Raw genomic sequence first — 57,671 nt, forward strand, 5'->3', positions numbered from 1 at the left:
CCCAGCCGACCCGGACGGCGCCGCGCCGGATGCGGCGCCGACGATGGTGCAGCCGGCCGGATCGCCGATGCCCGCGGACGGGCGGGCGGGCGGGCAGCCTCCCGCGGAAAGATCATCGATTGCGGATCATGTGGCGCGACTGCTGGCGCGTGCGCCGCGTCTGACGGATCAACAGAAGATGGATCTTCGTCGGATGCTGGGTCCTCCACCACGCTGGGGAACATGATCGAATGGTGGTGCCTCAACCGAAGTGTGAGGCGGCTGCTGCTGATCTGCTCGGCCCATCATCGGGCCGTCCACGACGACGACATCCGCCTCGACCGTGCCGCCGACGGCACCGTCACCGCCCGCACTCCCGACGGCCGGGTCCTCACCGCCGCCCCACCGATCCTGCCCGGCCCCGAACCCGCCAGCAAACTCGCCCACGCCACCCGCCACATCACCCCCACCGCCATCCACACCCCCGACGGCGGCCGACTCGGCCTCATCGACTCGATCCACGCCCTCCTCAACCCCTGAGTCGGGACAGAACCCGACGCAGCCGGTTGCGCGGAACCGGGCCAGGGTTAGCATGGACGCATCATGGAGCTCTGACACCACCCGCGCCCGCGGCCGAGGCAGCGTCCCGGCGGGCGAGAGATGCGATCCTCTCGGTGGTGTTCGCGTGGCTCAGCCCGCACTTTCCGCATCCGACCTCGTCCGCTCGCTGGGTGGGCGCCGTGTTCTCGACGGGGTGTCGCTCACGGCGGCGCCGGGGCATCGCGTCGGGCTGATCGGTGAGAACGGGGTCGGCAAGAGCACCCTGCTGCGGCTGCTCGCCGGCGTCGACGAACCCGACGGCGGCGCCGTCACGCGGCCGGCGGACGTCGGCTTCCTCCATCAGGAGATGCCGTTCGATCCGGCCGCGACGATCGCCGACGTGCTCGACGAGGCGCTGCGCGAGGCCCGCGAGGACCTCGCCGAGCTTGACCGGCTCACGACCGCGCTCGCCGCGACCCCGCCGGAGGGCCCCGACCATCCGGCGCTGCTCGCCGCGTACGGACTGCGGCTCGACCGGGCGCAGGACCATGCGGCCTGGGACGCCGACCGGCGCGCCGAGATCACCCTGGCCGGTCTCGGGCTTGGCGGGATCGATCAGAGTCGGGCGCTGGCGACGCTGTCCGGCGGACAGCGGGCCCGCCTCGCTCTCGCCGCGCTGCTGGTGCGCCGGCCCGCCGCACTGCTGCTCGACGAGCCGACGAACCATCTCGACGACGACGCCGCGGCCTTCCTGGAGGACCAGGTACGCGCCCTGCCCGGCGTCGTCGTCGCGGCCAGCCACGACCGGGCGTTCCTCGACGCCGTCTGCACCGACCTGATCGACCTCGACCCGGCCGTCGACGGCCCGACCCGCTACGGCGGCGGCTACACCGCCTACCAGGCGGCGAAGCAGGCCGAGCGGGACCGCTGGGAGCGGCGCTTCGCCGACGAGCAGTCCGAACTCGCCGCGCTGCGCCACGCGGTCGCGACCACCTCGCGCACCATCGCGGCGAACCGCGGGCCACGCGACAACAACAAGATGAGCTTCGGCCTGCTGACGAACCGGGTGGAGCAGCAGATCTCCCGGCGGGTACGCAACGCCGCGCGCCGCCTCGACGAGCTCGAACGCGCCCAGGTCCGCCGGCCCCCGCCGCCGCTGCGCTTCGCCGCGCCGACGTTGGCGAGCGCCTCGCCGGACGGGACGCTGCTGGCGCTGCGCGACGTCCGCGTGCCCGGCCGCCTCGCGCTGGACCGGCTCGACCTGACCGCGGCCGACCGGCTGCTCGTCACCGGTCCGAACGGTGCGGGCAAGTCGACGCTGCTCGCCGTGCTGGCCGGGCACCTCGCGGCCGGCGGTGAGGTGCGCCGCCGCGGCAACCTGCGGGTCGGCCTGCTGGCCCAGGACAGCGTGTTCGACCGACCGGAGCGCACCGCTGCCGACACCTACGCGCGCGTGGTGGGGCAGCGCCGGGCCGAGACCGTGCCGCTGGCCGAGCTCGGCCTGCTCGCCCCGCGGGAACTGGGCCGGCCGGTGGGGGAGCTGTCCGTCGGCCAGCGCCGCCGCCTCGCCCTGGCGCTGCTCGTCGCGGACCCGCCCGACCTGCTGCTGCTCGACGAGCCCACCAACCACCTCTCGCCGCGCCTCGCCGACGAGCTGCAGGACGCCCTGGGCCTTGGCCCCGGCGCGATCGTCGTCGCCTCCCACGACCGCTGGCTGCGCTCCCGCTGGCCCGGCCGCGAACTGCGCCTGCCCGCGCCGGCCTGACCGGTCAGCGGCGGGTGGCCGGCTTCGGTGGCGCCGGCCGCAGGCGCAGCATCGCGAGGTACATGGCGGTGCGGCTCGGCGGTGAGGGCAGTGCGGGGAGGCTGTGGCCATGGGAGGCGACGGCGAAGGAGCGCAGCAGGTGGCCGACCAGGCGTCGGGAGGCGGCCTCGGCGGCGGGGCCGCTGGCGGCGACGACGCCGGCGTTGGCCATGAGGATCACGACGAGGTCCTGGTGGGCGAAGTCGGGTCGCAGCCGGCCGGCGGACTGGGCCCTGGCGATGAGCCGGCCGAAGTCGGCGGCGACCTCGTCGCGCTGCGACTCCAGCGCCCGCGCGGTGGGGAAGGTCCGGATCAGGACCTCGGTGAAGCCGAGGTCGGCGACCTGCATGCCGCAGACGGTCTCGAGGAACTGGCTGAACCCGTGCCAGGGGTCGGGCTCGGCCAGGGCGGCGGACATGGCGTGGCGGTAGCCGGCCATCTTGGGCAGGAACACGGCGCCGACGAGGTCGTCGCGGGTGGGGAAGCGGCGCAGCACGGTGGCGATGCCGACGCCGGCGTGCCGGGCGACCTCGTTGGTCGACACCGACAGCCCGTGGCGGGTGAACAACTCCCGAGCGGCCTCGACGATCCGGTCGCGGTTGCGCCGCGCATCGATGCGGATCCGCTGGCCGTCATCCGTCACGGCTCCGACCGTACCGCACCATCTGGAGCGCCTTATCCGGTTATCCCGTAGGCTGCGCACATGCTCGAACTCGGGGTGCTTTCGCTCAGTGACACGCAGATCCGGCTCGGTACCGGGCAGCGGGTCGGTCACGGCGAGCGGCTGGACGAGATCGTGGGTCACGCGACGCTCGCCGAGCGGGTCGGGCTCGACCTGTTCGCCCTGGGGGAGCACCACACCCTCGACTTCGCCGTCTCCTCGCCGGCGGTCGTGCTCGCCGCCGTCGCCGCCCGGACCAGCCGAATCCGGCTCACCAGCGCGGTGACGGTGCTGCCGATCCTCGACCCGGTGCGGCTCTACCAGGACTTCGCCACCCTCGACCTGCTCAGCCACGGTCGGGCCGAGATCATCGCCGGGCGCAGCGCGTACGCCGAGCCGTTCGAGATGTTCGGCGAGCACCTCGCCGACGCCGACGCGCTGTTCGACGAGAAGCTCCGCCTGCTGCTGACCCTGCGCGAGCAGGAACGGGTGACGTGGCGCGGCCGCTTCCGCCCCCCGCTGGCCGACGCGCCGATCACGCCCCGGGCCGAGCCCGGCTCGCTGCCGGTGTGGGTCGGGGTCGGCGGGTCACCCACGAGCGCCGAGCGGGCCGGCCGGCTCGGCCTGCCGATGGTGCTCGGCTACATCGGCGGCCCGCTCAGCCACGCCCGGCGCGCCGTGGACATCTACCGCGCGGCCGGCGAGCAGGCGGGCCATCCCGAGCGGCTGAAGGTCGGCATCTCCACGCACTTCTACGCGGCGGCCTCCGAGCAGGACGCCCGCGACGTCCACCCGTACTACTACGAGTACCTGCGCCCCAAGACCCCCGGCGGGCGCGGCTTCGTCGTCTCCGCGGAGGCGTTCGCCGACGGGATGCGCCGCGGCAACGCCATCATGATCGGTACACCGGCCCAGCTCATCGAGAAGATCCTCGACGCTCACCAGACCCTCGGCCTGGACCGCTTCTACGGCCAGATCGACTGGGGCGGCCTGCCCCGCGAGCAGGTCGCCGACTCGATCCACCGCTTCGCCGAGGCCGTCGCCCCGGTCGTGCGCGCCCACACCGACAGCCAGCCCAATGCCGTCCACTGACCGTCGCCGCCGCTGGGCGGCTCGGTAGTACCGCAGACCAGGCCGGTCGGGCACCGGAGTCCGGTTCCGCAGAACACCATGATCGCCGGAGTGGTCGGCGGTGCCTGTGCTCAGCGCGGCTCGGCGAGGGTGAACACGAGCTCGTCGATCAGGTTCTCGTCGACGGGTTGGCTGGTGGCGAGCATCCGGTACCAGATGACGCCGAAGACGAGGTCGGCGGCGGTGCCGGGGGACGGGATTGGTGGGAGATCGCCGCGGGTCCGGGCGCGGTCGAGAATGATGCCGAGCGCGTCGCGGCGGCGCTGCAGGAACGCGGAGCGGAACCGCTGCTGGAACTCCTCGTCGAGCTGGGCATGGGCCATCAGGGCGCGCAGCGCGTCGACCACCCGCCGGTCGCGGCCCAACCGGAAGGTAGCTGCGAGGAAGGCACGCAGGTCGGCGGCATAACTGCCCTCGTCGGGGATGGGCACGTGCAGGTCGGCCTTGGTGGCCAGGGCGTCGAGCAGCACGTCAGCCTTGGACGNCCACCAGCGGTAGATCGTCTGTTTGCCCGCGCCGGAGCGGGCGGCAATGCCCTCGATCGTCAGACCGGCGTATCCCACCTCACCCGCGAGCTCGATCGCCGCCGTGAGGATGGCGAGCCGGCTCTCCTGGCTGCGCCTGCGTCCGGGCCGGGCCGGCGTGGGTTGGTCGGTCACGGTCGCCATGCTAGCGTGATTGCGAGACGAGACGTCACGGTTCGAATTAGGAGAGTGCATGAGTGAGCACACTGCACTGGTCGTCGGCGGAACGTCCGGCATCGGGCTGGCTACCGCCCGGCGGCTGCGTGCCCTCGGTGCGACGGTCCACGTCGTCGGCCGCGACAAGCGGCGACTCGACGGCGTCGCGGCCACCGACCCTGGGCTGATCGGTCACCGGGCGGACGGCGGCCACCGCGACGAGATCGCCGCCGTTCTCGCCGCCGTCGGCCGCATCGACTGGCTGATCATCACTCTCGGTGGCAGCGATGGCCTGGGACCCATCGCCGACCTGGACCTCGACCTGCTTCGCCGGGCCTTCGACGCGAAGTTCTGGGCCCACCTCACCACCATCCAGGCGGCCCTGCCGCACCTGGCGCCGACCGGCTCCATCACCCTGCTCGGCGCGATCAGCGCACATGCTGGGATGCCGGGAACCGCCGGCATCGCGGCCCTCAACGGTGCTGTCGAAGCCCTGATCAGGCCGCTCGCCGTCGAACTCGCTCCGATCCGGGTCAACGGCGTTTCCCCTGGCCTGGTCGACACCCCGTGGTGGAGTGGCCTGCCCGACGACGTGCGGCGGTCCTACTTCGCGCAGGCCGCTCGGGCGCTACCCGCGCAGCGGATCGCGACCGCGGACGACATCGCCGAGGTCACCGTCGTCGCCGCCACCAATCCGAACCTCACCGGCACGGTCATCGAGACCGACGGCGGGGCCCGGCTCGTGTCGATGGGCTGACCAGGAGGTGGTTCGTCCGCAGCTCAGCGGCGGGGGCCCCAGGGGGTGTCGGTGCGCAGGCGGGCCTTGTCGACCTTGCCGGCGGCGTTGCGGGGCAGGGGCTCGGTCAGGATCGCCACGTACTGGGGGATCTTGAAGTCGGCGAGGCGGCCGGCGGCGTGGGTGAGCAGGGCGTCGACGTCGACGGTGGGGCCGGGGCGGGGGACGATCGCCGCGGCGACCCGCTGGCCGAGGCGTGGGTCGGGCACGCCGACGACGGCGACCTCGCCGACGCCGGGGAACGCCGCCAGGACCCGTTCGACCTCGATGCTGTAGACGTTCTCCCCGCCGCGGTTGATCATGTCCTTGATGCGGTCGAGCAGGTGGATGCGCCCAGCGTCGTCGATGCGGGCGAGGTCGCCGGTGCGCAGCCAGCCGTCGACGAGAGCCTCGGCGGTGGCCTCGGGGCGGCGCCAGTAGCCGCTCATGAGCTGCGGGCCGCGCACGAGGAGCTGGCCGACGCCGGCGGCGGCCTCGGGGCCGTCGAGACGCAGCTCGGTGGCGGCGACCGCGCTGCCGACCGTGTCGGCGTGGGCGAGGACGTCGTCGTGGTCCAGGCCGCTGACGCAGGCGGCCTCGGTCAGCCCGTAGCCGGGGCCGAACCGGGCCGCGGGGAAGGCGGCGAGCAGCTCCGCGACCTGGCTCGGCGGTGTCGGCGCGGCGCCGTAGCTGACCAGCCGGACGTGGGAGACGTCGGTGCGAGGGAAGTCGGGGTGGCGCAGCGCCTGCCAGTACATCGCCGGCACGCCGTTGAGCACGTCGATGCGTTCGTCGCGGATCGCCCGCAGCCAGGCGCCGGTCTCGAAGTGGGTGGCGATGACGACCGTGCCGCCGGCGAGCAGGGCGGGCAGCCACTGCATGCCGAAGGCGAGGACGTGGAACAGCGGCGCGGCGATCAGCGTCCGCGTCGCCTCGGTCGGGCCGAGGTGCAGGGCGCGACGGCACTGCTCGGCCGCGGACAGCAGCGCCCGGTGCGACAGCATCGCGCCCTTGGGCACGCCGGTGGTGCCGGAGGTGTAGAACAGCGCGGCCAGCGCCTCCGGGTCGTCGGCGAGGCGGACGGTGGCCGGGCCGTCGGGCAGCGCGGTCGGGTCGTCGACGACGAGCGTGGCGGCGGAGTCGGTGACGATGTGCTCGACCTCGGCTGGGGTCAGCCGGGTGTTGACCGGGACGGGCACGGCGCCGGCGAGGATCGCGCCGAGCACCGCCGCGCACCACGCGGCGCCGTTGGGCAGCCGCACGGCCACCCGGTCGCCCGGGGCGACGCCGGCGACGACGAGGCCGCCGGCGACCCGGCTGGCGGCGTCCCACAGCTCGCGGTAGGTCAGCCGCCGGCCGGTGGCGAGGTCGACGAGGGCCTCGGCGTCGGGCACCCGCTCGACGGTGGCGCGCGCCCCGTCGCCGACGGTGGCGGCGAGGCCGGTGAAGCGCAGCCCCGCCGCGGTGCGCACGGTGCCCGCGGTGTCCGGGCCGGCGCTCACACCCCGGCCTTGGCCAGCAGTCGCTCGTAGTAGACCGCCGGGCCGCCGAACAGCAGCTGGGAGGCCTTCGCCCGCCGGTAGTACAGGTGGGCGGCGTGCTCCCAGGTGAAGCCGATGCCGCCGTGGACCTGGATGTTCTCGGTGGCCACCGCGAGGAACGCCTCGGAGCACACCGCGTGCGCGACGGCGGCGGCGACGCCGGCCTCGGGCGCGTCGGCGAGCCCGTCGACGGCGCGGGCGGCCTCGCGGGCCGCGGCGTCGGCGACCTGGACGCGGGTGAGCATGTCCGCGGCCTTGTGCTTGACGGCCTGGAAGCTGCCGATCTGCCGACCGAACTGGACGCGGTCCTTGGCGTAGGTGGTGGACGCCTCCAGGCAGGCGCGGGCGGCGCCGACCTGCTCGGCGGCCAGCGCCGTCGTCGCCACGTCGAGGACCCGGTCGAGGATCGCCGCCGCGCCGCCGGCCGCGCCGACCAGGCGGGCGGGGGTGGCCGCGAAGGTCACCGTGGCGATGCGGCGGGTCAGGTCGAGCACGGGCAGCGGGGTGCGGGTGAGCCCGGCCGCGTCGGCGTCGACGGCGTACAGGCCGGGGCCGGCCGGTCCGCCCGCGACGACGAGGAGCACGTCGGCGCCGGCGCCGTCGAGAACGAGCGGCGCGGTGCCCTCGAGGGTGACGTCATCCGTGCCGGCGCTCGCGGTGACGGCCAGGGCGTCGCCGGTGCCGCGGCCGCCGAGTGACCAGCCGCCGTCGACGTTCGGCGGGGCGAGGGTGGCGGTGGTGGTGCCGGCGGCGATGCCGGGCAGGATCCGCGCGGCCTCGTCGCCGCCCGCGGCGACCAGCGCGGTGCCGGCGAGCACCACCGAGGACAGGAACGGCGAGGGCAGCAGCGCCCGGCCCATCTCCTCCAGCACCACGGTGAGCTCGACCAGGCCGTAGCCGTCGCCGCCGTGCTCGGTGGGCAGGGCGAGCGACTGCAGGCCGAGCTGCTCGGCCATCTGCGCCCAGACCTTGTCGTCGTAGCCGCGCTCGGAGTCGATCGCGGCGCGCACGGCGCGCTCGTCGGCTTTGGCGGTCATGAAGTCGCGTACCGCCGAGCGCAGCTCGTCCAGCTCGGTGCTGGTGGTGTTCTCGGTGCTCATGCGGACCTCGATTCCGTGGCGCCGGCCGAACGGCGGAGCTCCCGGAAGGGGGACCTGGTGTCGATGCCGGGCTCCTTGGGCAGGCCGAGCACCCGCTCCGCCAGGATGTTCTTCATGATCTCCTCGGTGCCGCCGAGGATCCGCAGCGCCGGGGTGGACAGCAGCAGCTCCGTCCACGAGTAGGTGCCCCACGCGCCGGTGTCCGCGATCAGGCGGGGACCGATGATCTCGGCGGCGAAGTGGGCGCCCCGGGTGAGGTTCTGGGCGTACATCAGCTTGGACACCGACGCCTCGGGGCCGGGCTGCTCGCCCGCGCGGAACTTGCGGACCATCTGGTGGTTGAGGTACTCGGTGGCGAGCGTGTCGGCGTGCAGCTCGGCGAGGCGCCGGCGGGCGGCGCCGTCGTCGAGGCGGCCGTTGGCGCGCAGCAGCTCGGTGAGGAAGGGCAGGGCGACCGCGCGGCCGACCGGGCCCGCGCCCTCGCCGCCGACGCTGGCCCGCTCGTTCATCAGGGTGGTCAGGGCGACGCCCCAGCCGCCGTCGACGGGGCCGAGGCGGTGGTCGTCGCCGACGTGGACGTCGGTGAGGAAGACCTCGTTGAACTCGCTGCCGCCGCTCATCTGGCGCAGCGGGCGCACGTCCACCCCGGGGGCGGTCATGTCGACGACGAACGCCGTGATGCCCTTGTGCTTGGGGTTGTCGGGGTTGGAGCGGCACAGCGCCAGCCCGATTGCGGCGTGGTGCGCCACCGACGTCCAGACCTTCTGACCGTTGAGGATCCAGCCGTCGCCGTCGCGCACGGCCTTCGTCTCCAGGCTCGCCAGGTCGCTGCCCGCGGCCGGCTCGCTGAACAGCTGGCAGGCGATGATCTCGCCGCTGTAGAGCCTGGGCAGGTAGCGCTGCTTGAGCTCGTCGGTGCCGTGGGCGAGGATCGTCGGGCCGATCATGCCGAGGCCGATGAGGGAGAGCACCCCGGTCTCGGGCACGTCGTAGCCGGCCTCCAGGCCGTCGTAGACGAGGTCGTGCAGGGTGGTCAGGCCGCGCCCGCCGAACTCGGTCGGCCCGGTGATCCAGCCGAAGCCGTTGTCGTAGCGGGTGCGCTGCCACGCCTTGGCCGCGGCGACCTTGGCGTTCTCGACGTCGGGCGGGTCGGTGCTGAAGTAGGTGATCCGGTCCTCGCCCTCACCCCAGGCGACGTCCTCGGCCGCCCGGGCACGGCGGGTGGCGTGGGCGTCGAGGAACGCGGTGACCTCGGCGACGAACTGGTCCATCTCGCTCGGCATGGGCGATCTCCGACTGGGGTGTCAAGTATGGCGGGAAATCCCGGCCTGCAGGGGCACACCGGGACGGCATGAGCAAGGAATATGGCCTCATGACACTAAGGTTTGACGAATATGTCAAGTAGACCCTAGAGTCGCCAGCGTCGCCGTGCGGACTGACCGGGCAGAGGAGCTGACGGGTGTCGCAACAGGGTGAGCGTCTCCTGGAGGGACGCGTCGTCATCGTGACCGGCGGAGGTCGGGGAATCGGCCGCAGCCACAGCCTCGAACTGGCCGCGCACGGGGCAACTGTCGTGGTCAACGACCTGGGCGTCGGGGTGCGCGGGGAGTCCTCGCAGGAGGAGCCGGCCGACGCCGTCGTCGCCGAGATCGAGGCCAAGGGCGGGGTCGCGGTGCGCGACACCGGCAACGTCACCGACTGGGCGGCGGTGCGCTCCCTCGTGGCCAACACGGTCGAGCGGTTCGGTCGGCTCGACGCCATCGTCAACAATGCCGGCATTCTCCGGGACGCGACGATCACCTCGCTCACCGAGCAGGACTGGGACGCCGTCATCGGCGTCCACCTCAAGGGCACCTTCGCCCTGACCAAGCACGCCTGCGACTACTGGCGGGCCGAGTCCAAGGCGGGTCGCCCGGTCGCCGGGCGGATCATCAACACGACGTCGGGCACGGGCCTGGCCGGCAACGTCGGGCAGGCCGCCTACGGCGCCGCCAAGGCCGGCATCGCGAACCTGACGCTCACCACGGCACTCGAGGGCAGCCGCTACGGCGTGACCGCCAACTGCATCTCGCCCGTCGCCGCGACCCGGATGACCGCTGGCACGGGCATCGCCCAGCCCGGCGCCGCCGACGGGTTCGACCGGTTCGATCCGGCGAACTCCTCCCCGGTCGTCGCCTGGCTGGCTTCGGAGCGGTCCGGCTGGCTGACCGGGCGGGTGCTGCGCATCGACGGCAACACCGTGCATCCGGTGGACCCGTGGAGCGTGCGCCGCGGCTACAGCGCCGCCCGCGGCGGGCGCCTCGACGCCGCCGAGCTCGACGCCGGGCTGCGGGTGGTGCTGGGCACCGCCCCGGCGGGCCTGGCCGGCCTGAACATCATTTCGTGATCGCGGGGTGTCTGTGATCGGGGTGTCTGTGATCGGTGTGTCACTGATCTGCTGGCGGCGAGAGGAGACAACGCGATGACGACGGTGGCCGCTGTCGGTACGTATCTGCCCCCCTGGGGCAGCGCGCGGGGGCGGGTCCTGGGACCCGACGAGGACGCGGTGACCCTGGCCGTCGCCGCCGCCCGCGCGGCGCTGGAGCAGGCCACCACGGCCGGCTCGGCGACGGCGCCGGACGTGCGCCGGGTGGTCTTCGTGACCCGGGAGCTGCCGCTGCTCGTCGGCGGCAACGCCGCGGCGCTGCTCGCCGGCATCGGCCTGCCCGATGACGTGCCCGTGGTCGAGCAGGTCGGCGGCGGGCCGGCGGTGTTCGACACCCTCGGCGGCGCCGAGGCCGGCACGCTGGTCATCGGCGTCGACGCGGCCGAGTCCGGCCCGGTCGGCGCGGCCGCGGCGCTGGTGGCCGCCGGCGACGGGGCCGGGGTCGGCGTGGAGCTGGTCGGCCGGGTCGTGCGCAGCCTGCCGGTGCTCAGCCGCGCGAACGGCGGCGGCGCCCGCGACTACTCCGACGCCCGGCTGGAGCGCGAGCGCGGCGTCGGGGTCGCCATCGAGCGGCTCGACCTGACCGACAAGCCGGTGGTCGTGGCGGGGCTGCCCGCCAAGCAGGCCCGCGCGCTGTGCGCCGGGGTGCCGCCGACGCTGCCGACGACGGGCGCGAGCGCGGCGCTGTTCGCGGTGGCGGCGCTCGCCGAGGTCGGCGGCGGCGGGCTGGTCCTCGCCGTCGAGCAGGGATCGGCGACGGCGCTGCGCGTCGACGGGGTGCCCGCGGTGCGCCGCGATGAGCCGGCGCTGCTGGCGCCGGAGAAGCTGACCCGGACCCCCGGGCCGGACATCGCGATCTCGCTGGCCGCCTACGAGCGGGCCTTCGACGCGAAGCTGCGCTGGGACGCGGGCGCGTGCGACGCCTGCGGCACGCTGGCGCTGCCGCCGCGGCGGCGGTGCCTCAACTGCGGCTCGGAGGACGGCTGGTCGCTGACCCCGCTGCCGCGCACCGGCGAGGTGTACACGGTCGTCACCGTGCATGTTCCCGTGCCGGGATTGCCGACGCCGTACTCCCTGGCGATCGTCCAGCTCGACGGGGTGGACGTGCGCGCGCTGGTGAAGGTGACCGGCGCCCCGGCCGGAACGGTGCAGATCGGCGACCGGGGGCGGCTGGTGCTGCGCCGGGTCGCGGTGCGCTCAGGAATTCCGGACTACGGCTATGCGCTGTACCCGGATGCGGCCACAGCCGCGGATGCAGGCGAGGGAGCGGTGCGATGAGGCGAGTGGCGGTGGTCGGCGCCGGGATGACGGCGTTCGGCGAGCATTTTGGCCTGGGCATCAAGGAACTGCTGCCGATGGCGGTGTCCGAGATGGCCGCGCACGTCGACAAGGGCCTCAACCGTGACGACATCCAGGCGGCCTGGTTCGGTGAGCTGACGACCTCGGACGGTTTCCCGACGGGCATTCTGGCGGACACCTGCGGGCTGCTCGACATTCCCGTCACCCGGGTGGAGAACGCCTGCGCGACGGGCAACGACGCGGTCCGCAACGCCACCTACGCGGTGGCGTCCGGGGCGTTCGACGTCGTGCTCGTGGTCGGCGCGGACAAGGTGCGCGAGTCCTCGGCGCGCAGCACGTTCTGGGAGTGGGCGGGCCTGACCCGCGACATGGCCTGGGACTACCCGCTCGGCCTGGTCGCTCCGGCGAACTTCGCCCTGCACGTCGCCCGCTACCTGCACGAGTCGCCCGCGACGAAGGAACACCTCGCGATGGTGGCGGTGAAGAACCACAAGCACGCCCTGCCGAACCCGAAGGCGCAGCTGCGCTATGAGATCACCGTCGAGCAGGCGCTGAACGCCCCCGTCGTGGTCGCCCCGTTCAACCTGTACGACTGCACGCCGCAGAGCGACGGCGCCGCGGCGCTGCTGCTCGTCTCCGAGGACGTCGTCGAGCGTTACACCGACCGTCCCGTCTGGGTGCGCGGCGTCGGGCTCGGCCTCGACCGGGTCATGCACCAGCACAAGAAGGACATGACGACGTTCCCGCCGACGGTGAAGGCGTCGAAGGCCGCCTACGCGATGGCCGGGATCGGCCCCGAGGACATCGACGTCGCCGAGGTGCACGACTGCTTCACCGGCGTCGAGCTGATCAGCTACGAGGACCTCGGGTTCGCCGAGAAGTTCGGCGCGTACAAGCTGATCGAGAACGGCGTGACCTCCATCGGCGGCGCGAAGCCGGTCAACCCCAGCGGCGGTCTGAAGGCGAAGGGGCACCCGCCGGGCGCCACCGGCGTCGCGCAGTGCGTGGAGCTGTTCGAGCAGCTCCGCGGCGAGGCGGCCAACCAGGTCGACGGCGCGCGCACGGCGCTCGCNCACAACATCGGTGGCCCCACTGCGGTGTCCGCGGTGACAATTCTGTCGTCCCAGCGGGGCTGACCGGCGCAGTGCCTGGCCGGACGACCCATTGGCTGAACGACACAGACGGGAAAGGGACCGGATGGAACTGGCAGGCAACGTCGCCCTCGTGACCGGCGGCGCGGGCGGCCTCGGTGAGGCCACGGTGCGGGCGATCGTCGCCGCGGGCGGGTCGGCGATCATCGCCGACCTCAACGACGAGCGCGGCGAGAAGCTCGCCGCCGAGCTCGGCGACGCGGTGAAGTATTCGCGTACCAACGTGCTCGATGACGACTCGGTCCTCGCGACGATCGAGGCGGCCGGACAGCTCGGCACGCTGCGCTACGCGGTGGCGGCGCACGGCGGCTTCGGTGTCGCCGAGAAGGTCGTGCAGCGTGACGGCTCGCCGGCGTCGCTGGACGGCTTCCGCAAGACCGTCGACCTGTACCTCACCGGCACGTACAACGTGCTGCGCCTGACCGCCGCGGCGATCGCGCGCGCCGAGCCCGGCGAGGACGGCGAGCGCGGCGCGGTCGTGACCACGGCCAGCATCGCCGCCTTCGAGGGCCAGATCGGCCAGTCGTCGTACGCGGCGGCCAAGGGCGGCGTCGTCGGCCTCACCCTCGCCGCGGCCCGCGACCTCGGCTCGCTCGGCATCCGGGTGGTCTGCATCGCCCCGGGTACCATCCGCACGCCGATCATGGAGTCGGTCGGGCCGGAGGCGCTGGCGAAGTTCGGCGCGGCGGTGCCGTTCCCGAAGCGGCTTGGCCACCCGTCGGAGTACGGCGCGCTGGTCACCCACATCCTGACCAACCCCTACCTCAACGGCGAGACGATCCGCCTGGACGGCGCGCAGCGCTTCCAGCCCCGGTAGGGCTCGGCGGCCGCGGGGCCGCCCGCCGCAGCCGGCCTGGCCCGGCGGTGGCGACCTCGTGGCCGCACCACGTTCCACCCGGCCCGACCCGGGCCCGATCTGACACGGGGGAGTGGCGATGATCCGAGCAGGTCATCCCGGCCATGGTCCGCGCATTCCGGCGGCGGCGACCCCCCGGCGCCGACCGGGTTCGATCCGGCGCACCAGCACCGTCGACATCGTCGGCGGCCGCGAGCTGAGCGGCCCGCTGGTGCTGCGCGGGCGGGGCCGCGACCTGCTCACCGACCCCGCCGGGACCGGGTTCGAGCTGGCCCACGCGGCCGTCGAGGTCGAGATCGACCGCACGGCGCGCCCCGCCGTCGCCCGCGTCACCGCCGACCCGCCCCTGCCCGGCGCCGAGGCGCTCGTCGGCGCGAGCGTGCCCGGCGGGTTCCGCAAGGCCATCGCCGCCGCCCTGCCCGCCGAGGGGTCGTCCCTGGGGCACCTGCTGCTCGACGACGTGCCCGGCGCGGTCATCATCTCCGGGTACGCCTGGGCGGTGGAGCCCGGCGAGAACGGGCCGCATCCGGGCGGGATGGCCCAGGCCGACATCTGCTCCGGCTGGCGTTCCGACGGCACGATGATGGTCTCCCTGCGCCGCGCCGGCGGCCTGCCGCCGATGGCCGGCCCCGTCGCCCCCGACCTCGCCGACCCCGACGACCCGGCCGCCTGGCACGAGCTGGCGCCGCTGGGCGTGCACGGGGTGCGCCGCCGCCGGCGGCTCGACCTCACCGTCCACGACGGGCTGCTCGACGTCGACGCGATGTTCCGCGACACCTACGTCGACTCCGACGGCGACGAGACCGTCGTCCACGAGTACGGCCTGAGCGCCGGGATCGACGCCGCGACGTTCACCGTCGTGACGGTCGCCGCGCAGCCGCGGGTCCTGCCCTGGGTCGAGTGCCCGCTGGCCGGCGCGAGCGCGGACCGCCTCGTCGGTACCGACGTCCGCGCCGTGCGCGGGCTGGTCGGCGGCGCGTTCCGCGGCATCTCCACCTGCACCCATCTCAACGACCTGCTGCGCTCGCTCGGCGACGTCGAGGCGCTGGCCGCCGCGCTCGGAAAGAATTCCGGGGCGGTTCGCCCGGTATCCCTGTAGTACCGTCCAGGAATGGTCAGGGATATTCGTGAAGTCACCCCGGAAGAACACTGGAAGCAGTTCGAGGAGGCCTGGACGGCCCTGCTCAGCTACCGTTATCTGGGAAAGCTGAGCCCCGATCTCGACAGCGAAGTCGAGCGGGAGACGATGCCGCTGCGCCACGACATGCGCAACTCGACCGGCGGCATCATGGCGGCGCCGCTGTGCATCGCCTCGCCCGAGCCCTACTGGTTGGACAGCCAGTGCGTGCCGGCGCCGGTGGTGATGTCCTACGACATCCTCGACAGCGCCCGCGACGTCCGCGGTGTCGTCGTGCACCGCGACGTCATCCACCTCGGCCGCTCCATGGGTTTCAGCCGGTCACTGACGGTCGACGCCGACGACCCGAGCCGGGTGATCGCCGTGTCGTGCGGGACCGGGGTGAGCCTCGGCGACGTCCCCGAGGACTACCAGAAGGTCTCCAACCCCCCGGTCCCAGTGGTGGACTCCCCGTCGCTGCCGCCGCTGCACCAGGTCTTCGGGGCGCGCCGCGGGGACGACGGGGTCTGGCGGCTGCCCGAGGTCACCCCGGAGCTGTCCTCGCCGCACGCCGCGCTGCACCTCGGGCCGATCAACATCGTCCTCGAGGCCGCGGCGACGGACGCCGCCGCCGCGCACGCCGGCACCGACGCACTGCAGGTCGACAGCTGGATCGTCATGTTCATCCGCCCCGGCGTCGCCGGGCCGTTCCGGGCCGAGGCCGAGGTGGTCAGCGGGCGCTCCGAGCGGATCGCGACGCAGCTGACGCTGCGCGATGAGGGGCGAGGGGACCGCGTCGTCAGCGTCGCCCGCGCCGTCTTCCGCCGGGTCTGACGCACGTCGAGTGAGCGGGCCGCTTCGCGGCGTCCCGTCATTGACGATGGTTGCGACGGCTTCATAGAATATCGTTCTACGCGCGGCGAAGAAGTGTCCTCCGTATCCTGCGCCGGGATTCCTCGGTCATTCGGGGATCTCGTCTGCGTCGGTTCCGCCGGCCGCGCCGCATCGAGTCCGAGGGGTGCTTCGCGTGCCGGTTCCGGTTTCGGTCATCAATGACGCCGTCACCTGGTGGGAGCTGATCGAGCGCCGGGCGCGGGCGACCCCGGATCTGGCGATGCTCGTCGACGCCGGCGGGCGGCGGCTGACCTTCCGGCAGTTCCGCGACGTCGCCGAGCGGGTCGCCGCCGGGCTGTGGGAGCTGGGGGTGCGCCCGGGGGAGACGGTGAGCTGGCAGCTCCCGACGACGATCGAGGCCGCCGTGCTCATGTCGGCGCTGGCCCGCCTCGGCGCGGTACAGAACCCGCTCATCCCGGTCCTGCGCGAGGCCGAGGTCGACTTCATCGTCGGCCAGCTCAGGGCGCGCTGGATCGTCGTCCCCGAGGTCTTCCGCCGATTCGACCATCGGACGATGGCGGAGAAGGTCGCCGCCCGCCACGACGCCCGCGTCCTCGTCTGCGATCCCGCCACGTCGGTCGGGGGAGGGGAGGCCGGGGAAGAGGAGGCCGGGGAGGCGGGGATCCCGATCGGGTTGCCGCTGGGCGACCCGGCCGTGCTCCCGCCCCTGGCCGGGGCCGGGGCCGGGGCCGGGGCCGTGGACGCCGACGGTGACGCGGTGCGCTGGGTATTCTACACCTCGGGCACCACGGGCGTGCCCAAGGGCGTGCGGCACACCGACCGTTCGGTGCTCGCCAGCTCCAACGGGATGGTCTACCAGCTCGGATTCACCGAGGCCGACGTCGCGTCCATCCCGTTCCCGCTGGCGCACATCGGCGGCCCGGGGATGCTGGGTCTCATGGCGCGGGTCGGGTGCTCCGGCGTGCTCGTGGAGACCTTCGACCGGGAGGCCACCCCGGAGATGCTCGCCCGCCACGGCGTGACGATGCTCGGCAGCGCCGCGCCGTTCTTCCACGCCTACCTCGACGCGCAGCGCCGCCACGGCGACGAGCCGCTGTTCCCCCGGCTGCGGCTGTGCGTCTCGGGCGGGGCGCCGAACGAGCCGGGCCTGCACACGCGGATCCGCGCCGAGCTCGGCGGGGCCGGGATCTGCAACGGCTGGGGCCTCACCGAGCATCCCGTCGTCGGTTACGCCGCGCCCGGGTCCCCGGACGAGCGGATGGAACGCACCGCCGGCCGCCCGGCGCCGGGGGTCAGCGTGCGGGTCGTGCGCGCCGACGACACGCCCGCCGCACCCGGGGAGGAGGGCGAGCTGCGCCTGCGCGGCCCGCAGCTCTTCGCCGGCTACACCGATCCCGCCCTCGACGCGGGGGCCTTCGACGAGGCCGGCTACCTGCGCAGCGGCGACCTCGGCTACGTCGACGTCGACGGCTGGCTGCACCTGACCGGGCGGCTGAAGGACATCATCATCCGCAATGCCGAGAACATCTCGGCGCTGGAGGTCGAGGCGGTCGTGCTGCGCCATCCGGCGGTCGCCGAGGTCGCCGTCGTCGGGCTGCCCGACGCCCGCACGGGGGAGCGCGCCGTCGCCGTCGTCGTGCCCGATCCCGACCAGCCGGCGCCGACGCTCGCGGCGCTCGTGGCGTTCTGCCGCGCCGAGGGCCTCGCCCCCTACAAGATCCCTGAGCAGCTCGAACTGGTCGCCGAGCTCCCCCGCAACTCCATGGGCAAGGTCCTCAAGCGCCAGCTCCAGCTCGCCTTCTGACGCGGACCGTTTTCCTGGCCTCAGCACGCGGGCCGTGGCGGCGGCTGTCAGGTGGTCCGCGACGGATGCAGGGAAGGCTCATGCGCCCGCCCTGCGCCGCAGGCGCGATGACCGCGACGCGGTTCCGCGGAACACCAAGATCGCCGCAGCCGCAGCAATACAGCCGAGTCCCGCACCGGGGGACGAAGTCCTGGCCCACGCCGTGGCAGCGCGGATGCTGCGTACACGATGTGTCTAGAACTGGCTGAGCTGCAGGAATACACGGATTAGGGTGGACGTGGATGCTCGCCGTCCTGGTCGATCCGGCGCCCACCGCTGTCGTCGGGTCCGAGATGCAGCCGGGGACCGGGAGGTGTGGACGGCAGCGCGACCTCGGCGGGAGGGGTGCGGGATGAGTGGCGCGTATGACGGCGTGCGGGTCCTCGACGCGAGCGGGGGGATCGCGGGCGCGATGGCCGCGATGTACCTCGCCGACCAGGGCGCCGACGTCGTGCGATTACTCTCGCCGGGGCGCGGCCCGCTCGACGGCGGCCCGGGTGCGCTGTGCTGGGACCGGAACAAGTGGCTGTGCGCCCTCGACCGGACAACCCCCGCCGGGGCGGCGCAGCTTCGCCGCCTGCTCGCCGCCGCCGACGTGCTCGTCGTCGACGGCACTCCCGACGACCTCGACCGCGACGGCCTCGACCCGGACGGTGTGCGCGCGGCGCATCCGGACCTGATCCACCTGTGGCTGCCGCTGCTCGCCCCGGCGGCGCCGTGGGGCCGACTGCCGGCCGATCCGCTGCTCGCCGACGCCGTGTCCAGCGCCTCCGGTGAGCACGGCTCCTACGACGGTCACCCACTCGCGCTGGTCACCCCGATCGCCGCCTATGGCCAGGCCATCCTCGGCGCGACCGCCGCCGCGGCCGCCCTGCTGGGCCGCGACGGTGCCGGCCGCGGGGATGCCGCCCGCGGGGGTGCCGGCCGCGGGCGGGCGGTGCTGGTCAGCGGGCTGCACGCGACGGCGGCGATGCAGGCCGCGAGCCTCACCGACGCCGAGGGGATCATCCGCGCGAGCCAGCCGGGGGGCGGTGGCTCGTCGCCGAACTACCGGCTCTACCGCTGTTCCGACGACCGCTGGCTCTACCTCGGCGCGCTCACCGAGCCGCTTTTCCTCACCGCGCTCGACGTGCTCGACCTGTTCGAGGTGCTGACCATGCCGGGCGTGGACGGCTCGATGCTGAACATGCTGCGCCCCGGTGTCGGCGCCCCGGTCGTCGAACGCTTTGCGGCGAGGTTCGCCGAGCGGCCGCTGGCCCACTGGGAGCGGCTGCTGACCGACGCCGGGGTGCCCAACGCCCCGGCGCAGACCCGCGACGAGTGGTGGGCGGGCGAGGTCGTCGCGTCGAACGGGATGCGCCGGGTGCACGTCCATCCCGAGCTCGGCCCGGTGGAGATCCCCGGCGATCCGATCCGGTTGAGCCGCACCCCGGGGACGTTCTCGCACCTGCCGGGCGCGCAGGCGTTCGTCGACGCCGCGGCGGTCTGGACCGATCCGCGCCCTGCCGCGGGGGGAGAGGAGCCGGCGGCCGCGGTGGCGGGGGAGCCGGCGGCGCCGCTGGCCGGGCTGCGCGTGCTCGACCTGGGCAGCTTCGTCGCCGGGCCGTTCGGCTCGACGCTGCTGGCCGACTACGGCGCCGAGGTCATCAAGGTCGAGGGGCCCGGCGGCGACCCCTACCGGATCTACACCGTCTCCTTCCTCGCCTTCCACAAAGGTCAGGACGACATCGTGGTCGACCTGAAGACCCCCGAGGGCCGGGAGACGTTCCACGACCTGGTGCGCAGCGCCGACGTCCTGCTCGACAACGTGCGCCCGGGGGTACGCGAGCGCATCGGTACCGACCACGCCACCCTCGCCGCGATCAACCCGCGGCTCGTGCGCGGCACGGTCACCGCCTGGGGCACCGGCAACCCGCTGAGCGCCACCCCTGCGTTCGATCCGCTGCTGCAGGCCCGCTCCGGGCTCATCACCGCCCAGGGCGGCGCCGGCGCGCCCTGCCAGAGCGCCATGCTCGTGCACGACATCGGCACCGGGTCGCTGGTCGCCTTCGGCATCCTCGCCGCGCTGTACGCCCGGCGGCGCGACGGGCTCGGGCAGGAGGTCGTCACCACGATGGTGAACTCCTCGGTGATGATGCAGGCCGGGGAGTTCGTCCGCCACGCCGGGCGGCCCGCGCCGGCGGTGGGCGGCCACGAGTACGTCGGCGACACCGCGGTGCACCGGCTGCACCCGTGCAAGGAGGGCTGGGTCGCCGTCGCCGCCACGACGCCCGAGCACGCCGCCGCCCTCGTGGCCGCACTCGACCTCGCAGACGTGGGGCGCGAGGCCGGCGTGGGAGGGGAGGCCGGTGCCGTGGCGCTGCTGCGGGCGCCGGCCGCGGGCCCGGCGGCCGACCGGATCACCGCGGCGCTCGCCGGCCTGACCAGCGCCGAGGCCGCCGACCTGCTCGCCGCCGCGGGCGTACCGGCCGCCCCCGTCCTCGACCGCGGCGGCTTCCTGACCGATCCCTGGTTCGCCGCGGCGGGCATCCTCACCCGCATCGACGAACCGGACGTCGGCCCGTGCACGGTCGTGCGCCGCTACGCCGACTGGTCCGGCAACCCGGTCGAGATCACCGCGGCGGCTCCGCCCCCGGGGGCGGGCACCCGCCGGATCCTCGCGGGCCTGGGCTACTCCGACAGTCGCATCGCCGAGCTCCTCGCCGCGGGGGCGGTCCGGGAGCACCCGGCGCCGTGATCAGGCGGGGTCGGTCCGCGGCAGGTCGCCGGCCTCGCTCAGCGCGAAGACCGTCCGGGAGTGGTAGGTGTCGTTGAACTCCCACAGCCGGCTGATGCGCTCGCCCGAGAACTCGAACAGGAAGTGGTATGCCTGGTCGTAGTGCTTGCCGGCGACGGTGACCGCGTGGCCCTCGGTGAGGGCGGCGACCCGGTCGTCCTCGGCGGTGAGCGTCGTGACGGTCTGCTGGATCGGCGCCCGCAGCAGCTCGGTGTTGACCCAGTCGATCGACGCGCGCATCTGGTCGCGGTCGGAGAACCGCCGCGTCGACAGGCTGAACCAGGCGGCGTCGTCGGTGAGCAGGTCGAAGGCGCCGGCCACGTCGCCGGCGTTCATCCGGTCGAAGAACGCCCGCACCGCCGCCTTGTTCCGTGCCACCGTCGTCGGCGTCGCTGCACCGGTGTCGGCCACCTCGGGACTCCTCTCGTCTGCGCGACCCTATGCTGAACATCTGTTCACCATGGAGGGGGATGGCGATGTCGACGCACCTGACCGGGCCGGAGGATCTCACCGCGAAGGCGCGCATCCGGGCGGCGGCCTTCGCCCTGGTCGCCGAGCGGGGCGTGCACTCGACGACCGTCCGCGCGATCGCCCAGCGCGCCGGCGTCTCACCGGCCCTGGTGATCCACCACTTCGGTTCGAAGCAGGGGGTCATCGACGCGATCTCGACGTGGATCGTCGAGTACCTGCACCGCAACACCCGCGAACCCGATCGCGGCGGCGACCCGGCGCAGGCGCTGCAACGCCGGCTCGTCCGCTTCGAGCGGATGGTCGCGGAGGTGCCGCTGCTCGGCGCCTACGTCCGCCGGATGCTGCTCGACGGCCAGCCCGACGGCCTGGACTGGTTCCGCCGGGCGGTGGACCTGTCCGCCGAGGAACTCGCCCACCGCGAACGCCTGGGCAAGGCCCGACCGTCGACGGACCTGCGCGCCGAGGCGGCGATGCTGTTCATCCTCGGCTTCGCTCCGGTCCTGCTCGGCCCGATGCTGGAACACGCCCTGGGCCTCGACTTCGACGACGAGCGGTCCTGGACGCGGTGGCGCGACGCCGAGTCCGAGCTGCTGACCTCCGCGCTCTACCCCGGCGCCGCGACCACCGGCACGCCCTGACGGTTCAGTTCAGGTGCCCGGTCAGTTCAGGTGCCCGGTCAGTTCAGGTGCCCGGTCAGTTCAGGTGCGCGGGAAGTTGAGCATCGTGCGGGCGTTGGTCTCGGTGATCTTCACGACCTCGTCGTCGGGGACGTTCGCGAGGACCTCGGCGGCACGCTTGCGGCTGTTCGGCCAGTTCGAGTCGGAGTGCGGGTAGTCGATCTCCAGCATGATCCGGTCGATGCCGACCTTGTGCCGGTTCTCCAGGCCGAACTCGTCGTCGATGAAGCAGCCCCAGAAGTGCTCGCGGAACAGGTCGGAGGGGCGGGCGTCGAAGTCGATCGGCTGGTAGTAGCGGTGGCGCTCCCAGACGAAGTCGGCGCGCTCGAGCAGGTAGGGGATCCAGCCGATGCCGCCCTCGGCCAGGGAGAACTGCAGCTTCGGGTGCTTCTGGAGGATCCCGGAGAACAGCAGGTCGGTGGTCGACCACATGAGGTTGGTCGAGAAGATGGTGATGGCGACGGCGAACGGCGCGTCGGGCAGGACGACCTCACCGGGAATGGCGCGGGTGGCGGCGAAGGAGAAGCCGGGGACGTAGCTGCCCGAGCCGAAGTGCAGCGAGATGACCATGCCGGTCTCCTCGCAGGCGTCCCACACGGGCTCCCAGGCGGCGTTGTGGAACGACGGCAGCCCCAGCGGCACGGGGCTGTCGGGGAAGGAGATGGTCCGGGCGCCCTTGGCGGCGGTGCGGCGGATCTCCGCCGCGGCGAGCTGCGGGTCCCAGGTGGGGATCAGGGCGAGGGGGATGAAGCGGTCCGGCGCGGCCGCGCACCACTCGTCGATGTGGAAGTCGTTCCACGCCTGCACGCACAGCAGCGCGAGGTCCTTGTCGGGCGCCCGCTGGAACACGCCGCCGCCGAAGCCGGGGAAGGACGGGAAGCACAGGGCGGCCTGGATGCCGTCGAGGTCCATGTCCTTGACCCGGGCGACCGGGTCGTAACAGCCGGGGATCATCTCCTCGTAGCGGACCGGGTCGATGCCCCACTCCTGCGGCGGGCGGCCGGCGACCGCGTTGAGCCCGACGGTCGGGAAGACCGAACCGTCGTAGTGCCAGACGTGCTTGCCGTTCTGCTCGACGATGCGCGGGCCCTGCTCGCGCAGCGCCGCCGGCAGCCGATCCTGCCAGACGCGGGGATGTTCGATGAGGTGGTCGTCCACCGAGACGATCTGATGATGATCCTGCAGCGGCATGAGACGCGCTCCCTCGTCGGTGTTGCGGTTGGGCGCGAGGCAGCGTACCCAATGTTGACGCACCCGTCACCTGATTGCTGTCCGCCGGTCAGGTGACTGCGCAGGGAATCTGAGCGTCGACGTGCCGTGCACACAGGACGTATGCCCCGTGCAAGCGGGGAGGCGGCAGAGTCTCTCGTCCGGCCGGGCGGTCCGGCGGTCCGCAGGGGCCTTCCGTTGGCGGTGGCGTCAACTACCGTGGGGATCCCTCACGTCCGCCTCGCGGGCACGTCGCCGGGCCGCCGTCCACACGCCGTAGAATGATGTTCCACGGGCCGTGTCCGGCTGCTGGCGTGCGCCCACAGATGCCGCTGTGCGCCGACGAAGGGAGCGCCGATGGCGAGTCCGCTGCGCTACCTCGACGATCCCGCCGCCCTGGCGCGCGAGCGGCAGGCGTTCATCGCCGCGGCGCTGGACCTGCTCGCCGCGACCGACACGGTCGACCTGCAGGTGAGCCGGATCGTGGCGCGCGCCGGGCGGCACAACGCCGCCTTCTACCGGGTGTTCGGGTCGAAGGACGGGCTGACCCTGGCCGTGGTCGAGGAGGCGACGCGGCGCACGGCCATGGTGGTGGAGCGCCGCGTCGCCGCCGCCGGACCGCCCGTCGAGGCGGTACGCACCTGGGCGGTGGCGCTGCTGTCGCTGGCTCGGGGCGAGGCGGCGCGGGCGATCCGCGCCCTCGCCCTGGACCGTTATCGCCTGCTGCACCGCTTCCCGCAGGCCGAGGCCACGCTGACTCTCCCGCTGCGCCAGCCCCTGACCCGGACGTTGCGCAGCGCCGAGCTGCCGCGGGCGGAACTGCTCGCCGACGCCGCGTTCGAACTGGTCATGAGCCGCCAGGCGGCCTGGATCGCTCTCGACCATCAGCCCGACACCGACGAGGTCGCCGCCTACGCGGAGCTGGTCCTGGACCTCGTCGGCCTGCCCCGGCCCGCCGCCTCGCGGTAGCCGGGCGCACGCAGAGGCGCTCCGGGGCCAGCGGCCCCGGAGCGCCCGTCTGCGTGTGCTGCCCGCTTTGGCGGGGACCGTCAGCTCGCGCCGAGCTTGAAGATCCCCGTGGTGTCGAGGGAGCGGAAGTTCGTCAGCGTGCCCTGCTTGTCGGCGTCCGCGATGAACCCGGTGGTGGAGCAGATGTTCGGCGAGATCGAGTTGGCCTTGCCGTTGCACTGGAAGTCGGCGCCACCGCCGAGCGCGTACGTGGTGGGCGGCATGGTGTGCAGCGCCGTGGCGATGGCCGCGGAGGAGACGTCCGTGCCGGGCACCGAGTTCACGCCCCGCACCAGGCTCAACATGCCCTGGTAGCCGCTCATGCTGATCGAGTCGATCTTCAGGTTCTTGCCGTAGGCGCCGATCACGGCGTTGAACAGCTTGAACTCGGGGGTGGACGGGTCGACGTTGGCCTGCGCGATGATGTCGACGCCGGCGAAGCCGCCGGGGATCGACGCGCCGTGGTCGGCGCCGATGCAGCGGTCCAGCGCGGTGATCGGCGCGGTGATGCCGAGGGCCTTGATCGCCTTGATGGCGCTGGCGCAGAACGTCGGGTCGCCGATCACGTGATACATCGCCGGCTTGTTCTTCTGCGCGGTCTGGACCTGCGGGGTCATGTCGGCGGTGCCCGGCGGGATCGCGATCACCTCGGCCTTGGCCCCGGCGTTGGCGAAGAACGGCGGGACGAGCTGCTTGGCCGGGTCGCTGGCCGCGGGCACGTCGATGACGAACACGGCGGCGCTGGTGAGCTTCTTGTCCCGGGCGAAGGCGGCCGGGGTGCCGAAGGAGGCCAGGGGGTTGCCCCAGATGAACACGTTCTTCGTCGTCAGGGTGGCCTGGGTCGCGACGAGGTTCATGCCCACCGGGATGCCCGCCGGCGCGACGATCTTCAGCCAGGGGTCGGTCTGCCCGGGGCTGCCAGCCCCGACCGCGGCGACCTTCTCCCGCAGGAACTGGTTGCCGCAGGCCTGCGCGTTGGCCGGGACGGACTTGTCCTCGCAGGTGACGAGCTCGATCTTGTGGCCGCGCAGGCCGCCGAGGTGGGCGTTGGCGTAGTCGACCACGGCCTGGGCGGCCCGGATCTCGCCGGAGGTGTCGACGGCCTGCGTCCGGCCGGTGCTGACCCAACCGATCTTGACCGGGGTGTCAGTGGCGGCCTTGGCGGGGCCGAGCAGGCTGCTGTCAGCCTTCGTCGTGCTGCCCGTGCCGCCCGTGCTGCCCGTGCTGCCTGTGCTGCTGCCGCCACCGCTGCTGCCGCCGCAGGCCGCCACGCCGGTGGCGACCGCCACGGCGAGCGCCACGGCCGACAGGCCGGCGCGGGCGCGCCCGCCCGAACGGGACAGGTGCCCGCGGGAGCGGGTCGGACACGTGCGCCGAAGCGGTAATCGCGAGCTGGAGATATGCACGCTGGAACTCCTCATGGTGTTCGGGAAGTGCCCGGGGGCCGGCCTGGGGTGGTGGTGCGGGAGCCGAGCCCCGCGACGGGCGACGGGCCGTCGAGTCCGTCGGACGCGTGGCCGCTCGGAGGTCGGTCGGTCGAAGCCGGCTGACGTCCGGCCGCGATTGTGGCTTAGGTCACGTTGTGTTGTCAATGAGCTGTTGTGATCACCGTTGCGGGCGCCCGGTTGGCGCACGTGCCAGGATGGGAACGCCGTTCCCGGCCGGTGTGCGCGGGCACGGCGGCAGGCTGGAACCGTCCCGGTGGGAGAGGCAGAACAGTGGACCTTGGCATTCGTGACCGGGTGGCGCTCGTCGTCGGTGGCAGCAAGGGGATCGGGCTCGAGGTGTCGAGGATGCTCGCCGCGGAGGGCAGCCGCGTCGCCGTCGTCGCCCGCACGCAGCGCCACATCGACTCGGCCGTCGCGTCCATCGCGCAGGCTGGTGGCGAGGCGGTCGGGGTGTCGGCGGACATGAGCACCGCCGAGGGCATCACCTCGGCCGTCGCCGAGGTCACCGAGCGCCTCGGGCCCCCGCTCATCGTGGTCACCCAGGCCGACTTCCACGTGCGCGGCTTCTTCGCCGAGATCACCCGGGCGGAGGACTACGTCGACTCCTACCGGACCTACACGCTCAGCCAGGTGCACATGCTGCACGCGGTCCTGCCGGGGATGCAGGAGGCCGGCTTCGGGCGCTACGTCCACATCGGCTCGGCGACGGCCAAGGAGCCGCAGAACAAGCCACCCCACACGGTGGCCAACGCCACCCGGCCGTCCACCGTCGGCCTGCTCAAGAGCGTCGCCGACGAGTACGCCCGCCACGGCATCACCATCAACACGATCGCCCCGGGCTGGATCGCGACGAAGACGACCAACTGGTACCTGTCGACCCACGAGGGCCTGACCGAGCCGGACGCGCGCCGCGAGTGGATGATCGAGACCGCGGGGGTGCCGGCCGCCCGGCTCGGTGAGCCCGAGGAGATCGCCTCGTCGATCGTCTACCTGTGCTCGCGCCAGGCTGGCTACCTGACCGGGCACTACATCGCCGTCGACGGGGGCCACCACCGCTCGGCCTTCTGATCGGTCTGCCTGCCGGGTGCCCGCCGCGGACGCAGCGTGACGCCGGGTGCGGAGCGGGTCCTCCGGCTGGCCGCGAACCGGCCGTTTGCCGCCCGTTCCGCCGCAGGTCACGGCATCGCTTGACAGGCTGTGAAGTAAGACACAAGAATCCAATGAGTTTAACTCAATCGGGGGGCCGGCGAGATCCGTCACGCGCCCCGAGGTCCTGTCGAGGCGCGGTGATCCGCGACCTGCGCAGGCCTGAGCGCCCCTCCCGCTCTGGGACGATCCTGCGGAGTGACTTTTGAGTCAACACATTGTTTTCCTGCTCCTCGGCCTCGGCAACGGTGCGGTGTTCGGTGCGCTCGCGCTCGCGCTCACCATCACCTACCGAAGCTCGGGGATCATCAACTTCGCGACGGGCAGCATCGCGCTGCTCGCCGCCTACGTCTATGCCTACCTGCGCTCCGGCGAGCTGATCAACCTGATCCCCGGCACGCCGACGACCATCGACATCGGTGGCGATTTACCGATGGGTGCCGCGCTGCCGATCGCGGTGGCGCTCTCCGCCCTGCTCGGCCTCGGGCTGCATCTGGTGATCTTCCGGCCGCTGCGCAACGCGCCACCGGTCGCCAAGGCGGTCGCCTCGCTCGGCGTCTCGCTGGCCATCACCGCCCTGATCGCCGCGCGGATGGGGACCACCGCCGTCGCGGTCGACCCGATCTTCCCGACCGACCTGTGGAAGGCCGGTTCGATCAACGTTCCGAGCGACCGGGTCTACCTGGCGATCACCGTGCTCGCGCTCGCCGCCGTGATCTCGCTCGTGTTCGCCCGCACCCGCTTCGGCCTCGCCACCCGCGCGACGGCGTCGAGCGAGAAGGGCGCCTACGTCAGCGGCATCTCCCCGGACCGGGTCGCCGCCGGCAACTGGATGATCTCCTCGGCGGCGGCCGGGCTGGTGGGCATCCTCATCGCGCCGATCGTCCCGCTGATCCCCGTCTCCTACACCCTGTTCATCGTCCCCGCCCTGGCGGCGGCGATCATGGGTCGGTTCCAGCACGTCCTGTGGGCGACGGTCGCCGGCATCGTCATCGGTGCCCTGCAGTCCGAGGCCCAGTACCTGCAGAACAACTACGACTGGCTGCCGTCGTCCGGCCTGCCGGAGCTCGTCCCACTCGTCCTGATCCTCATCGTCCTCGTCGTGCGCGCCCAGCCACTGCCCGGCCGCGGAGCGGTCATCACCCGCAACCTCGGCCGTGCCCCTCGACCGCACAACGTGGTGCTGCCGACCGTGGTTCCGACCGTGCTCGGTGTCGTGGGCCTCATCGCGTTCACCGGCGACCTGCGTGACGGGCTGATCTCCACGTTCGTCTACGCCGTCATCGCGCTGTCGGTCGTGGTCGTCACCGGCTACGCCGGGCAGGTGTCGTTCGCGCAGCTCCCGCTCGCCGGGGTCGCGGCGTTCCTGGTCGGGCCGATCTCCGAGCACCTGCACATCGCCTTCCCCTTCGCGCCGATCGTCGCCGCGCTCGGCGCCACCGTCATCGGCGTGGTGATCGGCCTGCCCGCGCTGCGCATCCGTGGACTGACGGTCGCGGTGGTGACCTTCGCGCTGGCGTTCGCGCTGGAAGCGCTGTGGTTCCGCAACCTCGACTTCGTCGGCTCCTCCGGCGCGTCGGTGCCCAACCCGGAGATCTTCGGGTGGGACCTCGGCGTCGGCAGTGGCTCGGACTTCCCCCGGGTGACGTTCGGGGTGGTCTGCCTGCTCGTGCTCGTGCTCGTCGGGCTCGGTGTGGCCTGGCTGCGCACCAGCACGCTGGGCTCGCAGATGCTCGCCGTGCGCGCCAACGAGCGCTCCGCCGCCGCGGCCGGCGTCAACGTGGTGCGGGTCAAGCTCGCCGCGTTCGCGCTCGGGGCGTTCATCGCGGGCATCGGCGGGGCGCTGCTGGCCTACAAGTACGGCAACGTCACCAACGACCCGTTCACCGCCATCGTCGGGCTGACCTTCTTCGGCACCGTCTACCTCGCGGGCACGACCTCGGTCTCCGGTGGGCTGCTCGCCGGGGTCACCGTCGTCAACGGGCTGGTCTACGCGCTCGTCGACAAGGTCGTCTCCACCGGGGTCTGGTACGAGGCGGTGGCGGCGCTGCTGCTGATCCTCACCGTCGTGTTCAACCCCGAGGGCATCGTCGGCCCCGCCCACCAGTTGATCGAACGCCGCCGCTCGCGGGCCGCGAACATCCGGTCGGACGCGCTCGTCGCGCCCGAGGACGCCGTGGTCGCGCAGGCCGACGAGATCGTCGCCGACGCCGCGGCGGCGACCGCGACGCCGGCGGTCACCTTCGACGACGCCGGCGAGCCCCTGCTGACCGTGCGCGACCTCACCGTCCGCTACGGCGGTGTGCTCGCCGTCGACGGCCTGTCCCTGGCCGTCCCGCCGGGGCGGATCGTCGGCCTCATCGGCCCGAACGGCGCCGGCAAGACGACGGCGATCGACGCGATCAGCGGATTCGCCCGGGCCACCGGCAGCGTGGCGCTCGCCGACCAGGACGTGTCGGTGCTGCGTCCGCACGAACGGGTCCGCGCCGGGCTCGGCCGGACCTTCCAGGCGATCGAGCTCTACGAGGACCTCAGCGTCCGGGAGAACGTCAGCGTCGGGCTGACCGCGGGCGCCTCGCGGCGCCAGGCCGGCAGTTCCAGTTCCGAGGAGGTCGCGGCGACCCTCACCCTGCTGCGGCTCACCGCCGTCGCCGACCGTCCTGCCGGCGAGCTCTCCCAGGGCCAGCGCCAGCTCGTCTCCATCGCCCGGGCCCTCGTCGGGCGCCCCCGGGTGCTGCTGCTCGACGAACCCGCGGGTGGTCTCGACACGGTCGAGAGCCACTGGCTCGGCCAGCGGCTGCGCGACATCCGCGCCAGCGGCGTCACGATCCTCATGGTCGAACACGACATGAGCCTCGTGCTCAGCCTCTGCGACGAGATCCACGTGCTCAACTTCGGCAAGGTGATCGCGCACGGCACCCCGGCGGAGATCCGCAGCCATTCCGCGGTCGCCGAGGCCTATCTCGGCAGCACCCACGCGGAGGAGGTGTCGGCATGACCGCGACGAACGAGCCGACTGCGAACGAGCCGACCGCGACGAGCGAGCCCGGCGTGACGAACGAGCCGACTGCGACGAGCGAGTCGACCGCCACCGAGTCGACCGCCACCGAGTCGACCGCCACCGAGTCGACGGTGGCGAAGGACGCGGTGGCGAGCAAGCCGGCGGGCACGACCGAGCCGACCCCGGCGGAGAAGCCGACCGCCGCGCCGACGGCGGCCGCCGAGCCGACCCCGGCGGAGAAGCCGACCGCCGCGCCGACGGCGGCCGCCGAGCCGACCCCGGTGAAGGAGGTGGCCGCGGCGAAGGAGGTGGCCGCGGCGAGCGAGCCGGCGGTGATCCCCGCGGCGGCGAAGGAGCCGGTCGTGGTGAAGGAGCCGGTCGCGGGTACCGCCGCGGTGGTGGCTGGCGGGGCCGGGACGGGCGCCGCCACGCCGCTGCTGGACGTGCGTGGGCTGGAGGCCGGCTACGGCGCCGTGCGGGTGGTCCGGTCGTTGGACCTGACCGCCGACAGTGGGACCGTGCTGGGCGTTCTCGGCCCGAACGGCTCCGGCAAGACCACGATGATGATGACCCTCGCCGGGCTGCTGCCGCGGCTGGGCGGCGAGGTGCTGGTGGACGGCACGCCCGTGCCGGGGGGACGGCCGGCGGCGGCGAACCGGGCCGGCATCGTGCTCGTCCCCGACGACCGTGCGCTGTTCCCCGATCTCGACGTCCGGGAGAACCTCGTCGTCGCCCGGCGTTCCGGGGGATACAGTCTCGACGATGTCGTCGAGCTGTTCCCGAGCCTGGGCAAGCGGCTCAGCGTCGCGGCGGGGGCGTTGTCCGGCGGGGAGCAGCAGATGCTCGCCGTCGCCCGCGCGCTCGTGCAGAAGCCGCGGGTGCTGCTCATCGACGAGATGAGCATGGGTCTCGCACCGGTGATCGTCGAGGGCCTGCTGCCCGTGGTCCGCCGGATCGCCGACGAGACCGGGGCCGTCGTCATCCTCGTCGAGCAGCACGTCCAGCTCGCGCTGGAGGTCGCCGACCAGGCGATCGTGCTCGTGCACGGCGAGGTCGTCCGCAGCGGCCCGGCCGCCGACCTCGCCAACGACCGGGCCGGTCTCGAGGCCGCCTACCTGGGAGCCGAGGCGGGCGCCTCCGCCTGACCCCCCACATCCTTTCTGGCCCGCAGCACGCACCATCCGCGCGGTCCGTGGGCTGTTCGGTCCACGGACCGCGCATCCATGTAGTTGATGAGATGACTAAGGAGCACCACCGTGCGCTTGTTACCGCTTCGTTTCACGTCCGCCGGCCGGCTGGTCGCGCGGCCGCGTACCCGCACCGCGCTGACCGGCGTCCTGCTCGCCACCTCGCTGGTGGCCGCCGCCTGCGGTGGCAGCAGCGGCGGTGGCAGCAGCGGCGGGACGGCGAAGGCCGACTCGGCGCTGCTCGGCCCGGCGAAGGCCGCCACCGGCACCCCGGTGAAAATCGGCTGGATCGGTACCGGCCACACCCAGGCCGTGGACGCCTCGGCGGAGGAGAGGTCGGCGCAGGCCGCCGCCGACTACGCCAACGCCCACCTCGGTGGACTGCGCGGGCACCCGATCGAGATCGTCAGCTGTGAGGACAAATCCGTCCCCGCGGACGCGCAGGCGTGTGGCAACACGTTCGTCCGCGAAAAGGTCTCCGCCGTGGCCGGCGGCAGCCCGGGGCAGGCCGACCCCTGGATCAAGATCGTCTCTCCCGCCGGGATCCCGACGGTGCTGAACCTGGTCGCGACGCAGACCGCGCTGTCGACGAAGAACGTGTTCCTGCTCGGCAACCCGCTCGGGCCGTTCGGCACCGCGGCGGCGTACGCGCGTGAAGCCAAGCTGTCCCCGGCCGTCGTGCTCGTCATCGACGTGCCCGCGGCCAGCGGCCCGGCCAAGGCGCTCTCGCCGATCTTCTTCAACAACGCGGGCAGCAAGGCCACGGTCATCGCGATCCCGCCGGGTACCGCCGACATGACCCCGCAGATCCAGACCGCGCAGAAGGACAAGCCCGCGCTGTACCACATCACGGGTGACCCGACCTTCTGCGCCAGCGCGATCAAGGCGATCAAGGCTCTCGGCATCAAGGCCACGATCACCGCGCTGGACCGCTGCGTCGGCTCCGACAAGGGCGCCTCGATCCCCGGCGGCTTCGAGGGTGTCAAGATCATGGGTCAGGCCAACCAGGACCCGACCACCGCAGAGTACAAGCTGTACTCGGCCGTGATCGACGCCTACGGCAAGGGCCTGAAGACCGTCGACGCCTACACCGTCAGCGGCTACCAGGGCATGCTCGGCCTGATCCGCGCGGTCAACGCCGTGCCGGGCACCGACGTGACGCCGGCCGGGGTCACCACGGCGATCAAGACGGCGCCGGCCACCCCCTACCCGATCGGTGGCGGGGCGACCTTCCAGTGCAACGGCAAGGCGAGCCCGGTGTCGGCGAACATCTGCTCGACCACCGGATTCGTCGCCGACGCGTCCAAGACCGGCACGTTGTCGAACTTCCGCACCATCGACGCGACCGGAATCTACAAGCTCGGCGCGAACTGACCCGTTCGTTGCTGAGCTGACCGCCGAGGGCGTGGGCTGCGTGAACCGCGGCTCACGCCCTCAGGCGAGCAGGTCGAGGGCGGCGGCGTTGCGGCCGCCCCCGTCGAGGTAGGCGGCGCCGGCCCGCAGATGGCGCCGCCACAACGCCTGTGCACCGGCCGCGTCCCGTTCCTCGAGCAGATCGACCAGGGCGTGATGCGCCCGGATGGTCGCCCGCTCGGTGTCGGCCTGCACCGGTGTCCCGAGGTCGCTTTCGACCGCGGACCAGGTGGCCCGGTCGACGATCTCCCTGAGCATGCCGATGAGCAGCTCGAGGGTCTCGTTACCCGCCAACCGGACGACGAGGGCGTGGAAGTCGTTGTGCAGCCGGACCGTCTCGGCCGGATCGGCACCGTGGCGCTCCAGCGCCGCGCGCAGCAGGCTCAGGTCGGCGCGGGTGCGCCGGCGGGCCAGCAGCCCCGCGACCGGCGGCTCCAGGTACAGCCTCGCCTCCCACACGTCGGCGACGGTCGTGCCGCGATGCTCCAGCACCAGCCCCGCGTAGCGGGCCGCGACCTGGGGGCTCGGTGTCTGCACCCGCGCCCCGCCGCCCGCGCCGCGGCGCACCATGATCAGCGACTCCGCCTCCAGGATGCGCAGCGCCTCCCGCAGCGTCGGCCGGGACACCCCGTACTGCTCGACGAGCAGTGCCTCCGTCGGCAGCGCCTGCCCCTCGACCAGCTCGCCGCGCACGATGCGCTGGCGCAGGTCGGCCGAGACCAGCTCGGCCATCTTCGGCACCCGCAGCCGCTGCCCCACGACGCCGACCCCGCCCGCGCCGACCCCGCCGGTCCTGGCCGCGGCGGTCCTGGCCGCGGCGGTCCTGGCCGCGCTGCCGGTGACGCCCCCGCCCACGTCGGGCTCGGCTGCTGGCATGCGCGTCTCCTCGGTGGGGCCGATCTCCAGGCTACCGGCCCGACGCGTGTCCGAGGCCGAGGGCCGACCTGGGCCCGGCTCCGCGGCACCCCGTGATCGCCGCCTGGTCGCAGGTCAGCGGGGCATGCCGAGGACGCGTTCGGCGAGGATGTTGCGCATGATCTCGGTGGTGCCGCCGGCGATCGTCGCCGACCGCGACAGCAGGTACTCCCGCTGGGCGCGGTGTCCCGTCGAGTCGGCGATGCCGGCGAGGCCGAGCGCGGCGAGATGCGTCTCGCCCTGGTGCTGCGTGGCCCGCGACCACAGCAGCTTGATGACCGAATGCTCGGCGCCGGGCGCGCCGCCCTCGGCGATGCGGCCGAGCGCGCGGCTGCCGAGCAGGCCGACGAGGCGGGCCTCGACGAGCCGGTCGGTGAGCTCCAGGCGGGTCTGCTCGTCCAGGCCGTGCCCCGACAGCGCCGTCACCAGGTCGTCGACGGACTGCTCCAGCCCGGCGGCGAGCTCGATGACACCGGCCCGCTCGAAGCCGAGCGTCGTCATCGTGACCGTCCAGCCGGCGTGCAGCGGGCCGAGCAGCGCGCTGCGCGGGACGCGGACGGAGTCGTAGAACACCTCGGCGAAGCCGCTCTCGCCGGTGATCATCGTGATCGGGCGGCGGGTGATGCCGGGCAGGTCGAGGGGCACGAGCAGCGCGGAGATCCCGCGGTGCGGGGCCGCGTCCGGATCGGTGCGGGCCAGCAGCAGGCAGTGGGTCGCCTCCATGCCCTCCGACGTCCACACCTTCTGCCCGGTGATGACGAACTCGGCGTCGTCGCCGTCGCCGACGAGCTCCGCCCGGGTGCGCAGCGAGGCCAGGTCGCTGCCCGAGCCCGGCTCGGAGAAGCCCTGGCACCAGATCTCGGTGCCGGCCTGGATCGCCGGCAGGTGCGCCTTCTGCGCGGGCGTGCCGTAACGCATGAGCGTCGGGGCGACGTTGTTCAGGCCGAGGACGCCGCCGAGCGGCTGCGGCGCCCGGTGGGTCGCCATGACCCGGTCGCAGGCGACCTGGTCGACGATGCCGAGCCCGCGCCCGCCGTACTCCACCGGCCACTGGGGGGCGACCCAGCCGACCGAGTGCAGCGCCTGCTGCCAGGCCATCCGGGCGGGAAACGACACCTCGTCGCCCCAGCGCTCGCGCCAGGCGGGCAGCAGGGCGGCGACGTGCCCGGCGAGCTCGGCGGCGGGCCCGGAGTCGGGCACGCTCAGCGCCGGGCGGGCCCCGGCGCCGCGCCGCGTCGGGTCGAGCCGGGCGCGGTGCGCGGCGGCGCCGCCGAGTAGCGGCGCGGTGGCCGCGGCGCGCCGCAGGTACAGGTGGACCTCGTGCTCCCAGGTGAAGCCGATCCCGCCGAGGACCTGCAGGTACTCGTTGGAGACGACGTGGGCGGCGCGGCCGGCGGCGAGCAGGGCCAGCGCCAGGGCGTCGTCGAGCTCGGCTGGGTCGGCGGCGGCGTCGAGGCGGGCGGCGAGGTGGCGGGTGGCCGCGCGGGCCTGCTCGACCTCGGCGAGCATCTCGGCGCAGCGGTGCTTGATGGCCTGGAAGGAGCCGATCGGCCGGCCGAACTGGTGGCGGTCGGCCGCGTAGGCGACTGCCCCGGTCAGGCAGTGCCCGGCGAGACCGGTGAGCTCGGCGGCCAGCGCCAGCGCCGCGGTGGCCTGGCCCCGGCGCACCGCCGCGAGCGCCTCGGCGCCCGTCGCCAGCACGGTGCCCGGGGTGTCGTGCAGGGTCAGCGTGCCGAGCGGCCGGGTCGGGTCGACGCCGGCGACGCGGGTCAGGTCGAACCCGGCCGCGCCGGCGTCGACCGCGACCAGCAGCGGACCGCCCGATGCCTCGGCGAGCACCAGCACGTGGGCCGCCTCCGGCGACAGCACGGCCGAGACCTCGCCGGTGAGAGCCACCGGCGCACCGTCCGAGGGCGCACCGTCCGAGGGCGCAGGGGATGCCGCGGCCGCACGCACCGAGCCGGGCGCGCCCCACAGATCCTCGTGCGCGGTCCAGGCGAGGGTCGCCGCCGTTCCCTCGGCGACGGCGGCGAGCAGCGCCGACGCCGCCGCGCCGGGCAGCGCCTGCAGGGTTCCCAGCGCCGCGGCGGCGCCGATGCTCGGCACCGGCGCGAGCACCGCGCCGACCGCCTCCAGGGCGACGGCGAGATCGACCCAGCGGCCGCCGGCGCCGCCCTGCTCCTCGGCCAGCGGCAGGCCCGCCAGCCCCACCTCGGCCAGCGCCGCCCACACCGGCAGCTCCGAGACCTGCGCCGGGTCGGCGATCTGCTTGTGCCGCTCGTCGGCGGGCCAGTGGCGGGCGAGCTGGCCGGCCACCGCCTCGGTGAGCGCGGCCTGATCCTCGGTGTCGGCGACCCCGACCTGGTCGATCACTGCTGGATACCTCGTGGGGCTCGGCGGGAGGCGCCGGGGGCGCCCCGCGGGGATGACGGAGCAGTACGCGCGGCGGTGGTCCGGGCGTGCGTCGCCGCAGCCCGGACCGCCGTGATCGCTCAGGACGTGGCGCCGTTTTCCTTGAACTCGATGATCTTGTCCCAGTCGTACCCGAGCTCGAGGAGGATCTCCTCGGTGTGCTGACCGTGCTCGGGGGCGGCGGTGAGTTCGAGGTGCTTCTCGTCGAACTGCACCGGGCTCGCCGCGACGGAGAACGTGTTGCCGTTGCCATCGGTGATCTTCGGCAGGTAGCCGTTGGCCTGGACCTGCGGGTCCTGGTGCAGCTCGGGGGCGGTGCGCACCGGGTCCCAGACGCCGTCGAAGTCGGCCAGGACCTTCTCCCAGTGCGACAGCGGCGCCGACTCGAAGGTCGCCCGCAGCTCGGCGATGCACTCGCGCCGGTTGACGAAGCGGACCTTCGCGTCGCTGTACCGGGGGTCGTCGATGAGGTCAGTGCGGCCCAGACGGGTGCAGAAGTCCGCCCAGAAGCGGTCGGCCTGCAGCAGCACGACCGCGAGGAACCGTCCGTCGCCGGTGCGGTAGAGGTTCGCGACCGGGTTGGGCATCTCCTCGAGCTGGAACTTCGGGATCGGGGCGCCGGTGACGCCCGCCCCGACGATGTCCGGGGCGAGCTGCCAGATCGCGGCGGCCAGCAGGGACACGTCGACGACGGGCGCTTCGCCGCTGCGCTCGCGGCGGAACAGCGCCGCGGCGATGCCGCCCGCGAGCGCGAAGCCGCCGTAGGTGTCACCGAAGGCGGGCCGCTGCGGCGCCGGCCAGTCGCCCTCGTGCGGGATGAGCGAGTCGCCGATGCCGCCGCGCGACCAGTAGGCGGCCATGTCGTAGCCGCCGCGGCCGGCCTGCTCGCCGCGCGAGCCGTAGCCGTGCCCACGGGCGTAGATGATCTTCGGGTTCCAGGCGCGGACGTCGTCGACGTCGATGCCGGCGCGGGCGCGGGAGTCGGGCAGCAGGTTCGTGACGAACACGTCCGACTGCGCGACCAGCTTCTGCAGGATCTCGCGGCCGGACTCGCTGCCGATGTCCAGGCCGAGGCTGCGCTTGCCGCGGTTGGGCTGCTCGATGAAGTGGTTGATGCTGCCGGCACCGGCGACGATGCCAGAGCTGATCAGGCCGCGCTGCGGGTCACCCGTGACCGGGTGCTCGATCTTGACGACGTCGGCGCCCCAGTCGGCGAGCACGGCGCCCGCCGACGGGACGAACGTCCACGTCGCCACCTCGACGACCCGCACGCCGGCCAGGATGTCCTGCTTCATCGGATGTCCTGCCTCATCGGCTCCGGTCTCCTCGAACAGTTCGATGTCCATACGGACTGAGCTATGACGGACTGATCTCTACAGTGTGTGTCGCTGATGTTCCGAAGGCGGATCGGTCGGCCGTGGCGGCGGCGTGACCGGTCCGGATGACGTTCCGGACGCATGCTGAATCGCCGCGCCCGACGGCCCCACCGGTCGAGCATCCTGCATGTTGACATGACCGTCAAACGTCGCTCCAATGACGGTGGCGAGGCCAGCGGCGGCCTCCCATGGAGGTGGGCGAGCGATGACGACGGACATTCCCGACTTACGAGGCCAGGGAACTGCCCGCGTACTGTCCGCCACCGGGCAGCTCGGGGGCCGAGCACCCGCCGAATCTGTCGCTCCCGTCAACATCGTCGGTCCCGCTGCCCGCGACGCGCGCCAGGCCTGCCGGTGAGCGCGCTGACGGGCGGGCCGGCCACGGCCGCGGACGAGGCCGCCATCCGCCGGGTGCTGCTGGAGTACTGCCGCGGCATCGACCGGCTCGACCTCGAACTGGTCCGCGGCTGCTACTGGCCGGAGGCGACCGACCGGCACGGGCCCTTCACCGGCACCCGCGACGAGTTCATCGACTGGGTCGGTCCGCTGCTGGGCCGCCAGACGATGACCATGCACCATCTCGGCAACGTCCTCGTCGACATCCCCGCCGGCCACGACGTCGCCGACGCCCACGTCGCCGTCGCCGAGAGCTACGGCGTGGCCTACCACGCGGGCGAACCCGCCGGCGACGTGCGGTGGAACTACGCCGCGGGCTTCCGGTACGTCGACCGGTTCGAGCGCCGCGACGGGCGGTGGCGCATCGCCGACCGGATCACCGTCATCGAGTGGGTCCGGCCCTGGGACGCCGACCGCGACCGGATCACCAAGTTCGGCGAGCACCTGCCGCGGCGCGACCGCACCGACCCGCTCTACGCCACCCTGCAGGCGGCGGCAGTAGGGGAAACGGCGGCAGTGCGGGAAACGGCGACAGTGCGGGAAACGGCGACAGTGCGGGAAACGGCGTGAGGCTGGCCGAGACGGTTGCCCTGGTGACCGGCGCCGGGCAGGGCGTCGGGCGCGGCGTGGCGCTGGCGCTGGCCGCCGAGGGCGCGGCCGTCGCGGTCGTCGGGCGGACGCTCGCCAAGTGCGAGGCCGTGGCGGCCGAGATCGTCGAGCGGGGCGGGCGGGCGATCGCGGTGCAGGCCGACGCGGGGGTCCGCGCCGACGTGGACGCCGCCGTCGCCGCGGTGCGCGCTGGTCTCGGCCCGGTGACGAGCCTCGTCAACGTCGCGCAGACCACCCGGTACGGCTCGATCCGCCGGCTCACCGAGGACGACCTGGACGCCGTCTGGCAGTCGGGCCCGGTCGGGTCGCTGCGGTTCATGCAGGCCTGCTTCGACGACCTGCGGGCCAGCAAGGGCAGCGTGGTCAACTTCGGCTCGGGCAGCGGGCTGACCGCCCGCCCCGCGATGGGCGCCTACGCCGCGGTCAAGGAGGCGCTGCGGACGATGAGCCGCGTCGCCGCCGCCGAGTGGGGCCGCTACGGCATCCGGGTCAACGTCGTCTGCCCGCTCGCCGGCTCGCCCGGCTTCGACAGCTGGACCGCCGACCTGCCCGACGCCGCGGCGAGCCTCGCCGCCCAGGTGCCGCTGGGCCGACTCGGCGACGCCGAGGCCGACGTCGGCCGCGCCGTGGTCTTCCTCGTCGGCCCGGACGCCCAGTACATCACCGGCACGACCCTGATGGTCGACGGCGGCTATGACTACCTCCGGTGAGCCGACCGGCCGCGCCGGCGCCCAGGGCCCGTTAGCCGGCGGTTCGTCGGCGGGCGGTTCGTCGGCGGGCGGTGCGTTGGCCGGCGAGGTCGCGCTGGTCACGGGCGCGGGTTCGGGGATCGGCGCGGCCAGCGCCCGCCGGCTCGCCGCCGAGGGCGCGGCGGTCGCCGTCACCGACCTTGCCGAGGCGTCGGCGGCGCGGGTCCGCGACGAGATCGTCGCGGCCGGTGGGCGGGCCGTCGCGCTCGCCCTCGACGTCGCCGACGAGGCCGCCGTGCGCGACTGCGTCGAGCGGGTCGTGGCCGAGCTCGGCCCGATCGGCGTGCTGCACAACAACGCCGCCGCGACCGCGCTGTCCGGCGGTGGCGGCGACGCCGAGGTGCTGACCATGACCGCGGAGCTCTGGGACGCGACGATGGCCGTCAACGTGCGGGGGCCCATGCTGCTGGCGCGCGCCGTGCTGCCCGCGATGATCGCCGCCGGCCGCGGGTCGATCGTCAACACCTCGTCGGGGGCCGCCGCGGCCGCCGAGCACCTGCGCCCCGCCTACGGCGCGTCGAAGGCGGCGCTGGAGTCGCTGACCCGCAGCATCGCCACCCGCTACGGCCCGGTCGGGGTGCGCTGCAACGCCATCGCCCCGGGACTCGTGCTGACCGACACCGTCCGCGGCCCCGGCCGCGGGCTGCGCCGGATGCGCGCCGTGTTCGCCGCCCACACCCCGTCCCCGCTGGGCACGCCCGACGAGGTCGCCCGGGTCGTGGCGTTCCTCGCCTCCGACGCCGCCCGTTACGTCAACGGGGTCGTGCTGCGCGTCGACGGCGGGATGGGCGCCGCCCAGCCCTACCTCGCCGACCTGCTCGGCCGCCACGCCGCGGTCGAGGACGCCCCGACCGTGAACTCCTGAGGAGAGCCTGTGACCAAGTGGGGCACGCGATGAATCGGGGCACGCGATGAAGTGGGGCATCGTCTTCGCCAGCACCGGGTTCCCCGACCCCGAGGACGCCGTGGCGCTCGCCGTCGCGGCCGAGCAGGCCGGGTTCGAGTCGCTGTGGGCGCCGGAGCACGTCGTGCAGTNGCGCCGCACCGACGCCACCCCGTACCGCGGCGTCACCAACGGCAGCATGGACCGGCTGTCGCGGCGCGGCGGCATGCCCGACCCGCTGATCTGGCTGACCTACGTCGCCGCGGTGACCAGCCGCATCCGCCTCGGCACCGGCGTGCTGATCCTGCCGGAGCACCAGCCGACGGTGCTCGCCAAGACCGCCGCGACCCTCGACCATCTGTCCGGGGGCCGGCTGATGCTCGGCATCGGCGTCGGCGAGCTGCCCGAGGAGTACGCCGCCGTCGGCATGGAGTTCCGCAACCGGGGCCGGCGCATGGACGAGTACATCGACGCCATGCGCGTGCTGTGGCGCGACGACACGGCGACCTTCGCCGGCGAGCACGTCAGCTTCGACCAGGTGGAGTGCCGGCCGTGGCCGGTGCGCCGGGCGATCCCGCTGTTCGTCGGCGGGGCGTCGGAGGCGGCGATCCGCCGTGCGGCGACCCGCGGCGACGGCTACTTCCCGTTCGTGTTCCCCGGCCAGGACCCGCTCGTCGAGCTGCCGAAGCTGCTCGCCCGGGTCCGCGAGGAGACCAGGGCGGTCGGGCGCGACCCCGACGCCATGGAGTTCACCGCGGGCGGGGCGCGCAACGTCGAGGAGGCGAAGGTGTACGCCGACTTCGGCGTCCACCGGCTCACCGTCGCCGTGCGCGGGCGCACGATCGCCGAGATGCGCGACGACGTCGCCCGCCTCGGCGACGTGCTGGTCGCCCCGACGGCGGACCTGTGACCGCGGCCGACCTCCCCGCGTCGTCGTCCACCGCGCCGGCGTCGTTTCTGGGGCACGCGTCCTCTCCGGGGCTGGCGTCGTCCCAGGAGCCGCTGTCGTTCGCGGGGCGCACGGTGCTCGTCACGGGTGCGGGGCGCGGTGTCGGTCGGGCGCACGCGATCGCCTTCGCCGCCCGCGGGGCCGCCGTCGTCGTCAACGACCTGCCGGGTCCCGCCGGCGGTCAGGGCGAGGGTGCTGATGGGGCCGAGGGGGCCGAGGGGGCCGAGGCCGTCGTCGCCGAGATCCGCCGGGCCGGGGGCAGGGCCATCGCGCACCTCGGCGACGTCGCCGAGCCGGGGGTCGCCGAGGCGCTGGTCGAGCGCGCGTTCGCCGAGTTCGGCCGGGTGGACGTCGTCGTCGCGAACGCCGGCATCGACCGGATCGTGCGGCTGCGCGAGGTCACCGCCGACGTGCTGAGCGAGTTCTTCCGGGTGCACGTGCTGGGCACCTGGGCGCTGTGCTCCGCCGCCTGGCCGCACCTGGTGCGGCAGGGCTACGGGCGGATCGTGACGACGACCTCGGCCGCCGGCTACTTCGGCCTGGCCGCCGCGCTGCCGTACACGGTCGCGAAGGGTGCCCTGCACGGCCTGACCCAGACGCTCGCCCTCGAAGGCGCCCGGCGTGGCATCACAGTCAACGCGGTCGCGCCGTTCGCGGCGTCACGGCTGGCCGCCGACCGGACCCGGTCGCGGCCCGAGATGTACGCCGCGATCGAGCGGGTCGCCCCGCCGGCGTCGGTGGCCGCGGTGGCGCTGTGGCTCGCGCACGAGTCGACGACCGTCACCGGCCTGGCCTTCGAGGCCGGCATCGACGCGGTCGACCGCATCGCGGTGGCCACCGGCGACGTTCTCACCGTCGACGGTGCGCTGACCCCCGAGGACGTCCGCGCCGGCGCGGCGCTGCTGACCGGAGGCGCCGTCACCGTGCCCGCCCTCGGCGCCGCCGACCGCCCCCTGACCCGCCGCCTCACCGAACGCGCCGCCGCAGCCGCGTCGAGGTGAACGGCGCCGTCCTGCGCGAGACAGGCCGGGATGTCACGTGTCCGCACGTCGCTCGTCGTAGTGACAGCGGGCGGCCTCGACCGCGTCGAGATGACCGACGGCCCATTCCAGGATGGCGTGCACAGGGGACCGAAGGGTCCGGCCCAGGGGGGTGATGCGGTATTCGATCGCCACCGGATCCGTGGACACCACCGCTCGTTCGACCATGCCGTTGCGCTCCAGTCGTCGCAGGCAGGCGGTCAGTGACTTCGGGGTGACGGCGGGCATGTCCTGCCGGAGTTCGTTGAAGCGTCGGGGACGGTCGCACAGTGCGGCCAGTACCAGCAGGGACCACTTGTCGAAGAGTTGGTCGAGCAGATGTCGGCCGTCGCCGTCGAGCGTCACGTCGGGCACGTCGGTCTCCCTCGCGATACCTGATTTCGTTGAAGTATATCCGTACTACTAGATATACCTCAGATACCTACCAGTCTGACGGCGAAACGGGAATCATGACTGACGCATACTCGACCCTCAAGATCTCTCTCGCCGGCGGCGTGGCGTACGTCGTGATCGACAACCCTCCCATCAATCTGCTCGACGCGGCCCTGATGACGGACCTGGACCGGTTTGCGGACGCCATGTCCGGCGCCCACGACATCCGGGTGATCGTTTTCGACAGCGCGGATCCGGACTTCTTCGTCGCGCACGGCGACATGACGGCCGCCGACGACCCCGCGGCGTTCGTTGCGCTCCCCCTCGCGCCCGAACAAGACCAGTCCCTCAACCCGATGATGCGCCTGCACGAACGCATCCGGTCGCTGCCGCAGATCACCATCGGCAAGCTGCGCGGACTGGCCCGCGGCGGCGGTGCGGAACTGCTGTCCGCGATGGACCTGCGGTTCGCCTCGCTCGAACGCGCCGCAATGGCCCAGATGGAGTGTCGGCTGGGAATCATCCCGGGCGCGGGAGGCACTGCCTACCTGCCCGGTCTCGTGGGGCGCGCACGCACCCTGGAGATCATCCTCGGCGGGCAGCTGGTCGATGCCGCGACCGCGGAACGGATTGGATGGGTGAACCGGGCCGTGCCGGACACCGAGCTCGACCACGTCGTCGACACCCTCGCCGCCCGCATCGCCGCTCTTCCTCCCGGCGTCGCCCGCGCCGCGACCGAAGCGGTCGACACCGCGGTCGAATCGACCACGCACGGCCTGCGGAAGGCCAACGAGCTCCTCAAGGGACTGTTCGACGAACCCGCCGCAACCCGTCTCGCCAGGGCTGCCCTGGCCGCCGGCGCGCACACCCGCGACGGAGAGCGCCGCCTCGAGGCTCTTGTCGACGACATCACGTGAGAACTCCTACCGAGATGCCTTCAGGCGTCGCCGGCAGATGAGTGCGCATCCGAGGGTGAGGAAGGTCTCGTGGATGTCGTCGCGTATCTCCCAGCGGATGTGCAGGCGGCGGAACCCGTGCAGGTGGGCGAACGAGCTCCGCCACCCGGCGTTGGGTACCGAGCCCGGAGCCGTTCTCGGTGCCGGACGGGCGATCAGGGGTTTGACGCCGAGGTCCAGGATCAGGCGGAGGTACTTGTCGTGGTTGGAGCCGCCGGGCCCCGTCCGCGGTTCCATGGTCGGACGGTTCTGCGTCAGACGGATTTCAGCATGCCACCGTCGATCACAAGTTCCGTGCCGCTCATGTTGGCGACCCGTCCTGAGGCCAGAAAGACCACCAGGTCGGNGATCTCCTCCGGGCGGGTGAACTGGCCTGTCGATACACCGATGGACGACGGAATCTGGTCGATGTAGTCCTCCAGTGCGACGCCGGCCCGGCGCGCGAACATGTCGCCCGGGCCGCCCGGCGCTGTCCACAGGTCCGTCAGCACCGGACCGGGAGAGATCGTGTTCACCCGCAGCCCGCGGCCGCCGAACTCCTCCGCCAGCGCCTTGCCCAGGTTCGACACCGCCGCCTTGAGCGCTGACTGTGCCACGAGCCGCGGCTGCGGCAGTCTGGCGTTGACCGAGCTGATGTTCACCACCGCGCCGCGGTGCTCCAGCAGGCTCGGGAGCGCCGCGCGTGTGGTTCGGACCGTCGGCATGAGCGTCATGGTGAACGTGTGCTGCCACGCGTCGTCGTCGAGTTGCAGGAAGCCGCCCGGAGGCGTCGAGGTACCCGCGACGTTGTTGACAAGCAAATCAATTCTGCCGTGTCGGTCCAGAGCGTGACGAACCAGCTGTTCCGGCGCCTCGGGAGCACCAAGGTCCATTTCGAGGGCGTCTGGCGCCAACTCCTTCAGTGCGCCGGTGATCGTGCGGCTCGCCGCGACGACGGCATAGCCCTCCCTGACCAGGGCCTGCACGATGGCAAGACCGATTCCGCGGCCTGCACCAGTCACCACGGCGACGCGTGTTTCCTTGATCGTCATCTGACAGGTCTTCCACTCTGCGGCGGCAATTCCGAACAAGCCTTTACAGACTAGCGGCGTCACTCACCCGGGAGCAGGCAGAGTATCGCCACGCTATCGGCCATTTTTGTCAATTCACTGATGAGGCGATGCGTGGGATGGGTGATCTGCAACGTGGTCGAGGGCGGCCGTCGCCGTCCGGACGCCTTCGCCGTACGAGGCAGCCGCCGCGCTGGGCCGCTGAAGCCACCAGCCGTAGCTGAAATGATCCCTTCAGGAGGGCGTTCGCCGACCGCTGGGACGTCCGGCCGCCGGGTGATCCAGTCAGTGGTCAGGACCCGATGCTATGGATTACTCGGGTCACCTGCCGGTCCTGGGGTGTTCCGCCCGTCCGCTGGTAACCGTCGCGTCCCGCAGGCCGAGGACGCCGCGGGCCATCAGCAGGGTCAGGCAGTGCAGCACCTGCTCGCGGGTGAGCACCGGATGGCGCAGCCAGGCGTTGTAGGGGAACTCGGTGAGCACCGTCCACAACACGATCGTCATGGTGGCGGGCGTCGCGGTGGCCGGCGTCGCTGTGGTCGGTGGTGCGGTGGTCGGTGGTGCCGCGGTCGGCGTCGTCGCGGTGGGCCAGGGGGTCGGCAGGCGGGCGGCGACGTCCTCGAGGTGAAGGCGCACCGCGCGGGCCAGCGGCCACAGCGGCGGGTTGTCCAGGATCTCGCAGGTCCAGATGTGGAACACGGTGCCGTGCCGTTCGACGATGCGCAGCCAGTCGTCGAGCCAGCGGGTCAGCTCGTCGACGGTGCCCACGGCGAGCAGCGCGTCGAAGTGGTCGCAGATGTGCACTGCGGCGCGGTGCGCCAGCGTCGTGAAGATGGCCGTGCGGTCCGCCCAGTAGCGGTAGAAGGTTCCGTGCGCGACGCCGGAGCGGGCGATGATGTCGTTGACGCTGGTGCCGGCGAGCCCGCGCTGCTCGAAGGCCGCGACCGCCGCCTCAGTGATCGTCTCTACGGTGGAGCGCCCCCGACCGGTGACGGATCTGCGCAGCCCCGGCGGCAGCGGCGCGTCCCGCTGCGCGGGGACCTCGCCGGATGACGGGCCGGCGGTGCGAGCCGTGCCGGTGGGACCGACGACGCCGGCGGCGCGGGCCAGCGCGGCGAGATCCGGCCGGGGGACGAGGCCGGCGGGGGACGGGCCGGGGGAGCGCGGGGTTGGCTCGCAGGAGCGGGGGGCCGGTTCGGGGGCGGGGAAGAACGAGCGGTGGATCATGCCCGCGAGGGCGTCGTGCAGCGCCTCGTCCTCGTCGGGGTGCCGTGCGATCTTGCCGCGGGCGTCGGAGACGATGTGCGTCCACTCGACGATGCAGATCACGGCGACGGAGAGCACCCGGGTGTCCACCCCGCCGGTGTCGGCGCGGGCCAGCCGCGGCGGCAGGCTCGCGGCGAGCACCTGCAGGTACTCCTCGGACGGGTTGTCGACGGACGCGTTGTCGACGAGGGCGGCCTCCGCGGTGGACAGCGGCCATTCGGCGAACACCGGTGAGTGGCGGCGCAGCACGGCGCCGAGCTCGCCCAGCCAGGCCCGGAACACCACGAACCCCGCTGGTCCCGCGCTGAGCACCGGCAGCCGCTGGAAGTGGTCGACCAGGTCGACGCCGAGCTCCTCGAAGAAGATCCGGAAGACCTCCAGCTTGCCGCGGAAGTACTGGTAGAAGGCGGCGTCGGAACGGCCGGTGGCCTCGGCCACCGCCTGGACGCTCGTGCCGTGGTAGCCGCGTTCGACGAACAGTCGCCGCGCCGCGGCGATGATCTCCTGGCAGGCGCGGGCGCCCTCCGCGCCGATCGCCTGGCTGGCCGGATACGGGGCACGCCGGCGCTGCGGCAGCCACGCGTCCCCGCCAGGAGCGAGCGTGACCCTTTCGGCGGGGAGCGTGTCCCTGTCGGGGGTGGGGGAGTCGGCGTCCGTGGCGTCCTGGCGCGGGCCGAGCGTGGGAAGCGGATCGGGCGTGGGAAGCGGATCGGGCGTCGGCAACCCGGCCTCCCTCGGGCCTCGTCGCAACGAGCGGTTCCCGGACGGTGATCCCGGCATCGCGTTGCGTGTGCAACGAGTGTATGCGGACGGGCATTGCACCAGGTGAAGAGGTGTCCGTGGCGGCCTGCGGCGATCGGGGCCCACCCCGGGGTTCCAATATGACAGGTGTCTTACTAGTGTGGTGGCTCACAGGCGGCCGGCGCTCGGGGGGAGCGCGCGGCCCCGCCGGCCGGACCACCGGCCGCACCATCCGTGCCGTCCGACCGGACCCCGCCCCTGCGGGCCACCGGTCCGCGGCCGACAGAGGCGAGAGAAGAGCATCCATGGGCTTGTTGGACGACCGGGTCGTGTTCATCACCGGGGCGGCGCGCGGGCAGGGCCGCTCGCACGCGGTGACGTTCGCCGAGCAGGGGGCGAACATCGTCGGCGTCGACATCTGTCGCGACCTCGAAGCCGTGCCCTACAAACTGGGCACCGCCGAGGACCTGGCCGAGACGGCCCAGCTGGTGGAGAAGGCCGGCGGGCAGATACTCACCGCCGAGGCCGACGTGCGCGACAAGGCCGCGCTGCAGGCCGCCTTTGACGCCGGGGTCGAGCGCTTCGGCCACATCGACACCGTCCTCGCCAACGCCGGGGTCATCCTCAGCAACAGCGACGAGCGTGACGCCGACGAGGCCCTGCGCCTCGGCATCGACATCATGCAGATCGGCGTGTGGAACACCTTCCAGGTCGCCATCCCGCACCTGATCGACCGCGGCCAGGGCGGCAACCTCGTCGCCACCAGCTCCATGGCGGCGCTGCTGCCGCTCACCGACGGCCGCGGTGGATCCGACGCCTACGGGATGGCCAAGAACGCCGTCATCGCGCTGGTCCGCTCGTACGCGAACTGGCTGGCCCCGCACCGCATCCGGGTCAACGCGGTGGCGCCGACGAACTGCGCGACGCCGATGGTCACCGAGAACCCGGCGCTGTTCGGCGTGATCGAGGCGAACCCCAACCTCGTCAACGCGATGCAGACGATGCTGCCCGACCTTCCCATGATCGAGCCCGGTGACGTCAGCCAGGCCATCCTGTTCCTCATCTCCGACGCCGCGCGCTCCTTCACCGGCAGCCTGCTCAAGGTCGACGCCGGCATGGACGTCCGTCGCTAGCACGGCGACGGCCAGGCCCGGCCGCCCGCTCACCCGATCGGATCACCGCCCCCCGGCGTGGTGGAGGCGGAGGACTTGCGGAGGACCCATGACGAGCGCGACCCCCACCNCCCCCACCACCCCCGCCGCGGCCGGTGCGACCGTGGCCGGCGAGGCCCGGATGCTCATCGACGGCAGGCTGGTCGAGGCCACCGGCGGCGCCGTCTACGACAACATCAACCCGGCCACCGAGCAGGTGCTGGGCCAGACCAGCGACGCCGCGGCCGTCGATCTGGACGCCGCGATCGCCGCGGCGCGGCGCGCCTTCGACGAGTCGGCGTGGTCGACCGACCGGGACCTGCGCCGCCGCTGCCTGCAGCAGCTCCAGCAGGCGCTGGAGGGCGAGCGCGAGGCGCTGCGTGCCGAGCTCGTCGCCGAGGCCGGCGCGCCCGTCGCCGTCACCGGCATCGCCCAGCTCGACTGGCCGCTGGCCGACGGGCTGCGCGCCCCGCTGGAGCTGATGGACAGCTTCCCCTGGGAGCGGTCCCTGCCCGACACCCACCTCATGGGCACCAGCCACCGGGCCGTCTGGCAGGAGCCGGTCGGCGTGGTCGCGGCGATCGTGCCGTGGAACTTCCCGTTCGAGGTCACGATCAACAAGCTGGGCCCGGCACTGGCGACCGGGAACACGGTCGTGCTCAAGCCCGCACCGGACACGCCGTGGAACGCCACCCGCATCGGCCGGCTCATCGCCGAGCAGACCGACATCCCGCCGGGTGTGGTCAACGTGGTGCCCTGCTCGGACAACGCCGTCGCCGGCCAGCTCCTCGTCGACCCGCGGGTCGACATGGTGTCGTTCACCGGGTCGACGGGGGTGGGCCGCCTCGTCGTGGAGAAGTCCGCGGCGACGATGAAGCGCACCCTGCTCGAACTCGGCGGCAAGTCGGCGATGATCGTTCTCGACGACGCCGACCTCGCCGCGGTGCTGCCGCTGGCCGGGTTCGGCGCCTGCCTGCACTCCGGGCAGGGCTGCGCGCTGCTCACCCGGGTGCTGCTGCCGCGCGAGCGCTACGCCGAGGGCGTGGAGATCCTCGCCGGGGTGATCGGCGCCCTGCCCTACGGCGACCCGACCGATCCCGCGAACCTCGCCGGCCCGCTCATCAACGCCCGCCAGCGCGAACGGGTCCTCGGCTACATCGAGGCCGGCCGGGCGCAGGGGGCCCGGGTCGTCGTCGGCGGCGGGCGGCCCGAGCACCTCCCGCGCGGGTACTACGTGCAGCCGACGCTGCTCGCCGACGTGGACAACACGATGACCGTCGCCCGGGAGGAGATCTTCGGGCCGGTGGTGTGCGCGATCCCGTTCGACGGCGAGGACGACGCGGTCCGCATCGCCAACGACAGCCCGTACGGCCTGTCCGGCGGGGTGTACTCGGCGTCGGTCGAGCGGGGGCTGGGCGTCGCCCGGCGCATCCGCACCGGCAGCATCAACGTCAACGGCGGGATGTTCTACGGCTCCGACGGCCCCTACGGGGGCTTCAAGCAGAGCGGCCTGGGCCGGCAGGGCGGCCTGGAGGGCTTCGCCTCCTACACCGAGGCCAAGACCGTCGGCTACGTCGGTGCCTGACCCGGACGCCGGCATCGGCGCCGGGGCGGGCGTGGGCGGCGCCGCCGGTGCCAGCGTGGCCGTCGGGGTCGAGGTCGGGGTCGGCGGGGGCTGGCTGGAGCGCGTCTTCGCGGTGCACGCGGGCAGTGCCCGCCCGGCGGTGCTCGACGCCGGCGGTCCGGTCAGCGGCGCCGAGCTCGTCGGGCGGGCGACCTACGCCGCCGAGTTCCTCATCGGGCTCGGTGTCGCGGCGGACACGCCGGTGCCGGCGCTGCTCACCAGCAATCCCGACGCGCTGGCGCTGCTGCTCGGCGGGGCGGCGGCCGACCGGCCGGTGGCCCCGCTCGGGCCCCGGCTGACCGCCACCGAACTCGCCGGCCCGGTGCGCGCCAGCGGCGCCGGCGTCCTGCTCACCGAACCGGCCTGGGCCGCCGTCGCGGCCGAGGCCGCGGCGCTGGCCGGGGCGCGGGTGATACCCGTGCCGGCGATGCGGGCGTCCGGCGCGGCCCCGCCGGTGCCGCGCGGACCGGTCGCGCTGTACCTGCACACCTCGGGCACCACCGGGGCGGCCAAGCGGGTGCCGGTCACCCAGGAGGTGCTCGCCGCGCGCACCGAGCTGCTGTCCGGCCTGCTCGACCTCGGCCCGGACAGTCGCTACGCCACCGGCTCGCCGCTGCACCACATCGGCGGGCTCGGCAACACCCTCGTCGCGGTGACCGTCGGCGCGACCGTGCTGCCGACGGCGCGCTTCAGCCACGAGTGGTGGGCCGGCCTGCGGGAGCAGGGCGCCACGCACTGCCAGCTCGTCCCGACGATGATCGAGATGCTGCTGGCCGAGGGGACGCTCGACGCGGTGGGGCTGCGCACCCTGATCTACGGTGCGTCGCCGATCAGCCCGGAGACCCTGCGCCGGGTGCAGACCGTGCTGCCCGGGGTGCGTCTGGTCAACCTGTTCGGCCAGACCGAGGGCAGCCCGCTGACCTGCCTGACCCCGGCCGACCACGACCGGGCCGCGGCCGGCGCCCCCGACCTGCTCGCCACCGTCGGGCGGCCCGTCCCCGGGCTGCGGCTGCGCATCGACGACCCGGACGACGCCGGGGTCGGCGAGGTGCTCGCCGCCGCGGCGCACCTGAGCGTGCACGCCGCCGACGGCTGGCTGCACAGCGGCGACCTCGGCTTCCTCGACGACGACGGCTACCTGCACCTCGTCGGTCGGCGCAACGACATGATCGTGCGCGGCGGGGAGAACGTGTACCCGCTGGAGATCGAGCACACGCTCGTCGAACATCCCGGGGTCGCCGACGTCGGGATCGTCGGGGTGCCCGACGCCCGGCTGGGGGAGACGCTGGCCGCGTTCGTCGTCCCCGCCGACCCCGACCGCCCGCCGCCCGCCGACGAGCTGCGCCAGTTCGTCCGCGACCGGCTGGCCGGGTTCAAGGTGCCCGCCTACTGGTACGTCGTGGACGCGCTGCCGCTCAACGCCGCCGGCAAGCTCACCCGCCCCGCCCTGCGCGCCCGCCACGACGCCGCTGCCGCCGGCAGCCTGTCGCCGTAGCGGGCCCTCGCCCGGAGTGTCCGGGCGAGGGCGCGGGCGGACGGGCGGGCGCGAGCGGGGTGGGTCGGTCAGGAGCCGGTGGTGGCGGGCAGCTCGTGGCCGCAGAGGTTCTCGCGGACGACGCTGAAGGCGTCACCGGTGCGGTTCGCCTGCACGAACGACCAGCAGGTGGTCTGCTTGCCCCGGTCGTGGGCCAGGTCCATCGGCTGGATCAGCCCGCCGGCGTCGTAGTTGTGCACCGCGTTCAGGGCGTTGACGAAACCCTCGCGGGTCGGGCAGGGACCGGCCTCGGTCAGCCCGCGCAGGAACAGGTCGGTGTCGATGTAGGCGATCATCGCCAGTTCCTGCTGCGGGTTGGGGACCTGCGGGGCGTAGCGCGACATCGCCGTGCGGTAGTTCGCGATTGCCGGGCCGCCGGCCTCGAAGGGGCGGTAGAACACCGGGATGGTCACGCCGGCCAGCGCGCCGCCGGAGTCGTGCAGGAGCTGGGTGTCGTAGCCGCTGACCGACAGGATCACGCGCAGGTTCACCCCGGCGGCGCGCACGGCGGTCAGGACCGCGGGCAGGTCGGGGGCGTTGATGACGGTGAGCAGGGTGTCGGCGCCGCTGTCGGCGATGCGCCGGGCGACGGACGCCGGGCTGTCCGCGTTCGCGGTGTAGGCGATCTCGCCGACGACCGGGATGCCGGCGGCCTGGGCGCTCTGGGTCATCTTGGCGCTGGTGTTGCCGACCCCGGCCGACAGCGCGGTCCGCAGCAGGATCGCCTTCGTCCCGCCCTGCGAGCGCAGGAACGTGCCGTAGGTGTCGGTCGCGGCGCCGGTGGTGGAGGAGAACGAGAACATGGTGCGGTACTTCGCCCAGACGTCGCCGGTGGCCAGCCCGCCGACCGGGACGCCGTGCTCGGCCAGGTACTGGGCGCTGCCGTCGGTGGCCAGGGAGTACTCCAGGATGCCGAAGACTCCTCGTTGCTCGACCAGGTCCCGGGCGGCGACGCCGTTGGCCGAGGGGTCGCCCTGGTCGTCCCGCCAGTCGTAGACGATCTTGCGTCCGTGGATGCCGCCGGCGGCGTTCGCCTGGCCGATGCGGGCGTCGACCCCGGCGCGGGTGGCGGCCATCGAGGCCGCCGTCGGCCCGGAGTCGGGATAAAGAAGCCCGAGCCTGACCTCCGATGAGGTCACGCCCGGGCTGTCACAGGGTCCCGCCGACGACGCGGTCGGGGACGAGCACGCGCTCGCCCCCGCGGCGACTAACGCCAGCACGGCGGCAGCGCTGGATAACGATAAGGAACGGCGACGCATCGTGAACCCCCGTGGAAGCGGTCAGGGAAGGGAGGGGACAAGAGGGAAAGGGGCAAAATGGACAATTGGTGTACCATGGAGGTGGCTGGACAACGGTGCAGGCAGCCGGGGAACGGTGAAGGAAAAGGACATGCCCCGGCGCCGTGGGACGCCGGGGTTCGGGGTGGTACTCGGGACGGCGGGAACGATCAGGCGCGGGCCGCCGGCCCGGCGGTCGGGCACGCCGGCCGCCGACCGCCCACGCCTGGTGCCGCGCTCACCCGCCGGCCAGCGGCCCGCCGAGCGGCGGTGGCGGGCGGCGGTGGCGCGGACTCAGCTCTCGTAGCGGGGTGTGCCGCGGTAGCCGAAGAAACGTTCGAAGTTCTCGTCGTTGATCGGCCGCCGCGAGTTGCGCTCCAGGGCGTCGCGCAACGCCGCGAGCCGGGCACGCTCGCGCCCGACACGCTCGGCGTCCACCGGCTCGGCGCCCTCCAACTCGGTGACCAGGGTGTTCTGCGCTTCGATCTCCTCGGCGAGGCGTACCGCCACCTCGCTGTAGGTGAGCAGATCCTGGTCGTCCTCGTCCTCGCGTTGCGGGACGGCGGCGGGGTTGGTCCCTGCGTCGGTCATGCGTACACCGTCCTTTCTGCGGTCCTCGCGGGGGGCTGTGACCCCCCGCGTCGGCAATCCCACGTGTCGGCGGAGCTCCACCTCACGTCCGTCGATCGGCACGCCCGTCGATCGTCAGAGTTCGATGGGAACCCAGCCGGCGCCCTCGGACGACCGGTGCGCCGCGTCGATGATCTCCAGGCTCAGCAGCCCGTCGGTGAACGTGGGGACCGGGGTGGGCTGGCCGTCGAAGGCGGGCAGCCAGTCCTCGAGCATCAGCGCCATCGCCCGGCTGCCGTGCCCGGCCAGGCCCTCGGGCAGGTGCTGCGGGGCGGCGGGCTCGCGCTCGATCGGGGCCAGTGGCGCCAGCCCCTTCTCGCTCGCCGGACCCGCCTGGTAGGTGGTGTGGCGCAGGCTGCCGTCGGCGACGATGGTGCCCTCCCCGCCCAGCAGCTCGAGGCGGAAGTGGTCGACGTTCGCGCCGATCGTGGAGACGCTCAGGATCGCGATCGCGCCGGAGGCGAGCCGCAGCAGCACCGCGGAGGTGTCGTCCGCGGTCACGGCCAGTTCCCCGCCGTCGGGCAGCGCCCGCGTCGGCACCGAGCTGCGCACGTCGGCACACACCGCCACCGGCGGCCCCAACAGCGAGCAGACGAAGTCCAGGTCGTGGACGAGCATGCCGGCGAGGTAGCCGCCGCCCTGGGCGCGGTCGTACATCCAGGCGGCCTGCAGGGGCCGGCTCGGATGCCAGTAGGAGGCGCTGCGGCTGACCCGGGCCACGTGCGGGGTGCCGAGCAGCCCGGCCCGCACCTTGTCGGTGATCGCCAGCCACTCCGGGTTCCAGCGGTTCTCGAAGCAGCAGCCGGTCGGCCGGCCCGACGCCTGCGCCGCGGCGACCATCTCCCTGGCCTGCGCCGGATCGGCGGCCAGGGGCTTCTCGCACAGCACGGCCTTGCCCGCATCCAGCGCGGCGAGGGTGATCTCGTGGTGCAGCGCGGTCGGGGTCGCGACCGAGATCAGATCAAGGTCGTCGCGGCGTACGAACGAGCGCCAGTCGGTCGAGGTGTCGTCGATGCCCAGCCGGGCGGCGACCTTCCCGAGCCGCTCCGGCGTCCGCGCGCACAGCGCCACCGGCTCGTACCCCTGAGCCGCCCGGTAGGCCGGAGCCTGAACGATCGCCCCCCAGCCGACCCCCACGATGCCCACCCGCAGCGTCATCGGACCACCCGCGCTGTCATGTCGCCTCCCACGCGACGGACGCCCGCCGCCCTGCCGCATTGACGCATTGCCGAAACCAAAGGCTAATTGGTTAGACACTAGTGCGGGACTCCTCCGGCGGGCAACGCAGGCCCGGCAGCCGGCGCCGCAGGCTGGCCGGAGGCGACGACGCCGCCCCGATACCGTCACGAATCCGGCCTGAACGGTTGGCGGGAGGGCGGTATCGAGGCCCGCGTCTGAGCGGCGCCCTACACTTGCCTGCGGGAATGCCCTGTCGGGGCCGGTGGAGGAGTGGGAATGCGTGAGGGGGCGCCGGGTGGTGGTCGAACCCGAGCGTGAGCCGCTCCTGCCATCGCGGCGGCGGGATCCGTATCCGGTCAGTCCCGTGATCGGTCCGGAAGGCGAGCGGGCCTGTGCGGAGATCGTGGCGGCGGCCCGCGGCCTGTTCGCCCGGCGCGGCTACCACGGCACCAGCATCCTGGCGATCACAGAGGCCACGGGCCGCTCGGACACCGCCTTCTACCAGTACTTCCAGAGCAAGATCGAGTTGTTCGCCCTCTTCTACGAGCAGCTCGGCCGGGACCTCGTCCGCCACTTCCGCGGCCAGCGGGTCATCGAGCCCGGACCGGCCGGGCTGACGGAGTTCCGCGCCTGGCTCGAGGGCCTCGACGACGTCCTGCGCCGGCACTCGCCCGTCTTCGCCGCCTGGCCGCTGGTCGCGGACGACGCCCTGATGCCAGAAGATCCCTCCGAGCAGTACCTGCACGTGCTCGCGGAGGAGATGCGGCCTCGGCTGGCGCTCGCCGGCACCGGTCCGGTGGACACCCGCGTCCTCGCGATCGCGATCATCAGTCTCATGCAGTGGACGCACGTCGTGCTCGATCCACGCCGCCCCGGCGTCCTGCCGCCCGAATCGTCCGTGCACGCCACGCTTGCGACGATCATCCACTCCTCGCTGTTCCCGCGGGAGGCCGGCGCCGTGGGCGCCGTGGGCGCCGACGGCGACCCGCCGCCCTGGCCGGACCTTCTCCTGGACAGCAGCACGGATCGCGCGGACCCGCTCGGCGCCTGGCGCGAGACGGCCCCGCTCGGCCTTCGTCGGCGGGTCACCCGGCGGGCCGAACCGACGATCCGGCGCATTCTCGCCGCCGCCAATCAGGCGTTCGAGCGAGGCGGGCTGGCCGGTACGAGCGTCGACGACATCACCGCCGAGGCCGGCGTCGCCCACGGCACGTTCTACCAGTACTGGGAGGACCGGTACGCGATCTTCGCGACGCTGGCCCACCAGGCGGCGGTCGACATCTGCACCCACCTCGACGACCTGCTGCGCGCCGAGGACGAGAGCGACATCCTGGCCTGGATCGACCGCTGGTTGGACGTGCTGCGACGGCGCGGCCCCACCCTGCACGTGTGGACGACCGAGGTGCTGCCGACCGCCCCGCTGCAGCGGCTGAGCCGTCAGCTTCGGACCCACCTCGACGCGGTCACCGCGCGGCTGCTGGCGCGGTGGGCGCCGGGACGATCGCTGGACCCGTCGGCGGCCGCCATCGTGCTGTGGGTCCTGCTGGGGGAGTTTCCCTACCACGCCTGGCAGCGCCATCCGGTCCTCGACCGCGACGACGTCCATCGCTCGCTCGCGCTCCTGCTCGTCGGTGGTCTGCTCGGCGCTCGCACACCCCTGTCCGCCGGCGGCCCGCCCCGCTGAGTGGGCGGGGTCAGGCCGGCCCGGCGACGGCCGTGCAGAACGTGACGAGATGGTCGCGTTCCACGGCGTCGGGCCCCGTGCCGGTGGCGACGTGGCGCTCGAGCGCGCCGAGGACCACGTCCAGGATGGCCCGTGCGTCCAGCTCCGGGTGAGGGCGTCCGGCCGCGGCCAGGGGCGTGACCAGCAGGTCGCCGAGCTGGTTGTCGAGGGTCGACCGCCCCGGTTCGGGGCCGCCCGAGCCCAGCGTGAGCCGGCTGATCGCGATGCTCTGCGTGGCGACCTCGGGGCTGGTGAGCTGACTGAGCAGCCCCTGGACCCAGGCGGCGACCTGATCGGCGGGGCTGGTCTCCTTGGCCATCTGGTGGCCCAGGTAGGAACGGACCCGCAGGACGCCGCGCTCCATCACGGCGTGCAGCAGTTCGCTCTTGCCCGCGAAGTAGCGGTAGAAGGTCTGGTTGGAGGTGCCGGCTTCGGCGACGATGTCGCTCACCCGCGGCTCCGCCGGGGCGACCCGGACCGCCACCCGCAGGGCGGCGTCGAGGATCTGCTCGAGCTCGTCGAGGGCGTCGCGCTGGTGGCGGCGCAGTGCTCGATCGACTGCGGCGCGTACGGACGCGGGCGCTGNGTCCCACTCCAGTCGGGTCGACTCCATGGATGCCAGTGTGCCGTGCGTGGCGGGCGAAGCGGGGCCGGATCCGGCCATGTCGCAGAATCTGGTTCTGAGATGGACAGAATGCTATTCTGCCCAACGTCCCGCTCCCGTCGACGAGGAGGTCCGGATGGGGAACCCGATCCAGCCCGCCAACCCGCGCCAGCCTGCCGCACTGAGCCGGTGCCCGCGGTGAGCGCGGGTGCGGCGGCACAGGGCGTGGCGCTCGATGTCGCCCGGCTGGCCCGCTGGCTCGACGCCGAGCAGGTGCCCGGGGCGGGCGAGCTGCCCGTCGTCGAGCGGCTCACCGGTGGTTCGCAGAACGAGCTGTACTCGCTGACCCGCGGCGGCGAGCGCACGGTGCTGCGGATGCCCCCGGCGGCCGCGAGCGCGTCCCGCGTCGACGGGCTGCGCAGGGAGCTGCGACTGCTGCGCGCGCTGCGCGGAACCGACGTGCCCCACGCCGAGCTCGTCGCCGGTGACCCCACCGGCGAGGTGCTGGGAATGCCGTTCTACGTCATGCGCGCCATCGACGGCTGGAGCCCGACCGCGACCTGGCCGGCCCCGTTCGACACCGACCCGGCCGCCCGTCGCGGGCTGGCGTTCGAGCTCGTCGACGGCATCGCGAAGCTGTCCCGGGTCGACTGGCGGGCCCGCGGGCTGGAGGGGTTCGGCCGCCCGGAGAACTTCCACGAACGCCAGGTCGACCGCTGGCTGACGTTCCTCGGCGCCTACCGCTTCCGCGAGCTGCCCGGCCTCGACTCCGCGGCGGACTGGCTGCGGGCGAACCGGCCGGCCACCTTCGAACCCGGGATCATGCACGGCGACTACCAGTTCGCCAACGTGATGTTCCAGCACGGCGCCCCGGCCCGGCTCGCCGCCATCATCGACTGGGAGATGACGACGGTCGGCGACCCGCTGCTCGACCTCGGCTGGGCGCTGCTCGGCTGGGACGGGGAGCAACCGCGCACCGAGGGCTTCTACCTCGACGTCTCCGGCATGCCGCGCCGGGCCGAACTGCTGGAACACTACGAGCGGGTGAGCGGACGCTCGACCGCGGACATCGACTACTACCTGGTGCTGGCCAACTGGAAGCTCGGCGTGGTGCTGGAGAAGAGCTACGCGGCCTTCAGCAGCGGCGGGACGGTCGACCCCAAGGTCGAGACGTTCGGGCCGCTGGTGCTGCAGCTGCTGGCCACCGCCGCCGACCTCGCCCGCTCGCTGCCGGCCCGGAGAGGCTGACCATGGGATACGCGGACACCCTGTTCGACCTGACCGACCGCGTCGTGCTCATCACCGGCGGCAGCCGCGGGCTCGGCCGGGAGATGGCCTTCGGCGCGGCGCGCTGCGGCGCCGACGTTGTCATCGCCAGCCGCGACCTCGACTCCTGCACGGCCACCGCCGCCGAGATCGAGGCCGAGACCGGCCGCACGGCCCTGCCGTACGCGGTGCACGTCGGACGCTGGGACGAGCTGCCCGGCCTCGTCGACGCCGCCTACGAGCGGTTCGGCAAGGTCGACGCACTGATCAACAACGCCGGGATGTCGCCGTTGTACGACACCCTCGGTGACGTCAACGAGAAGCTGTTCGACGCGGTCGTCAACCTGAACCTCAAGGGTCCCTTCCGACTGTCGGTGCTCGTCGGCGAACGGATGGTGGCCGCGGGCCGCGGTTCCATCGTCAACGTCAGCTCCACCGGCTCCATCCGCCCGACGCCGGCGATCCTGCCGTACGCCGCGGCCAAGGCCGGCCTCAACGCGCTCACCGAGGGCCTCGCGCTCGGCCTCGGCCCGCACGTGCGCGTCAACACTCTCATGTCCGGCCCGTTCTACACCGACGTCAGCAAGCACTGGGACCTCGACGCCGTCGCCGAGGCGGCCAGGTCACACGCGCTGCAGCGCGCCGGTGACCCGCGCGAGATCGTCGGTTCCGCGCTGTACCTGATCTCGGATGCGTCCAGCTACACCTCCGCCGCGACCCTGCGGGTCGACGGCGGCATCCCCTGAGCCGACACCATCCCCTGAGTCGACACCGATCCTGAGCCGACACCGGCCCGAGTGCTGGGAGGAAAAGCCATGGCATGGGACTTCTCGACCGATGCCGAGTTCGAGGCCAAGCTCGACTGGGTCCGGGCGTT

The 57,671-nt window shown here is 73.2% G+C and carries 48 protein-coding genes and 6 pseudogenes (1 of these 54 running past the window's edge); 33 read left to right on the forward strand and 21 right to left on the reverse strand.

Going from position 1 to position 57,671, the window contains the following annotated elements; genetic code table 11:
• The first annotated feature begins 252 nt into the window (after positions 1-252).
• Together UK82_RS16580 and UK82_RS16585 are read left to right on the forward strand one after the other, a co-directional pair.
• On the forward strand, positions 253-519 hold the full coding sequence (locus tag UK82_RS16580; protein WP_055408047.1) for a hypothetical protein: 267 nt from the start codon (positions 253-255) through the stop codon (positions 517-519).
• A 145-nt stretch (positions 520-664) separates the two neighbouring features.
• Complete coding sequence (locus UK82_RS16585; RefSeq protein ID WP_055408049.1) at positions 665-2,284, forward strand: ABC-F family ATP-binding cassette domain-containing protein; 1,620 nt, start codon at positions 665-667, stop codon at positions 2,282-2,284.
• 4 nt (positions 2,285-2,288) lie between these two features.
• Here UK82_RS16585 and UK82_RS16590 read toward each other — a convergent pair whose 3' ends face one another.
• Positions 2,289-2,966, reverse strand: coding sequence for a TetR/AcrR family transcriptional regulator (locus tag UK82_RS16590; protein ID WP_044887300.1), 678 nt, complete (start codon positions 2,964-2,966; stop codon positions 2,289-2,291).
• Between the two features lie 60 nt (positions 2,967-3,026).
• Here UK82_RS16590 and UK82_RS16595 point away from each other — a divergent pair, with 60 nt between their 5' ends.
• Complete coding sequence (locus tag UK82_RS16595; protein WP_044887299.1) at positions 3,027-4,076, forward strand: LLM class flavin-dependent oxidoreductase; 1,050 nt, start codon at positions 3,027-3,029, stop codon at positions 4,074-4,076.
• 110 nt (positions 4,077-4,186) lie between these two features.
• Here UK82_RS16595 and UK82_RS38275 read toward each other — a convergent pair.
• The coding region (locus tag UK82_RS38275) for a TetR-like C-terminal domain-containing protein (protein WP_396230574.1) at positions 4,187-4,599 on the reverse strand (413 nt) is incomplete at its 5' end.
• A gap of 1 nt (position 4,600) precedes the next feature.
• Positions 4,601-4,774: pseudogene (locus UK82_RS42800) on the reverse strand (TetR/AcrR family transcriptional regulator); the annotation flags it as partial.
• Positions 4,775-4,832: 58 nt separating this feature from the next.
• Here UK82_RS42800 and UK82_RS16605 point away from each other — a divergent pair.
• Complete coding sequence (locus tag UK82_RS16605; protein ID WP_044887298.1) at positions 4,833-5,552, forward strand: SDR family oxidoreductase; 720 nt, start codon at positions 4,833-4,835, stop codon at positions 5,550-5,552.
• Between the two features lie 23 nt (positions 5,553-5,575).
• On the opposite strand, the gene UK82_RS16610 is transcribed toward UK82_RS16605, so the two are convergent.
• The 3 genes from UK82_RS16610 to UK82_RS16620 are packed head-to-tail and all read right to left on the reverse strand — an operon-like array spanning position 5,576 to position 9,494.
• Positions 5,576-7,072: a class I adenylate-forming enzyme family protein gene (locus UK82_RS16610; RefSeq protein WP_044887297.1), complete on the reverse strand. Its 1,497-nt coding sequence runs from the start codon at positions 7,070-7,072 to the stop codon at positions 5,576-5,578.
• Positions 7,069-8,211: an acyl-CoA dehydrogenase family protein gene (locus tag UK82_RS16615; RefSeq protein WP_044887296.1), complete on the reverse strand. Its 1,143-nt coding sequence runs from the start codon at positions 8,209-8,211 to the stop codon at positions 7,069-7,071. The genes UK82_RS16610 and UK82_RS16615 overlap by 4 nt, the downstream gene beginning before the upstream one ends.
• On the reverse strand, positions 8,208-9,494 hold the full coding sequence (locus UK82_RS16620; protein ID WP_044887295.1) for an acyl-CoA dehydrogenase family protein: 1,287 nt from the start codon (positions 9,492-9,494) through the stop codon (positions 8,208-8,210). The genes UK82_RS16615 and UK82_RS16620 overlap by 4 nt, the downstream gene beginning before the upstream one ends.
• A gap of 176 nt (positions 9,495-9,670) precedes the next feature.
• On the opposite strand from UK82_RS16620, the gene UK82_RS16625 reads away from it, so the two are divergent.
• From UK82_RS16625 to UK82_RS16660, 9 genes and pseudogenes are all read left to right on the forward strand, one after another.
• Complete coding sequence (locus UK82_RS16625; protein ID WP_173667304.1) at positions 9,671-10,597, forward strand: SDR family NAD(P)-dependent oxidoreductase; 927 nt, start codon at positions 9,671-9,673, stop codon at positions 10,595-10,597.
• 75 nt (positions 10,598-10,672) lie between these two features.
• Positions 10,673-11,914 carry a Zn-ribbon domain-containing OB-fold protein gene (locus tag UK82_RS16630; RefSeq protein ID WP_055408051.1) on the forward strand — a complete coding sequence of 414 codons (1,242 nt, stop codon included), beginning with the start codon at positions 10,673-10,675 and terminating at the stop codon, positions 11,912-11,914.
• Positions 11,911-13,007, forward strand: a 1,097-nt coding sequence (locus tag UK82_RS16635) for a thiolase family protein (protein ID WP_255354308.1), incomplete at its 3' end; no start/stop codon positions are given. The genes UK82_RS16630 and UK82_RS16635, both read left to right, overlap by 4 nt.
• A gap of 1 nt (position 13,008) precedes the next feature.
• Positions 13,009-13,071 (forward strand): annotated as a pseudogene (locus UK82_RS42805) (hypothetical protein); the annotation flags it as partial.
• 61 nt (positions 13,072-13,132) lie between these two features.
• Positions 13,133-13,903: an SDR family NAD(P)-dependent oxidoreductase gene (locus UK82_RS16640; RefSeq protein ID WP_044887292.1), complete on the forward strand. Its 771-nt coding sequence runs from the start codon at positions 13,133-13,135 to the stop codon at positions 13,901-13,903.
• Between the two features lie 118 nt (positions 13,904-14,021).
• On the forward strand, positions 14,022-15,041 hold the full coding sequence (locus UK82_RS16645; protein ID WP_044887316.1) for a DUF2889 domain-containing protein: 1,020 nt from the start codon (positions 14,022-14,024) through the stop codon (positions 15,039-15,041).
• A 12-nt stretch (positions 15,042-15,053) separates the two neighbouring features.
• Positions 15,054-15,893: a hypothetical protein gene (locus tag UK82_RS16650; RefSeq protein ID WP_044887291.1), complete on the forward strand. Its 840-nt coding sequence runs from the start codon at positions 15,054-15,056 to the stop codon at positions 15,891-15,893.
• Between the two features lie 193 nt (positions 15,894-16,086).
• Positions 16,087-17,718, forward strand: a complete 1,632-nt coding sequence (locus UK82_RS16655) for a class I adenylate-forming enzyme family protein (protein WP_083507221.1) — start codon at positions 16,087-16,089, stop codon at positions 17,716-17,718.
• 391 nt (positions 17,719-18,109) lie between these two features.
• Positions 18,110-20,494, forward strand: a complete 2,385-nt coding sequence (locus UK82_RS16660) for a CoA transferase (protein WP_055408053.1) — start codon at positions 18,110-18,112, stop codon at positions 20,492-20,494.
• On the opposite strand, the gene UK82_RS16665 is transcribed toward UK82_RS16660, so the two are convergent.
• Positions 20,495-20,944: a nuclear transport factor 2 family protein gene (locus UK82_RS16665; RefSeq protein ID WP_236706020.1), complete on the reverse strand. Its 450-nt coding sequence runs from the start codon at positions 20,942-20,944 to the stop codon at positions 20,495-20,497.
• 65 nt (positions 20,945-21,009) lie between these two features.
• Between UK82_RS16665 and UK82_RS16670 the strand changes: the two genes are divergently transcribed.
• Positions 21,010-21,642 carry a TetR/AcrR family transcriptional regulator gene (locus UK82_RS16670; protein ID WP_055408143.1) on the forward strand — a complete coding sequence of 211 codons (633 nt, stop codon included), beginning with the start codon at positions 21,010-21,012 and terminating at the stop codon, positions 21,640-21,642.
• A gap of 60 nt (positions 21,643-21,702) precedes the next feature.
• On the opposite strand, the gene UK82_RS16675 is transcribed toward UK82_RS16670, so the two are convergent.
• A complete protein-coding gene (locus tag UK82_RS16675; RefSeq protein ID WP_044887289.1) occupies positions 21,703-22,872 on the reverse strand; it encodes an amidohydrolase family protein in 1,170 nt (389 codons plus the stop codon).
• Positions 22,873-23,247: 375 nt separating this feature from the next.
• Between UK82_RS16675 and UK82_RS16680 the strand changes: the two genes are divergently transcribed.
• Positions 23,248-23,859: a TetR family transcriptional regulator gene (locus UK82_RS16680; RefSeq protein ID WP_055408056.1), complete on the forward strand. Its 612-nt coding sequence runs from the start codon at positions 23,248-23,250 to the stop codon at positions 23,857-23,859.
• Between the two features lie 80 nt (positions 23,860-23,939).
• Here UK82_RS16680 and UK82_RS16685 read toward each other — a convergent pair whose 3' ends face one another.
• Positions 23,940-25,304 carry an ABC transporter substrate-binding protein gene (locus tag UK82_RS16685; RefSeq protein WP_044887287.1) on the reverse strand — a complete coding sequence of 455 codons (1,365 nt, stop codon included), beginning with the start codon at positions 25,302-25,304 and terminating at the stop codon, positions 23,940-23,942.
• A 312-nt stretch (positions 25,305-25,616) separates the two neighbouring features.
• On the opposite strand from UK82_RS16685, the gene UK82_RS16690 reads away from it, so the two are divergent.
• From UK82_RS16690 to UK82_RS16705, 4 genes are all read left to right on the forward strand, one after another.
• Positions 25,617-26,414 (forward strand): SDR family oxidoreductase, encoded by a 798-nt coding sequence (locus UK82_RS16690; protein WP_044887286.1) that lies wholly within the window; start codon positions 25,617-25,619, stop codon positions 26,412-26,414.
• 283 nt (positions 26,415-26,697) lie between these two features.
• Positions 26,698-29,490: a branched-chain amino acid ABC transporter permease/ATP-binding protein gene (locus UK82_RS16695; RefSeq protein ID WP_044887285.1), complete on the forward strand. Its 2,793-nt coding sequence runs from the start codon at positions 26,698-26,700 to the stop codon at positions 29,488-29,490.
• A gap of 398 nt (positions 29,491-29,888) precedes the next feature.
• On the forward strand, positions 29,889-30,638 hold the full coding sequence (locus tag UK82_RS16700; protein ID WP_044887312.1) for an ABC transporter ATP-binding protein: 750 nt from the start codon (positions 29,889-29,891) through the stop codon (positions 30,636-30,638).
• 111 nt (positions 30,639-30,749) lie between these two features.
• Positions 30,750-32,054 carry an ABC transporter substrate-binding protein gene (locus UK82_RS16705; RefSeq protein ID WP_044887284.1) on the forward strand — a complete coding sequence of 435 codons (1,305 nt, stop codon included), beginning with the start codon at positions 30,750-30,752 and terminating at the stop codon, positions 32,052-32,054.
• Between the two features lie 60 nt (positions 32,055-32,114).
• Here the strand turns inward: UK82_RS16705 and UK82_RS16710 are convergent, their stop codons facing one another.
• The 3 genes from UK82_RS16710 to UK82_RS16720 form a co-directional block, all read right to left on the reverse strand.
• Positions 32,115-32,825: a FadR/GntR family transcriptional regulator gene (locus UK82_RS16710; RefSeq protein ID WP_044887311.1), complete on the reverse strand. Its 711-nt coding sequence runs from the start codon at positions 32,823-32,825 to the stop codon at positions 32,115-32,117.
• A 258-nt stretch (positions 32,826-33,083) separates the two neighbouring features.
• Positions 33,084-35,381, reverse strand: coding sequence for an acyl-CoA dehydrogenase (locus UK82_RS16715; protein ID WP_055408058.1), 2,298 nt, complete (start codon positions 35,379-35,381; stop codon positions 33,084-33,086).
• Positions 35,382-35,500: 119 nt separating this feature from the next.
• Complete coding sequence (locus tag UK82_RS16720) at positions 35,501-36,715, reverse strand: CaiB/BaiF CoA-transferase family protein (RefSeq protein ID WP_044887310.1); 1,215 nt, start codon at positions 36,713-36,715, stop codon at positions 35,501-35,503.
• A gap of 435 nt (positions 36,716-37,150) precedes the next feature.
• Between UK82_RS16720 and UK82_RS16725 the strand changes: the two genes are divergently transcribed.
• The 6 genes and pseudogenes from UK82_RS16725 to UK82_RS16745 all read left to right on the forward strand — a co-directional run bounded on the left by UK82_RS16725 (position 37,151) and on the right by UK82_RS16745 (position 41,383).
• Entirely contained in the window at positions 37,151-37,762 is a 612-nt protein-coding gene (locus UK82_RS16725) for a nuclear transport factor 2 family protein (protein WP_055408060.1), read from the forward strand.
• A complete protein-coding gene (locus UK82_RS16730; RefSeq protein ID WP_011604680.1) occupies positions 37,759-38,511 on the forward strand; it encodes an SDR family NAD(P)-dependent oxidoreductase in 753 nt (250 codons plus the stop codon). Before UK82_RS16725 ends, UK82_RS16730 begins: the two co-directional genes overlap by 4 nt.
• Positions 38,495-39,415, forward strand: coding sequence for an SDR family NAD(P)-dependent oxidoreductase (locus tag UK82_RS16735; protein WP_236706021.1), 921 nt, complete (start codon positions 38,495-38,497; stop codon positions 39,413-39,415). The genes UK82_RS16730 and UK82_RS16735 overlap by 17 nt, the downstream gene beginning before the upstream one ends.
• A 46-nt stretch (positions 39,416-39,461) precedes the next feature.
• Positions 39,462-39,585 (forward strand): annotated as a pseudogene (locus tag UK82_RS38285) (LLM class flavin-dependent oxidoreductase); the annotation flags it as partial.
• Position 39,586: 1 nt separating this feature from the next.
• Positions 39,587-40,343: pseudogene (locus UK82_RS16740) on the forward strand (LLM class F420-dependent oxidoreductase); the annotation flags it as partial.
• Positions 40,340-41,383 (forward strand): SDR family NAD(P)-dependent oxidoreductase, encoded by a 1,044-nt coding sequence (locus tag UK82_RS16745; RefSeq protein WP_236706022.1) that lies wholly within the window; start codon positions 40,340-40,342, stop codon positions 41,381-41,383. The pseudogene UK82_RS16740 and the gene UK82_RS16745, both read left to right, overlap by 4 nt.
• Before the next feature lie 33 nt (positions 41,384-41,416).
• Here UK82_RS16745 and UK82_RS16750 read toward each other — a convergent pair whose 3' ends face one another.
• Positions 41,417-41,776 (reverse strand): helix-turn-helix domain-containing protein, encoded by a 360-nt coding sequence (locus tag UK82_RS16750; protein ID WP_011604684.1) that lies wholly within the window; start codon positions 41,774-41,776, stop codon positions 41,417-41,419.
• 95 nt (positions 41,777-41,871) lie between these two features.
• Here UK82_RS16750 and UK82_RS16755 point away from each other — a divergent pair, with 95 nt between their 5' ends.
• Entirely contained in the window at positions 41,872-42,711 is an 840-nt protein-coding gene (locus UK82_RS16755) for an enoyl-CoA hydratase/isomerase family protein (protein WP_044887280.1), read from the forward strand.
• A 6-nt stretch (positions 42,712-42,717) separates the two neighbouring features.
• On the opposite strand, the gene UK82_RS42810 is transcribed toward UK82_RS16755, so the two are convergent.
• The 4 genes and pseudogenes from UK82_RS42810 to UK82_RS16770 all read right to left on the reverse strand — a co-directional run bounded on the left by UK82_RS42810 (position 42,718) and on the right by UK82_RS16770 (position 45,788).
• Positions 42,718-42,987, reverse strand: a complete 270-nt coding sequence (locus tag UK82_RS42810; RefSeq protein WP_173667305.1) for a hypothetical protein — start codon at positions 42,985-42,987, stop codon at positions 42,718-42,720.
• Positions 42,988-43,004: 17 nt separating this feature from the next.
• Positions 43,005-43,096 (reverse strand): annotated as a pseudogene (locus tag UK82_RS38295) (3-oxoacyl-ACP reductase); the annotation flags it as partial.
• Between the two features lies 1 nt (position 43,097).
• Positions 43,098-43,781 (reverse strand): annotated as a pseudogene (locus UK82_RS16765) (SDR family NAD(P)-dependent oxidoreductase); the annotation flags it as partial.
• A gap of 339 nt (positions 43,782-44,120) precedes the next feature.
• Entirely contained in the window at positions 44,121-45,788 is a 1,668-nt protein-coding gene (locus tag UK82_RS16770) for a TetR/AcrR family transcriptional regulator (RefSeq protein ID WP_236706024.1), read from the reverse strand.
• Between the two features lie 323 nt (positions 45,789-46,111).
• On the opposite strand from UK82_RS16770, the gene UK82_RS16775 reads away from it, so the two are divergent.
• The 3 genes from UK82_RS16775 (at position 46,112) to UK82_RS16785 (ending at position 50,076) form a co-directional block, all read left to right on the forward strand.
• A complete protein-coding gene (locus UK82_RS16775) occupies positions 46,112-46,939 on the forward strand; it encodes a mycofactocin-coupled SDR family oxidoreductase (RefSeq protein WP_055408068.1) in 828 nt (275 codons plus the stop codon).
• 160 nt (positions 46,940-47,099) lie between these two features.
• Positions 47,100-48,542, forward strand: coding sequence for an aldehyde dehydrogenase family protein (locus UK82_RS16780; protein ID WP_044883339.1), 1,443 nt, complete (start codon positions 47,100-47,102; stop codon positions 48,540-48,542).
• Positions 48,535-50,076: a class I adenylate-forming enzyme family protein gene (locus tag UK82_RS16785; protein ID WP_236706025.1), complete on the forward strand. Its 1,542-nt coding sequence runs from the start codon at positions 48,535-48,537 to the stop codon at positions 50,074-50,076. Before UK82_RS16780 ends, UK82_RS16785 begins: the two co-directional genes overlap by 8 nt.
• A gap of 68 nt (positions 50,077-50,144) precedes the next feature.
• Here UK82_RS16785 and UK82_RS16790 read toward each other — a convergent pair whose 3' ends face one another.
• The 3 genes from UK82_RS16790 to UK82_RS16800 all read right to left on the reverse strand — a co-directional run bounded on the left by UK82_RS16790 (position 50,145) and on the right by UK82_RS16800 (position 53,180).
• Positions 50,145-51,374 carry an ABC transporter substrate-binding protein gene (locus UK82_RS16790; RefSeq protein WP_044883252.1) on the reverse strand — a complete coding sequence of 410 codons (1,230 nt, stop codon included), beginning with the start codon at positions 51,372-51,374 and terminating at the stop codon, positions 50,145-50,147.
• Positions 51,375-51,686: 312 nt separating this feature from the next.
• A complete protein-coding gene (locus UK82_RS16795; protein ID WP_044883251.1) occupies positions 51,687-51,983 on the reverse strand; it encodes a hypothetical protein in 297 nt (98 codons plus the stop codon).
• Positions 51,984-52,097: 114 nt separating this feature from the next.
• Positions 52,098-53,180, reverse strand: a complete 1,083-nt coding sequence (locus tag UK82_RS16800) for a Gfo/Idh/MocA family protein (RefSeq protein ID WP_044883250.1) — start codon at positions 53,178-53,180, stop codon at positions 52,098-52,100.
• A gap of 385 nt (positions 53,181-53,565) precedes the next feature.
• Here UK82_RS16800 and UK82_RS16805 point away from each other — a divergent pair, with 385 nt between their 5' ends.
• Positions 53,566-54,885, forward strand: coding sequence for a TetR/AcrR family transcriptional regulator (locus UK82_RS16805; RefSeq protein WP_236706026.1), 1,320 nt, complete (start codon positions 53,566-53,568; stop codon positions 54,883-54,885).
• Positions 54,886-54,895: 10 nt separating this feature from the next.
• Here UK82_RS16805 and UK82_RS16810 read toward each other — a convergent pair.
• Positions 54,896-55,509: TetR/AcrR family transcriptional regulator (locus UK82_RS16810; RefSeq protein WP_236706027.1), on the reverse strand; the 614-nt coding region annotated here is incomplete at its 5' end.
• A gap of 217 nt (positions 55,510-55,726) precedes the next feature.
• Between UK82_RS16810 and UK82_RS16815 the strand changes: the two genes are divergently transcribed.
• The 3 genes from UK82_RS16815 to UK82_RS16825 form a co-directional block, all read left to right on the forward strand.
• The gene (locus tag UK82_RS16815) at positions 55,727-56,776 is read left to right on the forward strand and encodes a phosphotransferase family protein (protein WP_055408072.1); all 1,050 of its coding nucleotides are present in this window, start codon (positions 55,727-55,729) and stop codon (positions 56,774-56,776) included.
• Positions 56,777-56,778: 2 nt separating this feature from the next.
• Positions 56,779-57,540, forward strand: a complete 762-nt coding sequence (locus tag UK82_RS16820; RefSeq protein ID WP_044883248.1) for an SDR family NAD(P)-dependent oxidoreductase — start codon at positions 56,779-56,781, stop codon at positions 57,538-57,540.
• A gap of 69 nt (positions 57,541-57,609) precedes the next feature.
• Positions 57,610-57,671, forward strand: the 5' portion of a protein-coding gene (locus UK82_RS16825; RefSeq protein WP_044883247.1) for an acyl-CoA dehydrogenase family protein. Its footprint extends 1,267 nt past the window's final position; only the first 62 of its 1,329 coding nucleotides appear in the window; the start codon lies at positions 57,610-57,612; its stop codon lies beyond the right edge, outside the window.

This window comes from Frankia sp. ACN1ag (assembly GCF_001414035.1).
Classification (GTDB): Bacteria; Actinomycetota; Actinomycetes; order Frankiales; family Frankiaceae; genus Frankia; species Frankia torreyi.

Coding starts and splice junctions, on each gene's coding strand:
- UK82_RS16595 (WP_044887299.1), top strand. CDS start 3,027: ATGCTCGAACTCGGGGTGCTTTCGCTCAGTGACACGCAGATCCGGCTC.
- UK82_RS16605 (WP_044887298.1), top strand. CDS start 4,833: ATGAGTGAGCACACTGCACTGGTCGTCGGCGGAACGTCCGGCATCGGG.
- UK82_RS16615 (WP_044887296.1), bottom strand. CDS start 8,211: ATGAGCACCGAGAACACCACCAGCACCGAGCTGGACGAGCTGCGCTCG.
- UK82_RS16620 (WP_044887295.1), bottom strand. CDS start 9,494: ATGCCGAGCGAGATGGACCAGTTCGTCGCCGAGGTCACCGCGTTCCTC.
- UK82_RS16630 (WP_055408051.1), top strand. CDS start 10,673: ATGACGACGGTGGCCGCTGTCGGTACGTATCTGCCCCCCTGGGGCAGC.
- UK82_RS16640 (WP_044887292.1), top strand. CDS start 13,133: ATGGAACTGGCAGGCAACGTCGCCCTCGTGACCGGCGGCGCGGGCGGC.
- UK82_RS16645 (WP_044887316.1), top strand. CDS start 14,022: ATGATCCGAGCAGGTCATCCCGGCCATGGTCCGCGCATTCCGGCGGCG.
- UK82_RS16650 (WP_044887291.1), top strand. CDS start 15,054: ATGGTCAGGGATATTCGTGAAGTCACCCCGGAAGAACACTGGAAGCAG.
- UK82_RS16660 (WP_055408053.1), top strand. CDS start 18,110: ATGAGTGGCGCGTATGACGGCGTGCGGGTCCTCGACGCGAGCGGGGGG.
- UK82_RS16670 (WP_055408143.1), top strand. CDS start 21,010: ATGTCGACGCACCTGACCGGGCCGGAGGATCTCACCGCGAAGGCGCGC.
- UK82_RS16675 (WP_044887289.1), bottom strand. CDS start 22,872: ATGCCGCTGCAGGATCATCATCAGATCGTCTCGGTGGACGACCACCTC.
- UK82_RS16680 (WP_055408056.1), top strand. CDS start 23,248: ATGGCGAGTCCGCTGCGCTACCTCGACGATCCCGCCGCCCTGGCGCGC.
- UK82_RS16710 (WP_044887311.1), bottom strand. CDS start 32,825: ATGGCCGAGCTGGTCTCGGCCGACCTGCGCCAGCGCATCGTGCGCGGC.
- UK82_RS16720 (WP_044887310.1), bottom strand. CDS start 36,715: ATGAAGCAGGACATCCTGGCCGGCGTGCGGGTCGTCGAGGTGGCGACG.
- UK82_RS16735 (WP_236706021.1), top strand. CDS start 38,495: ATGACTACCTCCGGTGAGCCGACCGGCCGCGCCGGCGCCCAGGGCCCG.
- UK82_RS16755 (WP_044887280.1), top strand. CDS start 41,872: ATGACTGACGCATACTCGACCCTCAAGATCTCTCTCGCCGGCGGCGTG.
- UK82_RS42810 (WP_173667305.1), bottom strand. CDS start 42,987: ATGGAACCGCGGACGGGGCCCGGCGGCTCCAACCACGACAAGTACCTC.
- UK82_RS16775 (WP_055408068.1), top strand. CDS start 46,112: ATGGGCTTGTTGGACGACCGGGTCGTGTTCATCACCGGGGCGGCGCGC.
- UK82_RS16780 (WP_044883339.1), top strand. CDS start 47,100: ATGCTCATCGACGGCAGGCTGGTCGAGGCCACCGGCGGCGCCGTCTAC.
- UK82_RS16790 (WP_044883252.1), bottom strand. CDS start 51,374: ATGCGTCGCCGTTCCTTATCGTTATCCAGCGCTGCCGCCGTGCTGGCG.
- UK82_RS16795 (WP_044883251.1), bottom strand. CDS start 51,983: ATGACCGACGCAGGGACCAACCCCGCCGCCGTCCCGCAACGCGAGGAC.
- UK82_RS16800 (WP_044883250.1), bottom strand. CDS start 53,180: ATGACGCTGCGGGTGGGCATCGTGGGGGTCGGCTGGGGGGCGATCGTT.
- UK82_RS16820 (WP_044883248.1), top strand. CDS start 56,779: ATGGGATACGCGGACACCCTGTTCGACCTGACCGACCGCGTCGTGCTC.